Here is a 56,333-nt window from a genome sequence, read left to right on the forward strand (position 1 = left end):
CGCTCCTTCACCCCCGCAAGATCATCGCGTCCAACAGCCACGGTCCTCGCAACTCCCACAGATCGCGGGTGTTGCGAGGACCGTTAGAACCCAAGACCACGGTCGGGGGCCCGTCGTCACGCAATCGCCACGCTCCGTACACCCCACCTACAACATGTCCATGTCACGCTCAGTTCACCGTTCCACTACTCGCGTAGATCGGACACCCCACATGCTCGCGATACGCATACGGCGCCGGAAAATCGCGGTCCTCGCCACAGCCGCCGCACTCGCCGGCCTCGCCGCCCCCTCCCTGGCCGCCACCACGGCCACCGCCAGCGCCACCGCAACGGCAACGGCAACGGCAACGGCAACGGCAACGGCCTACGACTCGACGTACTACGAGGACGCGATCGGCAAGACCGGTGCAAGCCTCAAGTCGTCCCTGCACGCGATCATCAGCGACCAGACCAAGCTCTCCTACTCGGCGGTCTGGGACGCCCTGGAGGTCACCGACCAGGACCCGGCCGACGGCGGCAACGTCATCCTGCTCTACTCAGGCATCTCCCGCAGCAAGTCGCTGAACGGCGGCGACAGCGGCGACTGGAACCGCGAGCACGTGTGGGCCAAGTCCCACGGCGACTTCGGCACCTCGACCGGACCCGGCACGGACATCCACCACCTGCGCCCCGAGGACGTCCGGGTCAACGGCGTCCGGGGCAACAAGGACTTCGACAACGGCGGCAGCGGCTTCACCGACAACGGTGGCAGCCTCACCGACTCCGACTCCTTCGAGCCCCGCGACGCCGTCAAGGGCGACGTGGCCCGCATGATCTTCTACATGGCGGTCCGCTACGAGGGCGGCGACGGCTGGGCCGACCTGGAGGTCAACGGCAGCGTCGACAACGGCAGCAGCCCGTACATCGGCAAGCTCGCCGTACTGAAGGAATGGAACGACGAGGACCCGCCGGACGCCTTCGAAGAGCGCCGCAACCAGGTCGTCTACGACGACTACCAGCACAACCGCAACCCGTTCGTCGACCACCCGGAGTGGGTCGAGGCGATCTGGTAGGTCCAGCCGCCCTCAGTCCAGGTGCGTCGGCGCGAACATGCGCAGTACGGCGGGGAGGACGACCACCGAGGGCCCCGGTGCGGCCAGGGCCTTCGCGAGGTCGGCCTCCAGCGCCTCCGGCGACGTACGCACGCCCGGCACCCCGAACGACTCGGCGAGGGCCACGTAGTCGGGGCGGGTCAGTTCCGTCGCCGTCGGCTGCCCGAAGGCGTCGGTCATGTACTCGCGCAGGATGCCGTAGCCGCCGTCGTCGACGATCAGCCAGGTGACGTTCAGGTCGTACTGGCGGGCGGTGGCGAGTTCGGCGATGGAGTACAGCGCCCCGCCGTCGCCGGAGACCGCCAGCACCGGGTGGGTCGGGTCGGCCGCCGCTGCTCCGAGGGCCGCCGGGAAGCCGTAGCCGAGGCCGCCCGCGCCCTGGGCCGAGTGCATGGTGTTGGAGGCCTTGGCGTCGAAGGCCGACCACGCCCAGTAGGCGAGGATGGTCATGTCCCAGAAGGACGGCGCGCCGGCCGGGAGGGCCCTGCGGACGGCCGCCAGTACGTCCTGCTCCAGGGTGAGTTCCTGGGACGCGATGCGCTCGTGGACCTTGTCCAGCACGGCCCGTACGCGTTCCGGGGCAGCGGGGTCGGTGCGTTCGTCCACCGTCTCCAGCAGGGCCTGGAGGGCGAGGCGGGCGTCGGCGTGGATACCGAGCGCCGGGTGGTTGGATTCGAGTTTGCCGAGGTCGGCCTCGACCTGGACGACCCGGCCGCGCGGCTTGAACGTGTGGTAGTTCGAGGAGAGTTCGCCGAGGCCGGAGCCGACGACCAGGAGTACGTCGGCGTCCTCCAGGAAGTCCGTCGTGTGACGGTCCTCCAGCCAGGACTGGAGGGACAGGGGGTGCGTCCACGGGAACGCGCCCTTGCCGCCGAAGGTCGTGACGACCGGGGCCTGGAGGCGCTCGGCCAGCTGTCGCAGCTTCTTCGACGCGTCGGCGCGGACGACTCCCCCGCCCGCGATGATCGCGGGACGTTCCGCGCGCGCGAGCAGGTCGGCCGCGACCGCCGTCAGTTCGGGGCGCGGGGGAAGCTCCTCGGGGAAGGTGTCACCGCCGGTCACCACCGGGATCGGCGTCTCGGACAACAGGACGTCCTGCGGGATCTCCACCCACACCGGTCCGTGCGGGACGGTCAGCGCCGACGTCCACGCCTCCGCGATCGCGGACGGGATCTGGGACTGGGTGCGGACCGTGTGGACGGACTTCACCACGCCCCGGAACGACGCCGCCTGGTCGGGGAGTTCGTGCAGGTAGCCGTGGCGGCCGCCGCCCAGGCCGGCCGTCGGGACCTGGCTGCTGATCGCGAGGACGGGGGCGGAGGCGGCCCGTGCCTCCTGGAGCGCGGCCAGGGAGGTGAGGGCTCCCGGGCCGGTGGACAGGAGCAGCGGGGCCGCCTCGCCCGTGATCCGGCCGTACGCGTCCGCCGCGAAACCGGCGTTGTTCTCCACCCGCAGGCCGATGTAGCGCAGGTCCGAGCGGCGCAGCGCGTCGAACATGCCGAGGGCGTGCTGGCCGGGCAGGCCGAAGACGGTGGTCGCGCCGAGCCCGGCCAGGGTCTCCACGACCAGGTCTCCGCCGTTGCGGCCGGGGGGAGGGTTGAGCGCGGCCTCCGTCTGGGCGGCGGTCGGACGGAGTACCAGGTCGTGGTCGTGGGTCACTTGGTCTCGGTCTCCTGGTCCGTCGCGCGCGCCTGGGCGATCTGGCGGCTCATGATGGTGGTCAGTTCGTACGCGGTGTGGGACGCCGCGACCGAGGTGATCTCCGCGTGGTCGTACGCGGGGGCCACCTCGACGACGTCGGCCGACACCAGGTTGCAGGATGCCAGGCCGCGCAGGATCTCCAGCAGCTCGCGGGAGGTCATGCCGCCGGCCTCGGGGGTGCCGGTGCCGGGGGCGTGGGCGGGGTCCAGGCAGTCGATGTCGATGGAGATGTAGAGGGGGCGGTCGCCGATGCGCTGGCGGAGCTGGTCGGCGACCTCGTCGGCGCCGCGGCGGTAGACGTCGGCGGAGGTGACGATGCCGAAGCCCATCTTCTCGTCGTCGGTGAGGTCCTGCTTGCCGTACAGCGGGCCGCGGGTGCCGACGTGGGAGAGCGCGGAGGTGTCGAGGATGCCCTCCTCGACGGCGCGCCGGAACGGGGTGCCGTGCGTGTACTCGGCGCCGAAGTAGGTGTCCCAGGTGTCCAGGTGGGCGTCGAAGTGGAGCAGGGCGACCGGGCCGTGCTTCTTGGCGACCGAGCGGAGCAGCGGGAGGGCGATGGTGTGGTCGCCGCCCAGGGTCATCAGCCGGGCGCCGGTGCCGAGGAGGTCGTCGGCGGCGGCCTCGACGGTCTCGACGGCCTCGTTGATGTTGAACGGGTTGACCGCTATGTCACCGCCGTCCGCGACCTGGGCGAGGGCGAAGGGGGAGGCGTCCTGGGCGGGGTTGTAGGGGCGCAGCAGGCGGGAGGCCTCGCGGATGGCGTTGCCGCCGAAGCGGGCTCCCGGCCGGTAGGAGACGCCCGAGTCGAACGGCACGCCGACCACGGCGACGTCGGCGGTGCCGACCTCGTCGAGGCGGGGCAGCCGGGCGAAGGTCGCGGGACCCGCGTACCGCGGGACGCGGGAGGAGTCGACGGGGCCGCGGGGCGTCTCGTTGCTGCTCATGTACTGCCTTCCTTCTTACGCTTCGTCGCGTATGTACTACTGCGGTCCGACTCTACTGGTGAGCCGGGACCGCCGGTTCGGACTGGGGTTCGGGGGCCCGTCCGGCGAGGCGTTCGCGCCAGGCGGTGAGGATGGCCTCGTCGGTGGGGCGGGTCGCCAGGGAGACGGCGACGTAGACGGCGAGGGAGGCCAGCAGGCCGTAGTAGACGGGCTCGTTGGCGAGGATGCCGTAGGCCGCCATCAGGCCGACGACCGCGAGGCCGCCGACGGCTACGGCGGCGAGGGCACCCTGTGCGGTGCCGCGCTTCCACAGCAGCCCGCCGAGGATGGGGACGAGGAGACCGCCGACGAGGAGGTTGTAGGCGACGGTGAGGGCCTCGACGACGTCGTTGAGCGCGATGGCGATGAGGATCACCGCCACGCCCATGGCGAGGATGAAGGCGCGGTTGCCCTTCACCTCGTCGTGCACCTCGTCCGGCTCGCCCTCCTTGCGGATCAGGCCGCGCAGCCGGGACCAGATGTCGTTGTTGGCGACGGTGGCGCAGGCGATGAGGGCGCCGGAGGACGTGGACATCACGGCGGCCAGGGCGGCGGCCAGCACGAGTCCGCGGACGCCCATCGGCAGCTCGTCCTTGACGATGGTGGCGAAGGCGTCGTCGGGGCTGCCGAGCTTGGGGTACAGCACCTTGGCGGCCGTGCCGATGATGGCACCGGCGACGGCGTACACGAGGCAGTAGGTGCCGGCGATGGTGCCGCCCCACTTGGCGGTCCGGTCACTGCCCGCGGTGAAGACGCGCTGCCAGATGTCCTGCCCGATGAGCATGCCGAAGGTGTAGATCAGCACGTAGGTGAAGATGGTCTCGCCGCCGACGCCCAGCGGGTCGAAGTACGAGGTCGGCAGCTGCGCCTTCATCTCGCTGAAGCCGCCGGCCTTGACGACCGCGATGGGCAGCAGCAGGAGCAGTACGCCGATGGTCTTCACCACGAACTGCACCATGTCGGTGAGCGTGATGGACCACATGCCGCCGAGCGTGGAGTAGGCGACGACGATGGAGCCGCCGAGGATGATGGCGAGGGTGCGATTCACGTCGAAGAGGACGTCGAAGATCGTGGCGTAGGCGATGGTGGAGGTGACGGCGAGCATCAGGGTGTACGCCCACATGACGACACCGGAGATGACGCCGGCCCTGCCGCCGTAGCGGAGGTCGAGCATCTCGGAGACGGTGTAGACCTTCAGGCGTGCGATGCGCGCGGAGAAGAAGACGGACAGCGCGAGCAGGCCGAGGCCGATGGTGACGACCATCCAGGCGCCGGACAGTCCGTACTGGTAGCCGAGGCCGACGCCGCCGATGGTGGACGCGCCGCCGAGCACGATCGCCGCCATGGTGCCGGAGTACATCGCGGGGCCGAGACGGCGCCCGGCGACGAGGAACTCGCTCTTGGACTTGGCGCGGCGCATGCCCCACCAGCCCATGGCGAGCATGCCGGCGAGATAGACGACGATCACGATGTAGTCGACGGCCATAAGGGGCCCTCCTTCGCGCACTCTCAGTGGCGTGTCGTGCAGTGGGATGTGTCCGGTGGCTGGTCGCGGGGACATCCGCCCGTACCCGCGGCCGCCGGTCGAGGTTGACACTAGGTGGCCCAAAAGCGACTGCGAAGTGTACGTTTCATCCACTCGGTGCCGCTGTACTGGAGGAAAGGTCCACCATGCCGGAACCGGCCGTTCCCTCCGGCCCCGCCACGCCCCCCACCCCTCCCGTGCCCCTCGCCGCTGTGCTGTCCCGCGACGAACTGGGGCTGCGCCAGATCGCCGGGCCGCCCGCCGCGGACGTGACGGTCCACTGGGCGCACACCTCGGAGATGTCCGACCCCTTCCCGTACCTGCTGGGCGGCGAGCTGCTGCTGACGGCGGGCGTGCACATCCCGGTGGGGGCGGCCTCGGGGACGTACTTCGACGACTACGTCTCGCGGATCGTGGCGGCCGGCGGCGCCGCGCTCGGCTTCGGGGTGGCGCCGGTGCACGACACCGTGCCGGGGGCGCTGGTCGCGGCCTGCGAGGCGTACGGGCTGCCGCTGGTGGAGGTGCCGCCGAGGACGACGTTCTCGGGTGTGGCCCGCGCGGTGTGGCAGCTGATGGCGCAGGCCCGGCTCGCCGAGCTGCGCCGGGTCTCCGAGGCCCAGCAGGGTCTGGCGGCCGCGGCCTCCCGTCCGGACCCGGTGCCGTCGGTACTGCGCCGACTGGCGACCCGGCTCGACGGGCGGGCGGTGCTGTACGGGCCGGACGGCGCGGAGATCGCGGCGGCGGGGCGGGAGCCCGGGGGTGAGGTGCGGCGGGCGCTGGCGGAGCTGGCTCGGTACGTCACCGGCCACGCCTCCAGCACCGCCACGGACACGGTGGCCGGCACCCGTCTCGCCGCGTACGCCCTCGGCACCGGGCAGGGCTTCGTCCTCGCGGTGGCGGCCCCGCACCGGGATTCCGGGGACCACACCATCGCGTCGGTCGCGGCCGTGCTGCTCTCCCTCCTCACCGGCGAACACCAGAGCGGCACGGGCGCGGCCCGCTCCTCGGCACTCGTACGGCTGCTGCTGGGCGCCCGCCCCGAGGAGGTCGCGCCGCTGCTGGGCGGAGGGGGCGGCGAGGGCGTCACCCACTGGCACGTCGTGCACGCTCGCCCCGCCACCGGGGCCCCCGGCCCGGTCTCCGCCTCCGCGCTGGGCACGGCCCTCGGCTCCCCACTGGTCGACACGGACGGGGACGTCGTACGGGTACTCGTACCGGCCGCCCCGCACGCCGACGCGGAGGGAGGCCCCAGGGCCGGCGCGGGCCCCGCACCCGCGACCGACCCGGGGGCCGGAACCGGCGCGGGCCCCGCACCCACAACCGACCCAGGAGCCGGAACCAGCACGCACCCCGCACCCACAACCGACCCGGGGGCCGGGACCGGGGGCCGGGCGGCCGTCGCCGGCCCAGCCGCTCAGCCCGGCTGGACCCTCGGCGTCAGCGCCCCCGTCGCCCCCGCCGAGTGGCCGGCCGCCGATGCCCAGGCGGGCCGCGCCCTGGCCCGGGCCAGGGCCACCCGTGTGCCGCTGGTCCGGCACGGCGCGCGGCCCGCGCTGGCCGACCTCGTGCCGGACGGCGAGGCCGAGGCGCACGCGCGTGCGCTGCTCGCGCCCATCGCCGCCGTCCCGGCGCTCACCGAGACGCTGCGCTCCTGGCTCTCCCTGCACGGCAGCTGGGACCGCACCGCCGTCGCCCTGTCCGTGCACCGCAACACCGTCCGGCAGCGCATCGCCCGTTGCGCGGCCCTGCTGGACGCCGACCTCGACGACCCGGACGTTCGGATGGAGTTGTGGTTCGCGCTGCGGAGGTGACCCACGTCCCAGCGTGCGATATGCCCAAGACGCCGACTGTCGGCTGCTTCACAATGGAGCCATGCCGATACCCGGGACACCCAGCCGCGCCGAACTCGCCGAACACCTCGTCAGAACCCGTATCGCGGGCGACGTCGCCACGCCCCGCGAGAACAACCTCTCCCATTACCGGAAGCTGGCGAACGGCGACCGCAACTTCTGGCTCGGTCTGGAGCTGGGCGACCGCTGGAGTGACGAGCAGGACGTGCTGGCGGTGATGGCGGAGCGGGTCGGCGTCAACGACGACCCCGAGTACCGGTACGGCCAGGACACCATCGACCCCGAGCTGACCGTGGCCGCGCTGGAGCGCATGGCGGGCCGGCTGCGCAAGGCGGCGGACGGCGGGCAGCGCGTGCTGTTCGCGACCGGTCACCCCGGCGGCCTGCTCGACGTGCACCGTGCCACGGCCGACGCGCTGCGCACGGCGGGATGCGAGATCGTCGTGATCCCGGAGGGGCTGACGACGGAGGAGGGGTACGTCCAGCAGTTCGCGGACGTGGCCGTGCTGGAGCACGGTGCCTCGCTGTGGCACACCCATTCCGGTGAACCGATGAAGGCCATCCTGACCGGTCTGGAGCGCGCGGGCCGTCCGCTGCCCGACCTGGTCGTCGCCGACCACGGCTGGGCCGGTTACGCCGCTCAGCACGGCGTCGACTCCGTCGGCTACGCCGACTGCAACGACCCGGCCCTCTTCCTCGCCGAGTCCGAGGGCACCCTCCAGGTCGCGGTGCCGCTGGACGACCACGTGGTCAGCCCGCGCTACTACGACCCGATGACGGCGTATCTGCTGACGGAGGCCGGGCTGAAGTAGCCCCTCCGCCTCGTCAACCGTGCCAACCCCCCAGGCCCCGTCACGGCCAGGGGTTGAGTCCTTCCGAGCGGCGCTGCGCGAACCCGGGCGTCGGGTCCAGGTAGACCCGGCGGATCATCGGGAACTCCTCGCGCAGCCGCTGCTCGGCCCGCTCGCACGCCCACTCGATCTGCGCCGCCGTCGCCACGTCCCGGAAGTCGACCTTGGCGGCGACCAGCGCCTCCCGCGGGCCCTGCACGAGGGTGGTCAGCTCCAGTACGGCCTCGATGTGCTCGACGGCCACCAGTTCCGCCCGGATCCGGTCCCGGGCGGTGCGGGGCAGCGGGCGGCCGATGAGGAACTCGGCGTTGGAGCGGCCCAGCACCAGGCGACGTACAGCAGGAGGGCACCGACGCGCACGCGAGCAGGGCCCAGATTTGACGCCCTCCCCCCGCCCGAGGGCAGGAGATTCCGGTCCGCACCGCCACGCGATGCCACCTTGGGTTCCTGCTTCATTGGCCCTTGCCGCCCTCCAGGGAGATCGGTCTTACGGGGCCTCCACAAGCGTCACTTTCCGCCCGTCCGGCGGTAGATCCGACAACTCCGTCATCGGATGAGGCGATCCTAGCCCTGCCGCTGCGGCCCTCCGGGCCATTGGAGGCAGGATGCCTTGAACCTCCACCCTGAAGAGCGGATCTCTGCACAAGCGTTCGGCAGCACTCGGGGCCGTGGCCGAGCGGGTGGTCCTCGTCGGCGGGGCGGGCGCTGCGTTTGAGCGAGGTCAGCAGCAGGACCTCGGTGACGGTGTCGGCGACCGAGTGCGCGGCCTCCGACAGCATCGCGCTGGACCCGCTGAGCACGCCGGCCACCGCCTTGGCGATGGCGATGCCCAGATTGGCGAGGGCGGCGACGATCACCGTGAAGGTGCTGTCGCCGCCGCCCGTCGTGTCCCGTGCTTCCCGTGCTTCCCGTGCTTCCCGTGCTTCCCGTGCAGGTTCCGCCATGCCCCTCAGTGTTACCGAGGGACGCGCACCACGCCTTCCTGGATGACCGAGATGGCGAGCCGCCCGTCCTCGGTGTAGATGCGGGCCTGGCCGAGGCCGCGGCCGCCGGACGCGGACGGCGACTGCTGGTCGTACAGCAGCCACTCGTCGGCGCGGAACGGCCGGTGGAACCACATCGCGTGGTCCAGCGAGGCCCCGACGACGTCACCGACGGCCCAGCCGCCGCGGCCGTGCGCGAGCAGGACCGAGTCGAGGAGGGTCATGTCGGAGACGTAGGTGGCGAGGACGACGTGCAGCAGCGGGTCGTCCGCGAGCTTGCCGTTGGTGCGGAACCAGACCTGGGAGTGGGGGTCGCGCGGCGTGCCGAAGTCGCCGAAGGGCGGGTCGTCGACGTAGCGGAGGTCGACCGCCGCGCGGGCCTCCACGAAGCGTTCGACGGTGTCGGCGGGCAGGTGCGGGTAACTCCGCAGCCGCTCCTCGCCGGTGGGGAGGGTCGCCGGGTCCGGTGCGGGCGGCATCGGGGCCTGGTGGTCGAGGCCCTCCTCGTACGTCTGGAAGGACGCCGACAGGCCGAAGATCGGCTTGCCGTGCTGGACGGCGACCACGCGGCGGGTGGTGAAGGAGCGGCCGTCGCGCAGGCGGTCGACGTTGTAGACGATGGGGGCGCCCGGGTCGCCGGGGCGCAGGAAGTACGCGTGCAGGGAGTGCGCGTGCCGGTCCTCGGGGACCGTACGCCCGGCGGCGACCAGTGCCTGGGCGGCCACCTGCCCGCCGAAGACCCGGGGGACGACGGCGGAGCGCGAGTGGCCGCGGTAGATGTCCTCCTCGATCCGCTCGAGGTCGAGCAGTTCGAGGAGGGACTGGAGTGCTTCGCTCATGCCCCGTGGGTCACAGGCCCATGTTCTTCGCGATGATCATCTTCATGACCTCGCTGGTGCCGCCGTAGATGCGGTTGACGCGGTTGTCCGCGTACAGGCGGGCGATCGGGTACTCGTTCATGTAGCCGTAGCCGCCGTGCAGCTGGAGGCAGCGGTCGATGACGCGGTGGGCGACCTCGGTGCAGAACAGCTTGGCGCTGGCGGCCTCGGCGGGGGTGAGTTCACCGGCGTCCAGGGCCTCGGTCGCGCGGTCGGCGACGGCCTCGGCGGCGTCCACCTCGGCCTGGCAGGCGGCCAGCTCGAACTTGGTGTTCTGGAAGGCGGCGACCGGCTTGCCGAAGACGGTGCGCTCCTGCACGTAACTCTTGGCGAACCGGACGGCGGCGGCGGCCTGGGCGTAGGCGCCGAAGGCGATGCCCCAGCGCTCGGAGGCCAGGTTGTGACCGAGGTAGGAGAAGCCCTTGTTCTCCTCGCCGAGCAGGTCCTCGACGGGCACCTTGACGTCGACGAACGCCAGCTCGGCGGTGTCGGAGGTGCGCAGGCCCAGCTTGTCCAGCTTGCGGCCCACCGAGTAGCCCTCGGACTTGGTGTCCACGGCGAACAGGGAGATGCCGTGGCGGCGGTCCTCGGCCGTGGGCGCGGCGGTGCGGGCGCAGACGATCACCTTGTCGGCGTGCACGCCGCCGGTGATGAAGGTCTTGGCGCCGTTGAGGACGTAGTGGGTGCCGTCCTCGGAGAGCTTGGCGGTGGACTTCATGCCCGCGAGGTCGGAACCGGTGCCCGGCTCCGTCATCGCGATGGCCCACATCTCCTCGCCGGTGACGAACTTCGGCAGGAAGCGCTTCTTCTGCTCGTCGGTGGCCAGCATGTTGATGTAGGGCAGGGCGAGCAGCACGTGCACGCCGGAGCCGCCGAACTGGACGCCCGCGCGGGCGGTCTCCTCGTAGAGGACGGCCTCGAACTTGTGGCTGTCCATGCCGGCGCCGCCGAACTCCTCGGGCACGTTGATGCCGAAGATGCCCAGTTCGCCGAGCTTGTAGTAGAAGTCGCGCGGCGCCTGGCCCGCGGCGAACCACTCGTCGTAGACGGGGACGACCTCGGCCTCGATGAAGGCGCGGATGGTCTCCCGGAACGCCTCGTGGTCCTCGTTGAACACCGTACGGCGCACCGCGCCACCTCCAGGGTACGAATATCTAAGCGCTTGCTCAGAGTCAACCGTACCGGCGGGTAGGGAAGGCGTCCAGGGTGGGGCGTGGGTAACCCTCGTCACTCCCCGGCCCCTCCTCCCCGGCCCCCTCCTCCCCTGCCCCCCTCACCGCCCCCTTACTCCGCGCCCACCGCCGCGAACGCCCCCCGTGCCATCCGGTGCAGCAGCGTCGCCGTCACCGCGCGGCCCGGCAGGGAGCCGGGGCGGCCCAGGTGCGGGGTGGAGTTCAGGAGGCCGAAGACCGAGTGGACCGCCGAGCGGGCGCTCGGTTCCGACACCGCCGGATAGACCTCGCGCACCACCCCGACCCACAGCTCGACGTACTGCCGCTGGAGCTGCCGCACCATCTTGCGGTCGGCGTCCCGGAGGCGGTCCAGCTCGCGGTCGTGCAGGGTGATGAGCGGGCGGTCGTCGAGCGCGAAATCGATGTGCCCCTCGATGAACGAGTCGAGGACCGCCTCGGGACCCACGCCGGAGCCGGTCACCCCGTCCGCCTCCGCCAGCCGCCGCTTCGCGCCGGTCAGCAGCGAGTCACTGATGCCGACCAGCAGCTCGGCGAGCATCGCGTCCTTGCCGGCGAAGTGCCGGTAGAGGCCGGGGCCGCTGATCCCGACCGCGGCGCCTATCTCGTCGACGCCGACACCGTGGAAGCCGCGCTCGGCGAAGAGCCGGGCGGCTTCCTTGAGGATCTGCTCGCGACGGGTGGGGGCGTCGGTTCTCGTGGCCATGGAGCCAATTCTAGACAGGGAGGTTAGCGGTCGTTAACCTGAAGGAAATGCGTTAACGCTCATTAACCGATCGACCGATCGACCATCGGGTGAGGGGACCGCAGGATGCAAGAGGCACCGGAGCTGACGACGGCGGCAGATCCCGCCTCCGAGGCCTTTCGGGCCAACGAGGAGGCGCACCGCGTCCTCGTGGAGGAGCTGCGCGCCAAGCTCGCGGCGGCCCGGCTCGGCGGCGGCGAGCGGGCACGGGCCCGGCACACCGCGCGCGGCAAGCTGCTGCCGCGCGACCGCGTGGACACGCTGCTCGATCCGGGCTCGCCGTTCCTGGAGCTGGCGCCGCTCGCGGCCGACGGGCTCTACGACGGACAGGCCCCGGCCGCCGGCGTGATCGCCGGGATCGGCCGGGTCAGCGGCCGGGAGTGCGTGATCGTCGCCAACGACGCCACCGTCAAGGGCGGCACGTACTACCCGATGACCGTGAAGAAGCACCTGCGGGCGCAGGAGGTGGCGCTGGAGAACCGGCTGCCGTGCCTGTATCTCGTGGACTCCGGGGGCGCCTTCCTGCCGATGCAGGACGAGGTCTTCCCGGACCGCGAGCACTTCGGGCGGATCTTCTACAACCAGGCCCGGATGTCCGGCGCCGGCATCCCGCAGATCGCGGCCGTCCTCGGCTCCTGCACGGCGGGCGGGGCGTACGTCCCGGCGATGAGCGACGAAGCCGTGATCGTCCGCAATCAGGGCACGATCTTCCTCGGCGGCCCGCCGCTGGTGAAGGCGGCCACCGGTGAGGTGGTCACGGCGGAGGAGCTGGGCGGCGGCGAGGTCCACTCGCGCGTGTCCGGCGTGACCGACCACCTGGCGGAGGACGACGCGCACGCGCTGCGGATCGTGCGGCAGATCGTCGACACCCTGCCCGAGCGCGGAACCCTCCCCTGGGGTGTGGAGCCGGCGGCCGAGCCGAAGGTGGACCCGCACGGCATGTCCGGCGCGGTCCCGGTCGACTCCCGCACCCCCTACGACGTGCGCGAGATCATCGCCCGCGTGGTGGACGGCTCCCGGTTCGCCGAGTTCAAGTCCGAGTACGGGCAGACCCTGGTCACCGGCTTCGCCCGCGTCCACGGCCACCCGGTCGGGATCGTCGCCAACAACGGCATCCTGTTCGCCGAGTCGGCCCAGAAGGGCGCCCACTTCATCGAGCTGTGCGACCAGCGCGGCATCCCGCTGGTGTTCCTGCAGAACATCTCCGGCTTCATGGTCGGCAAGGACTACGAGGCAGGCGGCATCGCCAAGCACGGCGCCAAGATGGTGACGGCGGTGGCGTGCACGCGCGTACCGAAGCTGACGGTCGTGGTCGGCGGGTCGTACGGCGCGGGGAACTACTCGATGTGCGGGCGGGCGTACTCGCCGCGCTTCCTGTGGATGTGGCCCAACGCCAAGATCTCCGTCATGGGCGGCGAGCAGGCCGCGTCCGTGCTGGCGACGGTCAAGCGGGACCAGTTGGAGGCCCGGGGCGAGGAGTGGGCGGCCGAGGAGGAGGAGTCCTTCAAGGCGCCGATCCGTGCGCAGTACGAGCACCAGGGGAACGCCTACTACGCGACCGCCCGCCTATGGGACGACGGGGTGATCGAGCCCGCCGACACCCGGCAGGTGCTGGGTCTGGCCCTGACCGCGTGTGCCAACGCGCCACTGGGCGAGCCCCAGTTCGGCGTCTTCCGGATGTGAGGAGGGGACTTCGGTGGGAAGCGCGATGGGGAGCTTGATGTTCGACACGGTGTTGGTGGCCAACCGCGGTGAGATCGCGGTGCGTGTCATCCGGACCCTGCGCTCGATGGGCGTGCGCTCGGTGGCGGTCTTCTCCGACGCCGACGCGGACGCCCGGCACGTGCGGGAGGCCGACGAGGCGGTACGGATCGGCCCGGCACCGGCGGCGGAGAGTTATCTGTCCGTCGAGCGGCTGCTGGAGGCCGCCGCCCGCACCGGCGCGCAGGCCGTCCACCCGGGGTACGGCTTCCTCGCCGAGAACGCCGGTTTCGCGCGGGCCTGCGAGGAGGCGGGGCTGGTCTTCATCGGACCGTCCGCCGACGCCATCGCCCTGATGGGCGACAAGATCCGCGCCAAGGAGACGGTGAAGGCGGCCGGGGTGCCGGTCGTCCCCGGCAGCAGTGGCAGCGGGCTCACCGACGCGCAGCTCGCCGACGCCGCCCGCGAGATCGGCACGCCGGTGCTGCTGAAGCCGTCGGCCGGTGGTGGCGGCAAGGGCATGCGGCTGGTGCGGGACGCGGCCGTGCTCGCCGACGAGATCGCCGCCGCCCGCCGCGAGGCCCGCGCCTCCTTCGGCGACGACACGCTGCTGGTCGAGCGGTGGATCGACCGGCCCCGGCACATCGAGATCCAGGTCCTGGCCGACGGCCACGGGAACGTGGTGCACCTGGGCGAGCGCGAGTGCTCGCTCCAGCGCCGCCACCAGAAGATCATCGAGGAGGCGCCGAGTGTGCTCCTCGACGAGGCGACCCGCGCCGCGATGGGCGAGGCGGCCGTGCAGGCGGCGCGCTCGTGCGGTTACCGGGGCGCGGGCACGGTGGAGTTCATCGTGCCGGGCAGCGACCCCTCCCAGTACTACTTCATGGAGATGAACACCCGCCTCCAGGTCGAGCACCCGGTGACCGAGCTGGTCACGGGAGTGGACCTGGTGGAGTGGCAGCTGCGGGTGGCGGCGGGCGAGGAGCTGGGCTTCGCGCAGGCGGACGTCCGGCTGACCGGGCACGCGGTCGAGGCCCGCCTGTGCGCCGAGACTGTGTCCATCAAAGAGGGCGCGCGCGGCTTCCTCCCGTCCGGCGGCACGGTGCTGCGCCTTCACGAGCCCGAGGGCGACGGCGTCCGCACCGACTCCGGGCTCAGCGAGGGCACCGAGGTCGGCAGCCTCTACGACCCGATGCTGTCCAAGGTGATCGCCTACGGCCCCGACCGCGCCACCGCCCTGCGCAGACTCCGGGCGGCCCTGGCGCGGACGGTGACGCTGGGCGTGCAGACCAACGCCGGGTTCCTGCGCCGGCTGCTCGCGCACCCGGCGGTGGTGGCGGGCGAGCTGGACACGGGGCTGGTGGAGCGGGAGGTCGACGGCCTGGTCCCCACCGACGTACCGGAGGAGGTGTACGAGGCGGCGGCGGCCGTACGGCTGGACGCGCTGCGTCCGCGCGGGGACGGCTGGACGGACCCGTTCTCGGTGCCGAGCGGCTGGCGCATGGGCGGCGAGCCCGAGCCGGTCGCCTTCCCCCTGCGTACGACGGGACTTGAACCCGTCACTCACACCCCGCGCGGCACCCACACCGTCACCGAGGACCGGGTGTCCGTGACTCTGGACGGCGTCCGACACACCTTCCACCGTGCCGCCGACTGGCTCGGCCGCGACGGCGACGCCTGGCACGTGCGCGACCACGACCCGGTCGCCGCCTCCCTCACGGGCGCCGCCCACGCGGGCGCCGACTCGCTGACCGCGCCCATGCCGGGCACGGTGACGGTGGTGAAGGTCGCCGTCGGCGACGAGGTGGCCGCCGGAGAGAGCCTGCTGGTGGTGGAGGCGATGAAGATGGAGCACGTCATCTCCGCACCGCACGCCGGCACCGTCGCCGAGCTGGACGTGGCGCCGGGCACGACGGTCGCCATGGACCAGGTGCTGGCGGTCATCGCCCCGGTAGAGGAGGAGACGTCGTGAACACCCCCGAACTGGGCCTGCCCATGACCGTCCCGGCGGACGGCCTGCCCGCCCGCGTCCGCATCCACGAGGTCGGCGCCCGCGACGGCCTGCAGAACGAGAAGGCGACCGTCCCGGCGGAGGTGAAGGCGGAGTTCATCCGCCGCCTGGCCGCCACCGGCCTGACCACCATCGAGGCGACGAGCTTCGTGCACCCCAAGTGGGTGCCCCAACTGGCGGACGCGGAGCAGCTCTTCCCGGCCGTCGCGGACCTGCCGGTCGACCTGCCCGTCCTGGTGCCGAACGAACGCGGCCTCGACCGCGCGCTCGCGCTCGGCGCCCGCCGCGTCGCGGTCTTCGCCAGCGCCACGGAGTCCTTCGCCAAGGCCAACCTCAACCGCACCCTTGACGAGGCCCTGGCCATGTTCGAGCCGGTGGTGGCGCGGGCGAAGGACGCGGACGGCGTTCACGTACGGGGCTACCTCTCGATGTGCTTCGGCGACCCGTGGGAAGGGGCGGTCCCCGTCCCGCAGGTGGTGAAGGTCTGCCGGGCCCTGCTGGACATGGGCTGCGACGAGCTGAGCCTGGGTGACACGATCGGGGTGGCGACCCCGGGACACGTGAGCGCCCTGCTCACCGCGCTGACGGAGGCCGGTGTGCCCGTGAGCACGCTGGGCGTCCACTTCCACGACACCTACGGCCAGGCCCTGTCGAACACGTACGCCGCCCTCCGGCACGGCGTGACGACCGTCGACGCCTCCGCCGGCGGACTGGGCGGCTGTCCCTACGCGAAGTCCGCCACCGGAAACCTCGCCACCGAAGACCTCGTGTGGATGCTGCGCGGTCTCGGCATCGACACCGGGGTCGACCTCGGCTCTCTCGTCGCCACCAGCGTCTGGATGGCCGCCCACCTGGGCCGACCCAGCCCGTCCCGCACCGTTCGAGCCCTCGCGGGCTCGGGCGACGACTCCGACCAGGAGAAGTGACAACCATGGACCACAAACTCTCCCCCGAACTCGAGGACCTGCGCCGCACGGTGGAGGCGTTCGCCCACGACGTCGTGGCGCCCAAGATCGGCGACTTCTACGAGCGGCACGAGTTCCCGTACGAGATCGTCCGGGAGATGGGCCGCATGGGCCTGTTCGGCCTGCCCTTCCCGGAGGAGTACGGCGGCATGGGCGGCGACTACCTCGCCCTCGGCATCGCCCTGGAGGAACTGGCCCGGGTCGACTCGTCGGTGGCCATCACCCTGGAGGCGGGGGTCTCGCTGGGCGCGATGCCGATCCACCTGTTCGGCACCGAGGAGCAGAAGCGGACGTGGCTGCCCCGGCTGTGCTCGGGCGAGATCCTCGGCGCCTTCGGCCTGACCGAGCCGGACGGCGGCTCGGACGCGGGCGCGACGCGGACGACGGCCCGCCTCGACGAGGCGACGAACGAGTGGGTGATCAACGGCACCAAGTGCTTCATCACCAACTCGGGTACCGACATCACGGGCCTGGTGACCGTCACGGCGGTCACCGGCCGCAAGCCCGACGGCCGGCCCCTGATCTCGGCGATCATCGTGCCGTCCGACACCCCGGGCTTCACGGTGGCCGCCCCCTACTCGAAGGTCGGCTGGAACGCGTCGGACACCCGTGAGCTGTCCTTCTCCGACGTCCGGGTCCCGGCGGCGAACCTGCTGGGCGAGGAGGGCCGCGGGTACGCCCAGTTCCTGCGCATCCTCGACGAGGGGCGCGTCGCCATCGCCGCGCTGGGCACGGGGCTCGCGCAGGGCTGTGTCGACGAGTCGGTCAAGTACGCGAAGGAACGTCACGCCTTCGGCAAGCCCATCGGCGCCAACCAGGCCATCCAGTTCAAGATCGCCGACATGGAGATGAAGGCCCACACGGCCCGCCTCGCGTGGCGCGACGCGGCCTCCCGGCTGGTGACGGGCGACCCCTTCAAGAAGGAGGCGGCCCTGGCGAAGCTGTACTCGTCGACGGTCGCGGTGGACAACGCCCGGGACGCCACGCAGATCCACGGCGGCTACGGCTTCATGAACGAGTACCCCGTGGCCCGTATGTGGCGGGACTCGAAGATCCTGGAGATCGGCGAGGGGACCAGCGAGGTCCAGCGGATGCTGATCGCGAGGGAGTTGGGCCTGGTGGGCTGAGGTACGGGCCGTCCGGGCGGGGTTGGTCCGGGGCTGGTCACAGCCCCGCCCTATGGACAAGATCTGAGGTTAGGCTAACCTACCTTGAACTTGTCCCGCGGACGCTCCGCACCGTTCGAAAGCAGCCACGCCATGTTCAACGCCAGAGCTACCCACCTGACCCGTCGCGGAATCCTCGCCGCGGGCGGCGCACTCGGCCTCGGCGCCGTGCTCACGGCCTGCGGTGACGACGACGCGAAAAGCGGTGGCTCGGACGACGGGACGGCCGCCGCCAAGTCCGGCCCCTGGTCCTTCAAGGACGACCGCGGCACGACCGTGAAGCTGGACAAGGTCCCGACGAACATCGTCGCCTTCACCGGTGTCGCCGCCGCCCTCCACGACTACGGCGTCCAGGTCAAGGGCGTGTTCGGGCCCACCACGACCAAGGACGGCAAGCCCGACGTCCAGGCCGGCGACCTCGACGTCGACAAGGTCACCGTGCTCGGCAACGAGTGGGGCAAGCTCAACGTCGAGAAGTACGCCACCCTCGCCCCCGAGGTGCTCATCACCACGACGTTCGACACCGCGGGCACCCTCTGGTCCGTCCCGGAGGACTCGAAGGACAAGATCGCCAAGCTCGCCCCGAGCGTCGCGATCTCCGTCTTCGACCGCCAGCTCACCCAGCCGCTCCAGCGCATGTGGGAACTGGCCGAGTCGCTCGGCGCCGACATGAAGGCCAAGAAGGTCACCGACGCCAAGGCCGCCTTCGAGAAGGCCGCGGCCCGGCTGCGCGCCGCCGCCAAGGCCAAGCCCGAGATCAGGGTGCTGGCCGGCTCCGCGAGCGCCGAGCTGTTCTACGTCTCCGGCACCAACCTCTCCGTCGACCTGGAGTACTTCAAGGCCCTCGGCGTGAACTTCGTCGAGCCCTCCGAGGCGGCCAAGAAGGCGACCGGCGGCTGGTTCGAGTCCCTGAGCTGGGAGAACGTCGACAAGTACCCGGCGGACGTCATCATCATGGACGACCGCGCCTCGACCATCCAGCCCGCCGACATCACCGAGGGCACCTGGAAGCAGCTGCCCGCGGTCAAGGCCGGCCAGGTCATCTCCCGCTCCCCCGAGCCGATCCTGTCCTACGACAAGTGCACGCCGCTCCTCGACAATCTGGCCGAGGCGATCGAGAACGCCAAGAAGGTCGGCTGACCTTCCCCCCTTCTCCCCCGGAGCCCTTTCTCCCCCGGAGCCCTTCATGACGACGGCCGTGGCCGCCCCGTTCCGCTTCTTCTCCCTCCAGGTCGTACGGACGAGGCGGCTCGGCCCGTCTCTGGCCCGGGTCACCTTCGCCGGGTCCGACCTGCGCGCCTTCCACTCCGACGGGCAGGACCAGTCCCTGTCGCTGTTCCTGCCGCACCCGGGGCAGCCGGAGCCCGCGGTGCCCATCGAGCTGGGCGACGGCTGGTGGCAGGGGTGGCGTGATCTCCCGGACGACGTACGGGCGGTGATGCGCTCGTACACGCTGCGTGCCCTGCGCCGGGACGCCCACGGGGACACCGCCGAGATCGACATCGACTTCGTGCTGCACGGGGTCGAGCCCAGGGCCTCGATCCAGGCGGGCCCCGCCGCCCGCTGGGCCGCCGACGCCGCCCCCGGTGACCGGGTCGTACTGCTCGGCCCGGCGGTCGCCGACAACCGGGCGATCCGCTTCCGGCCGCCCGAGGACACCGACCTGGTGGTCGTCTGGGGCGACGAGACCGCCGTACCGGCCGCCTGCGCCATCGTCGAGTCACTGCCGGCCGGCACCCGCGCCCGGGTCTGGCTGGAGGTGCCGCACGCCGAGGACGTGCAGGAGCTGACGACGACGGCGGACGCCGAGGTCAACTGGCTGGTCAGGGACGTCACCAGCGGACCCGAGGCCACTCTCGGCACCCTCCGCGCGGCCCAACTGCCGCCCGCCGAACGCCCGTACGTCTGGATCGCCGGCGAGTCCGGCCGCGTCAAGCAGCTGCGGCGGCACTTCGTGGGCGAGCGCGACATCGACCGCCGCCGCGTCACCTTCGTCGGCTACTGGCGCCAGGGCCTGACGGAGGAACAACTCCGCGAGCAGGGCTGACGACCGGCACCGCAAAGCCTCGAACGCCCCGCAAAGCCTCGAACACCCCAACTCACCGCCCGTGACGCACGGGTGAGGCGCGAGTGACGGCAGTCACGTAGAGGCATGCGTTTGATCAGAGCGACTTAGGTTAGGCTAACCTAAGTCGAAGCAAGGGCTCCGCCCTTCCCCGTCCCCCTCTCGGCCCGTCCCCAACCGGAGGACCCCCACATGCGCTCGCACCTGCTCAACGACACCACCGCGGAGCAGTACCGCCGCTCCGTGACCGAAGGAGTCGAGCGGGTGGCCGCCAAAATCGCCACCACCGACCGCCCGTTCACCGGCGTCACGGTCGACGCCCTCTCCCCCCGCATCGACGAGATCGACCTCGACAAGCCGCTGCACGACACGGCCGCGGTCCTCGACGAGCTGGAGGACGTCTACCTCCGCGACGCCGTCTACTTCCACCACCCCCGCTACCTCGCCCACCTCAACTGCCCGGTCGTCATCCCGGCCGTGCTCGGCGAGGCGGTACTCTCCGCCGTCAACTCCTCCCTGGACACCTGGGACCAGTCGGCCGGCGGCACGCTCATCGAGCGGAAACTGATCGACTGGACCGCCGCCCGGATCGGCCTCGGCCCGGCGGCCGACGGCGTGTTCACCTCCGGCGGCACGCAGTCCAACCTTCAGGCGCTGCTGCTGGCCCGCGAGGAGGCGAAGACCGAGGACGTCGCCGACCTGCGCGTCTTCGCCTCCGAGGTCAGCCACTTCAGCGTGAAGAAGTCCGCGAAACTGCTCGGCCTCGGCCCCGACGCCGTCGTGTCGATCCCCGTCGACCACGACAAGCGCATGCAGACCGTCGCCCTCGCCCGCGAACTGGAGCGCTGCAAGGAGAACGGCCTGGTCCCCATGGCCGTGGTCGCCACCGGCGGCACCACCGACTTCGGCTCCATCGACCCGCTGCCGGAGATCGCCGAACTGTGCGAGCAGTACGGCGTGTGGATGCACGTTGACGCGGCCTACGGCTGCGGGCTGCTCGCCTCCCTGAAGTACCGGGACCGCATCGACGGCATCGAGCGCGCCGACTCGGTCACCGTGGACTACCACAAGTCCTTCTTCCAGCCGGTGAGTTCGTCCGCCGTGCTGGTCCGGGACGCGGCCACCCTGCGCCACGCCACCTACCACGCGGAGTACCTCAACCCGCGCCGCATGGTGCAGGAACGTATCCCCAACCAGGTGGACAAGTCCCTCCAGACCACCCGCCGCTTCGACGCGCTCAAGCTGTGGATGACGCTGCGCGTGATGGGCGCCGACGGCATCGGGCAGCTCTTCGACGAGGTGTGCGACCTGGCCGCCGAGGGCTGGAAACTGCTCGCCGCCGACCCGCGCTTCGACGTCGTGGTCCAGCCGTCGCTCTCCACCCTGGTCTTCCGCTACATACCGGCGGCCGTCACCGACCCCGCCGAGATCGACCGCGCCAACCTGTACGCCCGCAAGGCCATCTTCGCCTCCGGCGACGCCGTGGTCGCGGGCACCAAGGTGGCCGGACGCCACTACCTGAAGTTCACCCTGCTCAACCCCGAGACGAACACGGCCGACATCGCCGCCGTCCTCGACCTGATCGCCGGCCACGCCGAGCAGTACCTGGGAGAGTCCCTTGACCGCGCTTCCTGAGTCCACCACGACGTACGACTTCGTGGGGATCGGCCTCGGCCCCTTCAACCTCGGCCTGGCCTGCCTCACCGAGCCCATCGCCGAGCTGAACGGCGTCTTCCTGGAGTCCAAGCCGGACTTCGAGTGGCACGCCGGCATGTTCCTGGACGGCGCCCACCTCCAGACCCCGTTCATGTCGGACCTGGTCACCCTCGCCGACCCGACGTCCCCGTACTCCTTCCTCAACTACCTGAAGGAGAAGGGCCGACTGTACTCGTTCTACATCCGGGAGAACTTCTACCCGCTGCGCGTCGAGTACGACGACTACTGCCGCTGGGCCGCGAACAAACTCTCCAATGTCCGCTTCAGCACGACGGTCACCGAGGTGACGTACGACGAGCGGGACGAGCTGTACGTCGTGGCGACGACGGGCGGCGACACCTACCGCGCCCGCCGCCTCGTCCTCGGCACCGGCACCCCGCCGCACATCCCGGACGCCTGCCGGGGCCTGGCCGGCGACTTCCTCCACAACTCCCGCTACATGCAGCACAAGGCCGAGCTGCAGAGGAAGAAGTCGATCACCCTGGTCGGCAGCGGCCAGTCCGCCGCCGAGATCTACCAGGACCTGCTCAGCGAGATCGACGTCCACGGCTACCAGCTCAACTGGGTGACGCGCTCCCCGCGCTTCTTCCCCCTCGAATACACCAAGCTCACGCTGGAGATGACCTCCCCGGAGTACGTGGACTACTACCACGCGCTGCCGGAGCCGACCCGCTACCGCCTCACCAGCGAGCAGAAGGGCCTGTTCAAGGGCATCGACGGCGACCTGATCAACGAGATCTTCGACCTGCTCTACCAGAAGAAGCTCGGCGGTCCCGTCCCCACCCGCCTGCTCACCAACTCGGCGCTGACCGAAGCCCGGTACGCGGACGGCACGTACACCCTCGGCTTCCGGCAGGAGGAGCAGGGCAAGGACTTCGAGATCGACACCCAGGGCCTGATCCTGGCCACCGGCTACCGGTACGCCGAACCGGAGTTCCTCAAGCCCGTCCGGGACCGGCTCCGCTACGACTCCCAGGGCAACTTCGACGTCGCCCGCAACTACGCCGTCGACGTCACGGGCGGCGGCGTGTTCCTGCAGAACGCGGGTGTCCACACGCACAGCATCACCAGCCCCGATCTGGGCATGGGTGCCTACCGCAACAGCTACATCGTCCGAGAGCTGCTCGGCACCGAGTACTACCCGGTCGAGAAGTCGATCGCGTTCCAGGAGTTCAGCGCATGAGCACCACCACCCCCACGGCCGCCGGCATCGGCGCGCTCACCCTCCGCCCCCTCGACCCGCTGAGGGACGCCGACCTGCTGCACAGCTGGGTCACGCATCCCAAGTCCGCGTTCTGGATGATGCAGGACGCGAAGCTGGTCGACGTCGAGCGCGCCTACATGGAGATAGCCGCCGACGAGCACCACCACGCCTACATCGGCCTGCACGACGGCGTCCCCGCCTTCCTGATGGAGAAGTACGACCCGGTCCACCGCGAGCTGACCGGCCTGTACGAGCCCGAGCCGGGCGATGTCGGCATGCACTTCCTGGTCGCCCCCACCGACCGGCCCGTGCACGGCTTCACCCGCGCCGTCATCACCGCCGTCATGGCCGAACTGTTCGCCGACCCGGCGACCGCCCGCGTCGTCGTCGAGCCGGACCTCGACAACAAGGCCGTCCACGCCCTGAACGCAGCCGTCGGATTCGTGCCCGAGCGCGAGATCCAGAAGCCGGAGAAGAAGGCGTTGCTGAGCTTCTGCACCCGCGAGCAGTTCGAGAAGGCGGTGTCCGCATGAGCCTCGCCGACGCCGTCGCCCACCTCTCCCCCGAGCGCTGGGACCGGGCCAACCGCCTCCTGATCCGCAAGGCCCTCGCCGAGTTCACGCACGAGCGGCTGATCACGCCCGAGAAGTCCACGGGCGACGCGTACGTCGTCCGCTCCGACGACGGCAAGACCGAGTACCGCTTCACCGCCGCCGTCCGTGCCCTGGACCACTGGCAGGTGGACGCCGACTCGATCACCCGCCACCGCGACGGCACGGACCTCCCGCTCGCCGCGCTGGACTTCTTCATCGAGCTGAAGGAGTCGCTGGGCCTGAGCGACGCGATCCTGCCCGTCTACCTGGAGGAGATCTCCTCCACCCTCTCCGGCACCTGCTACAAGCTCACCAAGCCGAAGCTCACCTCCGCCGAGCTGGCGAACAGCGGCTTCCAGGCCGTCGAGACCGGTATGACCGAGGGCCACCCCTGCTTCGTCGCCAACAACGGGCGGCTCGGCTTCGGCATCCACGAGTACCTGTCGTACGCCCCCGAGACCGCGAGCCCGGTCCGGCTGGTGTGGCTGGCCGCGGACCGCTCGCGGGCGGCGTTCACGGCCGGCGTCGGGATCGAGTACGAGTCCTTCGTACGGGACGAGCTGGGCGAGGCGACCGTCGACCGCTTCCACGGCGTCCTGCGCGAGCGCGGCCTGGACCCGGCCGACTACCTGTTCATCCCGGTCCACCCCTGGCAGTGGTGGAACAAGCTCACCGTCACCTTCGCCGCCGAGGTCGCCCGCGGGCACCTGGTCTGCCTCGGCGAGGGCGACGACGAGTACCTGGCGCAGCAGTCCATCCGCACCTTCTTCAACACCTCGCACCCCGAGAAGCACTACGTGAAGACGGCCCTGTCCGTCATCAACATGGGCTTCATGCGCGGCCTGTCGGCGGCGTACATGGAGGCGACGCCGGCCATCAACGACTGGCTGGCCCAGCTCATCGAGGGCGACCCGGTGCTGAAGTCGACGGGCCTGTCGATCATCCGGGAGCGGGCGGCCGTCGGCTACCGGCACCTGGAGTACGAGCAGGCCACCGACCGCTACTCGCCGTACCGCAAGATGCTGGCGGCGCTGTGGCGGGAGAGCCCGGTGCCGTCCCTCCAGGACGGGGAGTCCCTGGCCACGATGGCGTCGCTCGTGCACGTCGACCACGAGGGCGCGTCCTTCGCGGGCGCGCTGATCGAGCGGTCGGGGCTCGCGCCCACCGAGTGGCTGCGGCACTACCTGCGGGCCTACTTCGTCCCGCTGCTGCACAGCTTCTACGCCTACGACCTGGTCTACATGCCGCACGGCGAGAACGTGATCCTGGTCCTGAAGGACGGGGTCGTGCAGCGCGCCATCTACAAGGACATCGCCGAGGAGATCGCGGTGATGGACCCGGACGCGGTGCTGCCGCCGGAGGTCGCCCGGATCGCGGTCGAGGTCCCGGAGGACAAGAAGCTCCTGTCGATCTTCACGGACGTCTTCGACTGCTTCTTCCGCTTCCTCGCCGCGAACCTCGCGGGCGAGGGGATCGTGGAGGAGGACGACTTCTGGCGGACGGTCGCGGACGTCACCCGCGAGTACCAGGAGTCGGTGCCGGAACTGGCCGAGAAGTTCGACCGGTACGACATGTTCGCGCCGGAGTTCGCGCTGTCCTGCCTCAACCGGCTCCAACTGCGCAACAACGAGCAGATGGTGGACCTCGCCGACCCGTCCGGCGCGCTCCAGCTGATCGGAAACCTGAAGAACCCCATCGCGGGCCGGTAGCGAAGGGCCCCGGCGAAAGGGCCAGCACAGACGGGCGGGCACCCCGGAGACGGTCCTCCGGGGTGCCCGTCGGGCGTTGCGGGTCAGCCCGTCTGCCAGGGCACCTGCGGCGACCGGTAGTAGTCGATCCCCAGCGCCTCCCAGCGCGGTGCCTGCTCGGCGAGCCGCACCTTGTAGGTGTCCCAGTCGTGCGTCTTCGCCGGGGACCAGCCCAGCTCGGCGACGCCCGGCAGCCTCGGGAAGGCCATGAAGTCGATCTGGTCCGGGGTCTCCAGGGTCTCCGTCCACATCGGCGCCTCGACGCCGCGGATCGCGGAGGCCGGGGCGCCCGGCAGATAGGCGGCCGGATCCCAGTCGTAGGACCGCTGCACCTCCACGTAGCCCGCCCAGGACAGGCCCAACGGGGTGTCCTTGTTGTACTTCATATCCAGGTACGTCCGGTCGGCCGGGGAGAGGATCAGTCCGGTCCCGTTCCGCGCGGCCTCGGCGACCTGGCCCTTCTCCGCGTCGCTGGTGCGGTCCAGGCCCCAGTACTGGACGAGCGCGCCCTCGGCCGGGTTGGCTCCGGCCAGCTGGTGCCAGCCGATGACCGTCTTGCCGTACTTCGCGACGACCGGCTGCACCCGGTCCATGAACTTCACGAAGTCCTCGTGCGGGGTGGAGTGCGCCTCGTCGCCGCCGATGTGGAGGTAGCGGCCCGGGGTGAGCGCGGCGATCTCGCGCACGACGTCGTCCACGAAGTCGTACGTGACCTCCTTGTTCACGCACAGCGAGCTGAAGCCGACCTTGATGCCGGTGTACAGCGAGGGTGCCACGCCGTCGCAGTTCAGCTCGGCGTAGGAGGCGAGGGCCGCGTTGGTGTGGCCCGGCATGTCGATCTCGGGGATCACCTCCAGGTGGCGGGAGGCGGCGTAACGGAGGATCTCCTGGTAGTCGGCCTTGGTGTAGTAGCCGCCGGGGCCGCCGCCGACCTCCGTGGAGCCGCCGTAGGTCGCCAGGCGCGGCCAGGAGTCGATGGCGATGCGCCAGCCCTGGTCGTCGCTGAGGTGCAGGTGGAGCTTGTTGTACTTGTAGAGGGCGACCCGGTCGATGTAGCGCTTGACCTCGTCGACGGTGAAGAAGTGCCGGGAGACGTCCAGCATGGCGCCGCGCCAGCCGTAGCGCGGGGTGTCCTCGATGGTGCCGCCCGCGACCAGCCAGGGGCCGGGCTGCGCGGAGTCCTTCTCGACGGCGGCGGGCAGGAGCTGACGCAGGGTCTGGACGCCGTGGAAGAGACCGGCGGCCTTGCGGGCCGTGATGGTGACGCCGTCGCGGCCGCTGTCCAGGCGGTAGCCCTCGTCGCCGTAGGGGCCCTTGTCCAGGCGGAGTTGTATGCCGCCGTGGCCGTGGGAGGTGACGGGGAGTCGGTAGCCGGTGGAGGGCCGCAGCAGGTCCGCCAGGTAGTCGCCGACGCGGCGGGCCTCGCGCGAGTCGTCGACGCGGATGTGGGTGCCGCGGGTGATGCGGTACGGGGAGCCGCCCGGGTCGACCGACGCGGGGGCCGGAATCACCCGGTCCAGGGGAGTCGTCGCCGGCGTCCTACGGTCCGGCGCCGCGCCGGTGGTCATGGCGCCGACCGCGGCGACCAGCAGCAGCGAGCCCAGGATCCGGGTCAGTCGGGGAGTCGTTCTGTGGTGCCGTCGAAGAGGTCTCACGTGCGCTCCCTTCACGATGGTGCACAGATGGGGGTGTAGACCACTCTCTCTCACAACCGCCGTACGCAGAAGCGGTGAAACAATCCGCGCATGGCGGAAATCATCCAGAAGGACGGAACGTGGGTCTTCGACGGCGACACCCTGCGGCTGACTCCCGGGCGGGACAAGAACGTCAGCCTGCTCCGCAGGGAACTGGGTGAACTACTCGTCCCGCTGGCGGCGTTGGCGGGCATATCGTTCGAGCAGGGCAAGAAGTCGGGGCGGCTGCGGCTGCGTCTGCGGGACGGCGCCGACCCGTTGCTGCACGCGACCGGCGGCCGGCTGACCGAGCCGCACGACCCGTACCAGCTGACCGTGGAGTCCGACCGGTACGGCGTCGCCGAGTACTTCGCGGACGAGGTGCGCAACGCCCTGCTGCTCGACCAGGTTCCGTCCGGCCCGGTGGACGCCTACCTGCTGCCCGGCCCCTCCGTGCCGCTGTCGGTGTCCGCCGGGGACGGCGTCGCGAGCTTCGACGGCGAACGCGTGCGCCTGGAGTGGAAGTGGCAGGCGGAGGACGCCAAGTCGGCCGCCGGCACCCGCACCCTCCCCCTCACCGACATCACCGCGGTGGAGTGGCAGCCGACGGTCGGGCTGGAGAACGGCCACCTCCGCTTCACCGTGCGGGCGGCGCCGACCAAGGCGCCGCCCAAGTACGACCCCAACGCGGTGGAGCTGTGGGGCTTCAAGAGGGACCCGCTGATGGCGCTGGTGGCGGCGGCCGTGCAGGCCCGCCTCCCGCACCCGGCCGCACCGGCGGCCCGCGCCGCCCTGGAGGACGCCCGGCCCGCCGAGGACGCGCCCGCCCCGGCCCCCGCCACCGCCGAGGACGACCACGACGCGCTGCTGCGCCGGCTGCGGGAACTGGGCGAACTGCACCGCTCCGGGATCCTGACGGACGAGGAGTTCACCCTGGCGAAGCAGGCGGTACTGAAGCGGATGTAGCCCCGCACACCCGGCACGCTTGCCCGAAATCGGGCAGGATTCTTGCGAAACCCTCACCCGTACCCCAGGATCTACCGGGTGCACGACGAACTCGTTGATCATCTGACGCGGTCCACCCCCCTGAGCCGGGGCGAGGCACTGCGCGTGATCCAGGACGTGCTCGCCTACTTCGACGAGACGACCGAGGAGTACGTCCGTCGCCGCCACCGCGAGCTCCAGGCCCAGGGCCTGGTGAACGCGACGATCTTCGAACGGATCGAGGCGGACCTGAAATACCGGGCGGTCGCACCGCCGGAGCTGTCGCTCCGCCAGCTGCGCCGCATCGTCTACGGCTGAGAAGCCGAAGAGGAACACGAGGTTTACGTATACATGTGCGGAATCGTCGGATACATCGGCAAGCGTGACGTCGCCCCCCTGCTCCTTGAGGGCCTCCAGCGCCTGGAGTACCGCGGCTACGACTCGGCGGGCATCGTCGTCACCTCGCCGAAGGCGGCCGGCCTGAAGATGGTCAAGGCCAAGGGCCGGGTCCGCGACCTGGAGGCCAAGGTCCCGGCGCGCTTCAAGGGCACCACCGGCATCGCCCACACCCGCTGGGCCACCCACGGCGCCCCGTCCGACCTGAACGCCCACCCACACATGTCGGCCGACAACAAGGTCGCCGTCGTCCACAACGGCATCATCGACAACGCCGGCGACCTGCGCCGCAAACTGGAGGCGGACGGCGTCGTGTTCCTCTCCGAGACCGACACCGAGGTCCTCGTCCACCTCATCGCCCGCTCCGAAGCGGACAAGCTGGAGGACAAGGTCCGCGAGACCCTCCGGCTGATCGAGGGCACCTACGGCATCGCCGTGATGCACGCCGACTTCCCCGAGCGCATCGTCGTCGCCCGCAACGGCTCGCCGGTCGTCCTCGGCATCGGCGAGAAGGAGATGTTCGTCGCCTCGGACATCGCCGCGCTGGTCGCCCACACCCGCCAGATAGTCACCCTCGACGACGGCGAGATGGCCACCCTCAAGGCCGACGACTTCCGCACGTACACCACCGAGGGCACCCGCACCACCGCCGAGCCGACCACCGTGGAGTGGGAGGCGGCCTCCTACGACATGGGCGGCCACGACACGTACATGCACAAGGAGATCCACGAGCAGGCCGAGGCCGTGGACCGCGTGCTGCGCGGCCGGATCGACGACCGCTTCTCCACCGTGCACCTCGGCGGCCTCAACCTGGACGCCCGCGACGCGCGTGCCGTGCGCCGGGTGAAGATCCTGGGCTGCGGCACCTCGTACCACGCGGGCCAGATCGGCGCCCAGATGATCGAGGAGCTGGCCCGCATCCCCGCGGACGCCGAGCCCGCCTCCGAGTTCCGCTACCGCAACGCGGTCGTCGACCCCGACACCCTGTACATCGCCGTCTCCCAGTCCGGTGAGACGTACGACGTGCTGGCCGCCGTGCAGGAGCTGAAGCGCAAGGGCGCCCGCGTCCTCGGCATCGTCAACGTGGTCGGCTCGGCGATCGCCCGCGAGGCCGACGGCGGCATGTACGTGCACGCCGGCCCCGAGGTCTGCGTCGTCTCCACCAAGTGCTTCACCAACACCTGCGTCGCCTTCGCGCTGCTCGCCCTGCACCTGGGCCGCACCCGCGACCTCTCGGTCCGCGACGGCAAGCGGATCATCGAGGGGCTGCGCAAGCTGCCCGCGCAGATCGCCGAGATGCTGGAGCAGGAGGAGGACATCAAGAAGCTGGCCGCGCAGTACGCCGACGCCCGCTCGATGCTCTTCATCGGCCGCGTGCGGGGCTACCCGGTCGCCCGCGAGGCCTCCCTGAAGCTCAAGGAGGTCTCCTACATCCACGCCGAGGCCTACCCGGCCTCCGAGCTGAAGCACGGCCCGCTCGCGCTGATCGAGCCGGCCCTGCCGACGGTCGCGATCGTGCCGGACGACGACCTGCTGGAGAAGAACCGCGCGGCCATGGAGGAGATCAAGGCCCGCAGCGGCCAGATCCTCGCCGTCGCCCACCAGGACCAGGAGAAGGCCGACCACACCATCGTCGTCCCGAAGAACGAGGACGAGCTGGACCCGATCCTCATGGGCATCCCCCTCCAACTCCTCGCGTACCACACGGCCCTGGCCCTGGGCCGGGACATCGACAAGCCGCGCAACCTCGCTAAGTCGGTGACGGTGGAGTAGCGCCCCGTTTGTGGCTTTCAGGGGCGCGGAAAACTGCGCGACAAGCCACGACGCACCGCACGGGCAAGACAACCGAACGGCCCCCCTCGTGTGCCACCACACACGCGGGGGGCCGTCCCGTCGCCGGGGGGCCGCCCAACCCCCAGCCGGCGGCAGCTAACCGGTGGCCGTCACGCCCCGGCCCGCACCGCGCCCGCGCAAGGCCGTGGGCCAGTGCGCCAGAACCGCCGTCGCCGCGTACCAGGCGACCACCCCCGCCGCGACGGCGAACCATCCGCCCGCCTTCCCCAGCGCCTCACCGTCCGCGAAGGCAGCGATCGAAAGCAGCAGCAGGGACACGCAGAGCAGCCCGTACACCCCCTGCCCGAGCAGGTCGCCGCCGGCGAACGTCAGGGAGAGGACGACGAGGGCGAACAGGAGCAGGAAGAGTCCCGCCGCGTTGGCGGAGACCTGGCCGCCGACCGAGACGGCCCAGGTGAACCACAGCGCGCCGAGCACGGTGAAGGCCGTACCGGAGGCGGTGTCCCGGTCGCGCAGGGCCAGCAGACCGGCGACGAAGAGGGCGACGCCGCCGACGTACTGGGCGACGGTGACGGCGTCGGCCGCCGTCACGCCGTCGACCACGCCGGTGTGGCCGACGCCGAAGGCCAGCAGGGTGACGCCGAGAGCGAGTCGGCCGACGATCGTGGTGGTGCTTCCCGCGGAGACGTCATTGTCCACGGCGGGCTCCCTTCATGCATGTGCGGTTGTACGGTGACCCGTATATGCCCTTCACAAGGGCACAAACAACCTCTACGCGTCGGTAGGTTCACGCTGCATGACGGGAAGGGGCGCCACCTCGAGCCGCCGAGTCGGCTACGGGATGACCACCACGGGCCGCTTCGCCCGCTTGGCGAGCCGGCCGGCGACGGAGCCGAAGAGGCGGCCCACCAGGCCGTGGCTGGAGCCGACGACGATGGCGTCCGCCTCGTACTCCCGGCCCACCTCCTCGAGTTCGTGGCAGATGTCGCCGCCACGCTCGACCAGGATCCAGGGCACCTCGGCGAGGTAGTCCGCGCACGCCAGCTCCAGACCCAGCACCTCGGTGCGGTGGTCCGGTACGTCGACGAAGACGGGGGGCTCGCAGCCGGCCCACACGGTGGTGGGCAGCCGGTTGGCGACGTGCACGATGACCAGGCCGGAGCCGAGCCGGCGTGCCATGCCGATGGCGTACGCGAGGGCACGCTCACTGGATGTGGAGCCGTCGAAGCCGACGACGACACCGTGCTTGAAGGCTGGGTCGCACGACTGGCGTGGCTCTTCGGCCGCCAGGGGCTCGGCCGCCGTAGGTTCGGCGACGGGCCGCTTGCGGTCCGCGGGTTCGAAGAATTCGTGACCGGCCATGGCTGTCTCGGCGTTTTTATCCTCTATGGGGGACAACAGTGTGCGGCGGAGCTGTGTGTCCGGGAATGGTCTTCCCAAGCCCATACCCCCAAGGGTACGGCGCCACGCCTCCTTCGCCCAGATCCCGCGTACGGTCCGCCGCGGGTTCCCCGGAGCATGCCCGAGGGGGCGCCCGTAACGCAATGGTTGCTGCGCTGTACAGGCGGTTTGCACAGGATTCAACTGTCGGTGATCGGTCGTGACCGGCGCTTCGCACAAGCGTTGATCTCCATGCCGCCAGCCCCAGGGAGGACGCATGTCCGGACCGCACCAGCCCCCCGAGCCGCCGTCCGGTGCACCCGCCCTCCCCGATCCGGCCGCGCCGCCCCGGGACGGCGTCACCGACCTCGTCCGCTGGGCGGCCTTCAGCTGCTTCCTCGTCCCGGTCGTACTCCTCTGGTACGGCACCTCCTTCGCCGGCACCGCCGGCACGGCCCTCGGCCTGGCCGCCGTCACCGGCGCCTGCCGCCTGCTGCTGCGCCGCTCCGAGCGCGCCGCGGCCCGGCCGACCGGCGGGAATCGCCCGGCGGGGGCCGGACGCCGGCACCGGGCCGGGCCGCCCACACGCAGGAGCGGACGGCACGCCGGGGAAAAGACACCGGTCGACTGACCGGTTTCCGCGCACGCGTCCGCTTCTTTTCAGCCAACTTCTGATGGTGGCTCATCCCTGTCCCCCACCACCCCCCAACCCCCGTTCCACCTGCACGGAAAGGGTCTCAGGGACCCTGCGCACCCTACGGGGATTGGCCACTGCGACAAGGCGCACTTCCCTGTGGCGCCCCGGAGTGCCACGCTTCGTGATCGACTGCTTCACGCCAAGTTGCCATGTCGACAATGTCCCAGGTGCCGAACCGGCCACCTCGGCGCGATGGGACACAGTAGATTCGATCTTGACTGTCTACGGCGGGGGACTCGTGCAGGACCGAGGGGAAACGTGTTGGAGCGACAGACCCGAAAGGATCAGGGCGCCGCGACCACCGAGGGGGGCTTAGCAGTTATGAGCCACGACTCCACTGCCGCGCCGGAATCGGCGGCCCGGAAGCTCTCCGGTCGACGCCGCAAGGAGATCGTCGCGGTGCTGCTGTTCAGCGGCGGCCCCATCTTCGAGAGTTCCATACCGCTGTCGGTGTTCGGGATCGACCGCCAGGACGCCGGCGTGCCGCGCTACCGGCTGCTGGTGTGCGCCGGCGAGGAGGGCCCGCTGCGGACCACGGGCGGCCTGGAACTCACCGCGCCCCAGGGCCTGGAGGCGATCTCCCGGGCCGGCACCGTCGTGGTGCCCGCCTGGCGGTCGATCACCTCTCCGCCACCGGAGGACGCGCTCGACGCACTGCGCCGGGCGCACGAGGAGGGCGCCCGCATAGTCGGGCTGTGCACCGGCGCTTTCGTGCTCGCGGCGGCGGGCCTGCTCGACGGCCGCCCCGCGACCACCCACTGGATGTACGCGCCGACGCTGGCCAAGCGCTATCCGTCGGTGCACGTCGATCCGCGCGAACTGTTCGTGGACGACGGCGACGTGCTGACGTCGGCGGGCACCGCGGCCGGCATCGACCTGTGCCTGCACATAGTGCGCACGGACCACGGCAACGAGGCGGCCGGCGCGCTGGCCCGCCGCCTGGTGGTCCCGCCGCGCCGCTCGGGCGGCCAGGAGCGCTACCTCGACAGGTCTTTACCGGAGGAGATCGGCGCCGACCCGCTCGCCGAGGTCGTCGCCTGGGCGCTGGAGCACCTCCACGAGCAGTTCGACGTGGAGACGCTGGCGGCCCGCGCGTACATGAGCCGCCGTACCTTCGACCGCCGCTTCCGGTCACTCACCGGCAGCGCCCCGCTGCAGTGGCTGATCACCCAGCGGGTGCTTCAGGCGCAGCGCCTGCTGGAGACGTCCGACTACTCGGTGGACGAGGTCGCGGGCCGCTGCGGCTTCCGCTCCCCGGTGGCACTGCGCGGCCACTTCCGCCGCCAGCTCGGTTCGTCCCCGGCCGCCTACCGGGCGGCCTACCGGGCCCGCCGCCCGCAGGGCGACCGCGCCGTGGACCCGGAGTCGTCCGGTGGCCCACGGCCCAGCGCACCGCCGGAGCCGGCCCCGCTGTCGGCGGAGAACGCGGTCCCGTTCCAGTCCCGCCGCACGGCAGCACCGCTGCCCGCCGCGGCGGCGAGCCTGCCGGGGCAGCGCAGCGCGCCGTGAACCCGTGAACGCCGGGCGGGCGTGGTCAGCCCGTCCGGCGTTTGAGGACGAGGCCGTCCAGGCCGAAGCGGGGGCCTGGGGGCGGCAGCCCCCAGCGAGCCCGGCACCGACGCCGAGGACCGGAAGACAGGCGCCCCCCGTAAAGTGTCCGCATGAACGATCGCATGGTGTGGATCGACTGCGAGATGACCGGCCTCTCGCTGTCCGACGACGCTCTCATCGAGGTGGCCGCCCTCGTCACCGACTCCGAGCTGAACATCCTCGGGGAAGGCGTCGACATCGTCATCCGTCCGCCGGAGCGGGCCCTGGAGACGATGCCGGAGGTGGTGCGTCAGATGCACACCGCGTCCGGCCTGCTCGCCGAGCTCGACGGCGGCACGACGCTGGCGGACGCCGAGGCGCAGGTCCTGGCCTACGTCCAGGAGCACGTGAAGGAGCCCGGCAAGGCCCCGCTGTGCGGCAACTCGGTCGGCACCGACCGCGGCTTCCTGCTGAGGGACATGGCGACGCTGGAGGACTACCTCCACTACCGGATCGTCGACGTCTCCTCGATCAAGGAGCTGGCCCGCCGCTGGTACCCGAGGGCGTACTTCAACAGCCCCAAGAAGAACGGCAACCACCGCGCGCTCGCCGACATCCGCGAATCCATCGCCGAACTGCGCTACTACCGGGAAGCGGTCTTCGTCCCGCAGCCCGGTCCCGACTCCGAAACCGCCAAGGCGATCGCCGCGAAGCACGTCCTGCCCGCCAGCTAAAAGGCGTGCGCGAGCACCCCTTCGGACCCTGTACACTTTTTCTCAGCCGGTCGGGGAAGCCCACCACGGGTTCCGAAGACCGGCCATGGTGGGTGTAGCTCAGTTGGTAGAGCACCTGGTTGTGGTCCAGGTGGCCGCGGGTTCAAGTCCCGTCACTCACCCTGATCCGTCAGCCGGTGACCTTCGCGAGAAGGTCACCGGCTGACTGCGTTCCCTGGCACACCGTCCCTCGCACACCGGACCGACGACGAGGCCGCGCAGCGGCCGATGCCCCCGGGGAGAGGTCACCGGCCGACGCCCCGCCTCCCCCCGCCGGCGTCACGACGACGCCCGTTCCACCAGCTCCGTCGCCAGCACCACCTGGTGTCGCTCCAGCCCCCGCGAGGCCGCCGGGCGGCGGTCCGCGATCTCGGTCAGCAGCAGGTCTATCATCGCGCGGCCCATCTCCTCGATGGGCTGCCGCACGCTGGTCAGCGGCGGCTCCATGTGGCGGGCTATGGCCGAGTCGTCGTAGCCGACCAGCGCCACGTCGTCCGGGATGCGGCGGCCCGCCTCGCGCAGGGCCTGGCGGGCGCCGGCCGCGGTGACGTCCGAGCCGGCGAAGACGGCGTCCAGGTCGGGGCGGCGGCGCAGCAGTTCCACCATGGCGCCGCGCCCGCCCTCCTCCGTGAAGTCCCCCGCCTCGATCAGCTGTTCGTCCGCGGGGTGGCCCGCGTCGCGCAGGGCCTCGCGGTAGCCGTCGACGCGCCGCTGGGCACCGTAGACGTCGAGGCGGCCGGTGATGTGCGCGATGTGGCGGCGGCCGCGGGACAGCAGGTGTTCGACGGCCGAGCGGGCGCCGCCGTAGTTGTCCGAGTCCACCGACGCCAGCGACTCCCGGGCCGAGCGCGGGCCGCTGATCACCGCGGGGATCTCCAGCTGGGACAGCAGGTCGGGCAGCGGATCGTCGGCGTGCACCGAGACCAGCAGGACGCCGTCCACGCGGTGCGCGGCCAGGTACTGGGCGAGCCGCTGCCGCTCCCGGTCGCTGCCCGCGAAGATCAGCAGCAGTTGCATCTCGGTGTCGGACAGTTCGGAGCCGACGCCCTTCAGCATGTCCGAGAAGTACGGTTCCGCGAAGAAGCGGGTCTCCGGCTCGGGCACCACCAGCGCGATGGCGTCCGTGCGGTTCGCGGCCAGGGCGCGCGCCGCCGTGTTCGGAACGTAGCCGAGTTCCGCGACCGCCGCCTCCACCGCCGCCCGGGTCGCGTCGCTGACCCGGGGCGAGCCGTTGATCACCCGGGAGACCGTGCCTCTGCCGACGCCCGCCCGTGCCGCCACCTCTTCGAGGGTGGGCCGGCCACCGCTCCGCCCACGCGCTCCGTGGCTTGCCATCGGCTCCGCCTCCCGTCGACACCCCCGCACTCTGCGGCTGGCCTGGAATTTAACAGGCCGGTCGGGTGTAATGACCGGCTCCGGGCCGCCGCCCGCCGTACGGAGGTGCCTCGACGCCGCTCGCGGCGTCCAGTTAACAGGCCGATAACTGAACGCACTTCGTCGCGTCCGCTCCCTTGACACCCCCGCCCGGACCGACGACTCTTCAACACATCACTTGTGGGAGCGCTCCCACACTACCTGGCACATACACATCCCGCACGTTCCCCGCCCGAGCCGCAGCGTCGGACGAACCACATGAAGCAGCGGTCCCAACCATGTAGTTGGCCGGGGGGTCGGCACGTCAGGGCAACAGGAGGACGCAATGCGAGCAGCACGCAATCGATCCGCCCGCAGGGCGGTGGTCGTCGCGGCCATCGCGTCGCTGGGCGCCGGGCTGCTGGCCGGCTGCGCCGACGACGGCAACGACGAGGACAGCACGTCGTCGGGCGACAGCAGCGGCAAGACCACCATCACCCTCGGCCTGTTCGGCGCCATGGGCTTCAAGGAGGCCGGCCTCTACGAGGAGTACGAGAAGCTCAACCCCGACATCAACGTCGAGGAGACCGTCACCGAGCGGAACGAGAACTACTACCCCGCTCTGGTCAACCACCTCACCACCGAGAGCGGCCTGCAGGACATCCAGGCCATCGAGGTCGGCAACATAGCCGAGGTCGTCGAGACCCAGGCGGACAAGTTCGCCGACATGTCCAAGGTCGAGGGCGTCCAGCCGGGCAGTTGGCTGGACTGGAAGTGGAAGCAGGGCGTCACCAAGGACGGCCAGGCGGTCGGCCTCGGCACCGACATCGGCCCGATGGCCATCTGCTACCGCAAGGACCTCTTCGAGAAGGCGGGCCTGCCCACCGACCGCGACGAGGTCGGCGCCCTGTGGGCCGGCGACTGGAAGAAGTTCGTCGAGGCCGGCGAGAAGTACAAGAAGAGTGCCGGCAAGGACACCTACTTCATGGACTCCCCCGGCGGTCTGATCAACGCCATCCTCAGCAGTGAGGAGGAGAGGTTCTACGACTCCTCCGGCGAGGTCGTCTACAAGACCAACCCCGCCGTCAAGGAGGCCTTCGACCTGACCGCGAAGGCCGCCGAGGAGGGCCTGGTCCAGGCGCAGACCCAGTTCCAGCCGGCCTGGGATCAGACCATCGCGAACAGCCAGTTCGCCACCGTCGCCTGCCCGCCGTGGATGCTCGGTTACATCAAGGGCAAGTCGCAGCCCGAGGCGGCCGGCAAGTGGGACGTGGCCGTGGCTCCGAAGTCCGGCAACTGGGGCGGCTCCTTCCTGGGCGTGCCCAAGAGCGGCAAGAACGTGAAGGAGGCGCAGAAGCTGGTCGCCTGGCTGACCGCGCCGGAGCAGCAGGCGAAGCTCTTCGCCGTGCAGGGCAGCTTCCCGAGCGCCCCGGCCGCCTACAAGCTGCCCCAGGTGACGGACGCGAAGAACGAGATGACCGGTGCCGCGCCGATCGGTGACATCTTCGCCAAGGCCGCCGAGGCCATCCCGGCCCAGGTGATCGGCCCGAAGGACCAGATCATCCAGCAGGGTCTGACCGACAACGGCGTCATCCTCGTCACCCAGGGCAAGTCGCCCGAGGAGGCCTGGGAGAACGCCACCAAGACCATCGACAACAATCTGGAGAAGTGACCGGAATGACCACCCGGCACGACACCGCCGCGCCCCCCGCGAAGGGGGGCGCGGCCCCGGGCCGACCGCCCGGTGACGCGGTCTCCCCCGAGGCGGCGAGGAAGCGGGCCCGGCTCTCCCGCCGCTGGCAGCGGGACATGCGCTGGAGCCCGTACGCGTTCGTCGCCCCGTTCTTCGTGTTCTTCGCCGCGTTCGGCCTGTTCCCGCTGATCTACACCGGTTGGGCCTCGCTGCACACGGTGGAGCTGACGGCGCCCACCGACATGGCGTGGACGGGGCTGGACAACTACACCAGGATCTTCGACGACGACTTCTTCTGGAACGCCGCGAAGAACACGCTGACCATCGGCATCATCTCCACGGTGCCGCAGCTGATGATGGCGATGGGTCTGGCGCACATCCTCAACTACAAGCTGCGCGGCTCCACCTTCTACCGCGTCATCATGCTCGCGCCGTACGCCACGTCGATCGCCGCCGCCGCGCTGGTCTTCGTGCTGCTCTTCGGCCGCGACTACGGCATGATCAACTGGGTTCTCGACTCGGTGGGCCTGGGCAAGGTCGACTGGCAGAACGACAAGTGGGCGTCCCAGTTCGCCGTCTCGTCGATCGTCATCTGGCGCTGGACCGGCTACAACGCGCTGATCTACCTGGCGGCGATGCAGGCGATCCCGCAGGACCTGTACGAGTCGGCGGCGCTGGACGGTGCCAGCCGGTGGCGGCAGTTCATCCACGTCACGCTGCCCGCGCTGCGTCCGACGATCCTGTTCACGGTCGTCGTCTCGACCATCGGCGCCTCGCAGCTGTTCGGTGAGCCACTGCTGTTCGACGCCAACAAGGGCGCCTCGGGCGGCGGCCAGCACCAGTTCCAGACGCTCGGCCTGTACCTGTACGAGCAGGGCTGGGTCAACCAGCACCTGGGCCGCGCCTCCGCGATCGCCTGGACGATGTTCCTGATCCTCATCGTGATCGGGCTCGTCAACTACGTCATCTCGCGCCGGCTGCGCGCCAGTGGTTAAGGAGAACCGGCCGTGACGACGACCCTGACGAAACCCCCGGCCGAGCCGGTGTCCGAGCCTGACCGGCGACGCCGCCGGTCCAAGGCGTCCCGGGCCGGCGGGCAACTGCACGCCGGACCGATCGCGTACATCATCCTCGCCCTGTTCACGCTCGGCTCGCTGTTCCCGCTGGTGTGGACGGCGATCGCCGCCTCCCGCGACAACCAGCGGCTGGCCCAGACCCCGCCGCCGCTCTGGTTCGGCTCCAACCTCTTCGACAAACTGGAGATCGCCTGGAACGACGCCAACCTGGGCGAGGCGATCCTCAACACCACGATCGTCGCGGGGATCTCCTCGGCCACCGTCGTCTTCATGGCGACGATCGCCGGCTTCGCCTTCGCCAAGCTGAAGTTCCGGGGGCGCAACGCGCTGATGCTGGTCGTGGTCGGCACGATGATGGTGCCGCCGCAGCTCAGCGTCATCCCGCTGTACATGATGGTCGCCAAGCTGGACTGGTCCGACCAGCTCCAGGCGGTGATCTTCCCGTCCCTGGTCAGCGCGTTCGGCGTGTTCTTCATGCGGCAGTACCTGCTCCAGGCGCTGCCGGACGAGATCATCGAGGCCGCCCGCGTGGACGGCGCCAGCAGCTGGCGGGTGATCTGGCACGTGGTGTTCCCGACGGCGCGGCCCGCGATGGCCGTGCTGGGCATGCTGACGTTCGTGCAGGTGTGGAACGACTTCCTGTGGCCGTTCCTGGTGCTGACGCAGAACGGCAATCCGACCGTGCAGGTCGCGGTGGCGGGCCTCGGCCGCGGCTTCACCCCCGACCAGGCCCTGATCATGGCCGGCGCGCTGCTCGGCACGCTGCCCCTGCTGCTGGTCTTCGCGATCTTCGGCAAGCAGATCGTGGGCGGCATCATGCAGGGCGCCGTCAAGGGCTGACACCTCACCTCGGGGGCCGGGTCACCGCCGCCCCGGCCCCGCCCTCCCCCCTCGCCATCACTACACGTCGGTCTTTCCGACCCGTCACGACCTGCTATGGGAGCGCTTCCATGCTTGAGTCCGCAACGCCGGTGACCCCGGTGACCTTCCCCCCTGCCTTCCTGTGGGGCGCCGCGACCTCGGCGTACCAGATCGAGGGCGCGGTGCGGGAGGACGGCCGTACCCCCTCGATCTGGGACACCTTCAGCCATACGCCGGGGAAGACGGCCGGTGGCGAGACCGGTGACATCGCTGTCGACCACTACCACCGCTACCGCGACGACGTGGCGCTGATGTCCGAGCTGGGTCTGGGCGCCTACCGCTTCTCCATCTCCTGGCCCCGGGTGCAGCCGACCGGCCGCGGCCCCGCGGTCCAGCGCGGCCTGGACTTCTATAGGCGCCTGGTGGACGAGCTGCTGGCCGCCGGGATCAAGCCGGCCGTCACCCTCTACCACTGGGACCTGCCGCAGGAGCTGGAGGACGCGGGCGGCTGGCCCGAGCGGGACACGGCCTACCGGTTCGCCGAGTACGCGCAGATCGTCGGCGAGGCGCTCGGCGACCGGGTCGAGCAGTGGATCACGCTCAACGAGCCGTGGTGCACCGCCTTCCTGGGCTACGCCTCCGGGGTGCACGCCCCCGGCCGTACCGACCCGGCGGCCTCGCTGCGCGCCGCGCACCACCTGAACCTGGCGCACGGCCTGGGCACGGTGGCCCTGCGTTCGGTGATGCCGGCCCGCAACTCGGTGGCGATCAGCCTGAACACCTCCGTGGTCCGGCCGCTGTCGCGGCAGCCCGCGGACCTGGCGGCGGCACGGAAGATCGACGACCTGTCCGGCGGGATCTTCCACGGCCCGATCCTGCACGGCGCCTATCCGGCCACCCTGCTGGAGGCGACGGCGTCGGTGACCGACTGGTCGCACGTCGAGGACGGCGACCTGGGGTTGATCCGCCAGCCGCTGGACGCGATCTGCCTCAACTACTACACGCCCACCGTGGTGTCGGCGGCCGACGTCGACTCCCGTGCCCCGCGCGCCGACGGACACGGCGCGAGCGACCACTCGCCGTGGCCGGCCGCGGACGACGTGGCGTTCCACCAGCCGCCGGGCGACCGTACGGAGATGGGCTGGAGCGTCGACCCGACCGGCCTGCACGAGCTGATCATGCGCTACGACCGCGAGGCTCCCGGCCTGCCGCTGTACGTCAGCGAGAACGGCGCCGCCTACGACGACAAGCCCGGCGCGGACGGCACGGTCCACGACCCCGATCGGGTCGCCTACCTGGACGGCCACCTCAGGGCGGTCCGCCGGGCCATCGCCGACGGCGCCGACGTCCGCGGCTACTACCTGTGGTCCCTGCTGGACAACTTCGAGTGGGCCTACGGCTACGAGAAGCGGTTCGGCGCGGTGTACGTCGACTACGCCTCCCAGCAGCGCACCCCGAAGTCGAGCGCCCTCTGGTACGGGCGCGCGGCGCGTACGGGGACGCTGCCGCCGGTGGAGTCGGCCGAGTAGACCGCTGTCCCCGGGACCGGGGCCCGGGGGGGGAGGGGCGGGGCGGGGGCGCGGCATTCCACGGGGGGTGCCGCGCCCCGGCTTGTGGGGTGTGCGCCGGGTCAGTTGTAGGCGGCGAAGGCCTTCGCGAAGGCGTCCTTCTCCTGGTCGATGGAGCTGCACGTCGCGTCGGCCGCGGACTTCGGGCCACCCGGGCAGGCCTTGTCGCGGGTCGCGGACCACATCGACAGCCAGCCGATCCCCTTGGACTCGGCGAACTTCACCAGCTGGGTGGCGTCGTCGACCTTGAAGACCTCGGTGACGACGTCGTTGACGCCGATCATCGGGGTGACGGCGACCGTCTTCCAGGCCTCGCTGTCGGAGAGGCCGAGGACGCCCTTGACCTGGGCCTGGGTGGCGGTGGCGGCCTGCTCGGCGTAGGTGCCCATGTCGCCGCTGTAGGCGGGGCCGTAGTCCATCGCCATGATGTTGACGTTGTCGATCTCCACGCCGTTCTTCTTCGCGTCGGCGAGGAGGTCGACGCCCGCCTGGGTCAGGCCCTCGGGCATCACCGGCAGGGTGAAGGAGACGTCCAGGTCCGGGTGCTGCTGCTGCAGTTCGGCGATGGCCTGCGAACGACGGGTGTTGGCGGCCGTGTCGGGCAGGGCGCCGCCCTCGACGTCGAAGTCGACCTTGGTCAGCTCGTAGGTGTCCACGACCTTGCCGTACGCCGCCGCCAGCGCGTCCGCCGTCGTGCACGTCGTGGCCAGTTCGGAGCCGGCCGCGCCGCCGAAGGAGACGCGGACGTCGCCGCCCTCGGCGCGCAGGGCGCCTATCTGGTTCGCCACGGCGTCGCTCGCGAGGTCGGTGACGCCGCCCCACTTGGGGGTGCAGCCGCCGCCGTCGGTGACGAAGGCGAGGTTGTAGTTCTTCACGCCGGTCGCCTCGGCGCTCGCGACCAGGTCGAAGGCCGGGTAGAGGGAGGTGTCGACGTAGGGCGCGAAGCCGGCGCCGGTCTCGGTGCCGTTGCCGTTGCCGTTGCCGTTGCCGTTGCCGTTGCCGTTGCCGTTGCCGGGGGTCTCGGTGGGCGCCGGGGTGGTGGCCGTGTCGGTCGGTGTCGGCTCGGCGGTGGCCGTGCCGGTCGGGGTGGGGGTCGGCGTGGGCGTCGGGGCGGGGGGCTCGGTGGGGCGGCCGCTGGGCTCGGGGGTGGCGCCCTGGTCCGCCGAGCACTCGGCGTCGTCGATGAGGCAACCGGTCGGTTCGTCGGTGCCGTTGACGACCAGGCCGACCGTGACGGACTCGCCGGCCCGCAGACCGTCGCCGTCCCACTTCGGCGGGGTCACGGTGACATGCTGCCCGCTGACGCTCGACTCGGCGTTCCACAGCGAGCCGAGCTTCGCGCCGGAGGGCAGGTCGAACTCCAGGGTCCAGTCCGTCTTGGCCTGCCCGCTGTTGTTGGTGACGACGTACTGGGCTGTGTAGCCCGTCGACCACTCGCTGGTCTTCGTGTACGCGGCCCCCACTCCGGCGGCCTGGGCGGTGCCGGTGAACATCAGCGCCCCACCGCCGGCCACGGCCGCCGCGACGAGTGTGCCGATCGCCTTGTTCCTGCCACTGATCCTGCGTCGGTGTGTGCTCATCGCGTGCCTGCCTTCGCTGTTCACGGGCCCCGCCAGGGGGTGCGTGGGGGGGGTGGGGTGCGGCAGCACGCTAGCGAGCTCGAAACGGGCAAAGATCCTGATCCGGGCGCTGGTCGGCGATCTTAGGGTGCGCTTAAGGAAGGGATCGGGACCGATTAATGGTCGCGGCCGGCCGGGACTGCCGACGGCGTCGTACGGCCCCCCGGTGTCCGCGCTGCCGGGCCGGCGTCGCCCGTCCGTCCAGCTGGATCCAGATCCGCACCTCGGTGCCGCCGAGCACGGAGGAGCCGATCCGTACGTCCCCGCCCGTCGACTCCGCCAGCCGGCGCACGATGTCGAGTCCGAGCCCGGTCGACCCGTCGTTGCCCGAGCCCCGGCCCCGGGCCATCGCCGCGGCGGGGTCGGGTATGCCGGGACCCGCGTCCGAGACGAGCACGATCACCGCGTCCTCGCCGTTGTGCAGGTCGACGGCGAAGGCCGTGCCCTCGGCGGTGTGCCGGAAGACGTTGCCGAGCAGGGCGTCGAGGGAGGCGGCCAGGTCCGCGCGGGCCACGGGTATGCGCACCGGCCGGTCGGCGCCGGCCACCCGCCACTTGCGGCCCTCGTCCTCGGCGAGCGCGGACCAGAACCCCATCCGCTCACGCACCACCTCGGCCGCGTCGCAGCCGGCCCCGGGGCCGGCCGCGGCCGTCTGCGGTTTGGCGTCCCGGGCGGTGCGGATGATCGTGTCGACCTCGCGTTCCAACTGCTCGACGGCGGCCCGGGTCTGGTCGGCGGCCGGACCGTCGCCGAGCGAGGCCGCGTTGAGCCGCAGCACGGTCAGCGGGGTACGCAGCCGGTGGGACAGGTCGGCGGCCAGCTCCCGTTCGTTGGCCAGCAGTTGGACGACCTGGTCGGCCATGGAGTTGAACGCGACCGCCGCGAGGCGCAGTTCGTTCGGTCCCTCCTCCGGCACCCGCGCGCCGAGCTTGCCCTCCCCCAGTTCGTGGGCGCCCTCGACCAGGCTTTGCGCGGGCTGCACCATGCGTACGCCCAGCCGGTCGGCGACCGCGACCGAGCCGACGATCAGGGCGGCACCGACCGCGGCGAGCACCGCCCAGGCCGTGCCGACGCCGTTGGTGACCTCGGACTCGGGGACGTAGACCTCGACGACGGCGATCTCGCCGGAGCTGAGCGCGACCGGTTGGAGCAGCGTGGAGCCGCCGGTCACCTCCGTGGTGGAGGCACGGCCCATCTCGCGTACGGCGGCGATGTCCTCGTCGGTGGCGCGCTGCCGACCGATGTCGGTGCCGCCGTTCTCCTGGCCGGTCGCCGGTATGTGCACGGCCATGCCGGCGTCCGAGCCCGCGGAGGCGACGACGCGCTCAAGCTGCTCGCGTTCGGTGGTGATGGACAGTGCCGGGGCGACGGCGGCCGCTTCCCTCTCCGCGTTGGAGAAGGCGCGGTCCCGGGCCATTTCCCGGATGACCAGTCCGAGCGGGATCGCGAAGGCGACCACCACCATCGCGGTGACCGCGAGCGACACCTTGACCAGGGCCCATCTCATCGTGGTGGCTCCACTCCGGGAAGACCGGCGGCCGGCCCGGCGGACGGCTCCGTGGGCGGCTCCAGTTTCACGCCGACACCGCGCAGGGTGTGCAGATAGCGCGGCCGGGCCGCGGTCTCGCCGAGTTTGCGCCGCAGCCAGGACAGATGGACGTCGATGGTCTGGTCGTCGCCGTAGGACTGCTGCCAGACCTCGGCGAGCAGTTCCTTGCGGGGGACGACGACTCCCGGCCGGCCGGCCAGGAAGGCGAGCAGGTCGAACTCGCGGCGGGTCAGGTCGAGCCGGGCGCCGTCCAGTTCGGCCTGGCGGCGCAGCGGGTCGACGGTGAGGCCGCCGACCCGGATGACGGTCGAGGGGGCCGCCTCCGCGGGGCCGGTCCGGGCGCGGCGCAGTACGGCCGCCATCCGGGCCGACAGGTGCTCGACGGAGAACGGCTTGGTGAGGTAGTCGTCCGCGCCCGCGTTCAACAGCCGTACGACCTCCGTCTCGTCGTCCCGGGCGGTGGCGACGATCACCGGTACGTCGGTGATGCCGCGCAGCATCTTCAGCGCCTCGGAGCCGTCCAGGTCGGGCAGCCCGAGGTCGAGGATCACCACGTCGAAACGGAAATGGGCGACCTCGCGCAGCGCCTCCAGTGCCGTACCGACGCTGCGCACGGTGTGCGAGGCGTCGGTCAGATGCCGGATGAGCGCTGAGCGTACGAACTGGTCGTCCTCGACCACGAGCACACTTGCCATGGGCGGCACCGTACGCCATGCGGACCAACCCGGCTGGGGCCTGTGGACAACTCCGGCCCCGCCCCTGTTCCGCTCCGGCTCCGCGCTCGTTACGCCTCCGTTCCGTCTCCGTTCGGGCGACACGTGTGTGGCGGGTGAGGCAGTATGGCCGCGATGCGCAGAGGACTCGTACACGTACTCGCCTGGCTGCTCGCCACCGGCGCGGCGGTCACGCTGTCCTGGTGGGGCGTCCACACGGTGATGGCGGGCACGGCCTACGACCGCCCCCGCGCCCTGCCCATCACGGCGGCCGACGCGTCCGTGCGGGAGGCGCGGGAGTCGGAGGACGCCGGGGGTGGTTCGGGATCGCTGGCCTCGTCCACCAGGCGGCCGTCGCCGTCGGGCAGTCCCTCGCGGGAGGCGAGCGGGACCCCCGACGTGCGGTCCCCCGCCCCGTCGCGGACCGCGCCGTCCGCCTCCGCCTCCGCCTCCGCCGAGGCTCCGGCGAGTCCCTCGCCCACCACGTCCGGCCGGGTCAGGAGCTACGACACCGACGGCGGCCGCGCGGTCTTCGACCTCGGTACGTCGTCCGCGTCCCTGGTGTCGGCGACGCCGGGCGCGGGCTGGTCGATGCAGGTGTGGAAGACGGAGTCGTGGATCCGGGTGGAGTTCACCTCGGGCGCGGACCGGGTGTCGGTGTTCTGCACCTGGCACGACGGGCCGCCGCGGGTGGAGATCGGCAGCTACTGAGTCACTGGAAGACGGACGGGGGCGGCGCCGGGGAGGCCACCGCCGCCGCGTCCGTCACGGGTACCGCGCCGCCGGTGAAGTCGGTCAGCGCGCGGCCGTGTTCCACGCGCGCGGGGTGCGGGTCGGAGGCGGCGCGGCGGGTGAGTTCGGCGACCGGCAGCGGGTGGTCGGAGGCGACGAGGATCGCGTTGCCGAAGCGTTTGCCGCGCAGCACGGCCGGGTCGGCGACGAGGGCGAGTTCCGGGAAGCGGTCGGCGGCGGTGGCGATCTGGCCGCGCAGATGGGCGAGCGGCGGACCGTCGGCGAGGTTGGCGGCGTAGACCCCACCGGGCACGAGCGCGCGCCGCACCTCGTCCAGGAACTCGGTGGACGTCAGATGGGCCGGGGTACGGGCCCCGCTGAAGACGTCCGCGACGACCAGCTGGGCCCAGCCGTCGGGCACCTTGGCCAGCCCGGCGCGGGCGTCGGCGGAGCGCACCCGGATCCGCGCGCCGGGGTCCGGGGGAAGCTCCCGGCGGACCAGCTGGACCAGGCCGGCGTCCTTCTCGACGACCTGCTGGGTGGAGCGGGGGCGGGTGGCGGCGATGTAGCGGGCGAGAGTGAAGGCGCCGCCGCCGAGGTGCACGGCCTGGACGGGCTTGCCCGGCGGGGCGGCCAGGTCGATGACGTGCCCGAGGCGGCGCTGGTACTCGAAGGACAGGTACGCCGGGTCGTCGAGGTCGACGTGCGACTGCGGGGCACCGTCGATCAGCAGCGTCCAGGCCCGGCTCCGCTCCCGGTCCGGGATCAGCTCGGCGAGCCCGCCGTCGACGTTCTCGGCGACGGCTTCGGCGGCAGCGCGCCCGCGGCGGGCGTTCCTGGACTTTCCCATCGGCCCATTATCGGCGCACCGGGACAGCGCCGTACGGCTGGACCGGGGCGCCTCGGCTGCGGCTGTTGGCGGCCTCGATCAGCCGGGCGGCTCGGCTGCGGCTGTCCGCGGCCTCGATCAGCCGGGGCGGCTCAGCTGCAGCTGTCCGCGGCCTCGATCAGCCGAGGCGGCTCAGCTGCAGCTGTCCGCGGCCTCGATCAGGCGGGCCGCCTCGCCCAGCGCGGCCCGCAGTACCGCGGGGTCGGTCGCCAGGTCCGCCTCGCCGGGCGGCAGCAGCCAGTCGGAGCCCTCCACGGGCGGCTCGGGGCCCGGGTCGAGGCTCAGTCCGCGGCCGTCCGTCTCCGTGCAGGTGCTTCCGGGCACGTCCCAGGCGGCGGCCGTGCCCGGGGGCACCAGGAACCCCAGGGTGTCGCAGCCGTCGTCGTGGATCACGGGGCCCACCGCCTCACCGGCACCCCGCCTGAGGATGTCGACCGCCTCCAGACCCTGCCGGGTCGGCACGGTGACGACGTCGCAGGCGTCGCAGGGGGGATCGCTGATCCGTCTGGTATCCATCCCGGCCTCCACCACGAACTCCTCCTTGGACGAGCGGGTCGGGAGTCGGGGGCCTCCCGGTCCACAGGGTTCAACGCGTCGGACCGTCAACGGCTACGGCACAAGTCAGCCGCAAAGGATGGCACTTCATGGCAGATCGTGGATGAGATATCCGGTTTGTAGCCAAACACCGCGTGGTCGCTCCGTCACAGCCGGTACGTTCTTGCTCGCCGGAAACAGGGACGACAAACGGAGGAATCCGCGTAACTCGCTCCTGTCCCGGCATGGTTCGACGGTTCGCACGAGAGGACCCGGCCATGGCGTCGTCAACGGCGACCTCCGCCCAGCCCGACCGGCCACCGCGGCCGAACCTCGCCTTCCGGCGGTTGCGCGGCAGGCGCTCGCCGGCCGAGTTCGCGGCGGCGGTGCGCCGGTCCGCGCGTGAGATCGGCGAGCGGGTCAGCTGTGACGCGCGCTACATCGGCCGGGTGGAGGCGGGCGAGATCCGCTGCCCCAACTACGCGTACGAGCGGGTGTTCCTGCACATGTTCCCCGGTCGCACGCTCACCGACCTGGGGTTCGCGCCCCGCTCGTCGGTACGCGGGCGCCGGGCGCGCACCGCGGAGGACGCGCCCCCGGCGTACCCCGAAGGGTCTCCGCGCGCCACAAGTGAGAAACGAGGCGCGGGCGAGCCGTATGAGACGCAGGACACGCACGACCCGCACAACGCGCAGGACCCGCACAACACGCAGTACCCGTACGACACGCACGACAACAACGAGGAGAGCGACGTGCTGCGTCGCGCATTCATGACGAGCGGTGCCACGGTGGCCGCCGCCTCGCTGGGCCCCCTGGGGCTCGCTCTCGACGCCGCGGCGGCCCAGCGCCCCGTACGCAGGGCAGGGGCGGGCGACGCGGGCGCCCTCGAAGAAGCCGTCCGCCGGATCCGGCTGCTCGACGACCGGCACGGCGCCGACGGTCTCTACCGGCGCGCGGCGGCCCCGCTGCGTACCGCGTACGCGCTGCTGGACGCCGGCGCGACCCGGCAGGCGACAGCCGACCGGCTCTACTCGGGCGCCGGTGAACTGGCGATCTCCGTGGGCTGGCTGGCGCACGACTCCGGGCGCTTCGACGACGCGCGCTCCCACTACGCCGAGGCCCTCGCCACTTCCCGGATGACCGGCGACGCGGGCCTGGAGGCGCACGCCTTCTGCAACATGGCGTTCCTGGCCCGCGACGCCGGGCGCCCGCGCGAGGCGGTACGGGCGGCCCAGGCCGCGCAGCGCGCCGCTCGACCGCTGGGCTCGGCCCGGCTGATGTCCCTGCTCTCGCTGCGTGAGGCGGGCGGCTGGGCGGGGCTGGCCGACCGCGTCGGCTGCGAGCAGGCGCTGGCCCGCGCGCAGGCCTTCTTCGGGCGGGGCGCCTCGGACGCCGACCCCGAGTGGATGAGCTTCTACGGCGAGGCCGAGCTGGAAGGGCTGGAGGCCCAGTGCTGGTCCACCCTGGGCGACTGGCCCCGGGCGGCCCGGCACGCGCGCCGGGCGGCCGAACTGCAGGACCCGCACTTCACCCGGAACCTCGCGCTGTACTCGGCGGAACTGGCGGACGACCTGGCGCGCGGCGGCCGGCCCGACGAGGCGGCGGGGGCGGGCATGCGGGTTCTGGACCTGCTGGGCGAGGTCCAGTCGTCCCGTGTCCACACGATGCTGTCCGCGACGGCACGGGTGCTCCTCCCGCACCGGCGGGCATCGGACGTCTCGGCCTTCCTGAACCGCCACGCGGCGCTGCCGCGAACGGCGTGAACCCGGTTCACCGCTCCCCCAGCTGCGGGCAGTCGTGCCGCTGGGGCGGCACGGGTGGGCGCAGCGGCACCCCGCACCGCCGGGCAGCGCACCCACCTGCACCCGCACCAGCACCGGCACCGGCACCGGCACCGGCACCCACGTCAGCCCGCCAGATGCCCCAGGTCGTTCCAGCTCTCCAGCGCCGGTTCTCCGTACGCCCACCCCAGCACCGACAGCGACGTCGGATTCAGCCGTATCCGTGCCGCGAAGTCCAGCGGCAGCCCCAGCCACCGCGCCCCGATCGACCGGAGAATGTGCCCGTGGGCGAAGACGAGCACGTCGCCGTCCGCCTCACGCGCCCACGCGACGACCTCGTCCGCGCGCGCGGTGACGTCCGCCAGGCTCTCCCCCTCGGGCACCCCGTCCCGCCAGATCAGCCAGCCGGGCCGGACCGCCTGGATCTCGTCCGGCGTCATGCCCTCGTACGCGCCGTAGTCCCACTCCATCAGCGTGTCCCAGGCCCGGGCCCGCTCACCGAATCCGGCGAGCTCGCAGGTCTCACGCGCGCGGGACAGCGGGCTGGTGCGCACCTCGACGCCGGGCAGCCCGTCCAGCGGCGACCGGTGCAGCCGCTCGCCGAGCAGCTTGGCGCCGCGCCTGCCCTCCTCCAGGAGCGGTACGTCGGTCCTGCCGGTGTGTCTGCCGGACAGCGACCACTCCGTCTGTCCGTGCCGGGCCAGCAGGATGCGCGGTGCCATGGAGAGGGCCTTTCCGGGAGAAATGTCTGAGGGGACCACTCCATCATCGCGCACGCCGCGCGCGGGCAACCCGGCGGGCGATCCCGGCGTCTATCAGGGCCGAGGGCGCCCAGTGAAGCGGCGCGCACGAAGGCCGTAGAGTGTCACGTCCGTGTCGGACCAGGCGCGCGCGAGAACGAAGGGGGAGGGCGATCGGATTGCCGCACACCGAGACACCGGGCACCGAGGCGGCCCCCAAGACTCGACTGCGCTGGTGGACCGAACTGCCGCTCATCCTCCTCGTCTACGCCTTCTACTCCGCGGGCCGGCTCATGGTCCGGGGTGACGTCGCCGACGCCGTCGACCACGGCCTGGCCATCCTGCGCATAGAGAAGGTGCTGTTCCTCAACGCGGAGCACCCGCTCAACCGCCTCTTCACCCGCGAACCGTGGATCGGCATACCCGCCGACTTCTGGTACGCGTCGCTGCACTACCTGGTCACCCCCGCCCTCCTGATCTGGATCTTCCGCTCGCGCACCGTGCGCTACCGGGCCGCCCGTACCTGGCTGATGACGTCGACGTTCATCGGTCTCATCGGCTTCACCCTGCTGCCGACCTGCCCGCCCCGGCTGCTGGACGCGAGCCACGGCTTCGTCGACACGATGGCCCAGTACAGCTCGTACGGCTGGTGGGGCGGCGAGGCGAGCGCGCCGCGCGGCCTGGGCGGGATGACCAACCAGTACGCGGCCATGCCGAGCCTGCACGTGGGCTGGGCGCTGTGGTGCGGGGTGATGCTGTGGCGCTACGGCGGCACGCGCACGACGAAGGTGGCCGGCGTCGTCTATCCGCTGGTGACCACGATCGTGGTGATGGGCACCGCCAACCACTACTTCCTCGACGCGGTCGCGGGCGCGGCCGTGATGGGCGCGGGACTGCTGCTGACGCCGTACGTGCTGCGGACGGCGGACCGGGGGCGGACCCGGATCGCGGCCCGTTTCACACCGGCCGCGAAGGCCCCGGGTGTCGCTGGTTCCACGATTGTCAGTGGTGGATGCCAGACTTCCGCGGGTGAGCGATTTCCACGGCAGCGCGAGCAGCGGTTCGGAGCAGGAGCCGAGCCGGACCCCTCCCCAGCGGACGCGGGGGACGAGACTCCGGCACCGGCTCGCTGAGCTGCGCGGTCCCGACGTACCGGCCAAGGCGCTGGACGCGCGGGCCCTGGCCGCCCTCGCCGCCAACCCCGGGTGCCGCCGGCGCGCGATCCTCGACGGTGCCGGGGTGGACAAGGCCTCGCTCGCGAGCGCGCTGGGCTCGCCGTCGGTCTTCGGACAGTCGCAGTTCGCGTTCATGCGGGGCAACGCCTTCGAGGCGCGGGTCAAGGCGGACGGCGGCGCCGAGCTGCTGCGGCTCGTGCACGAGAAGCTGGACCGGGGCGCCGAACCTCCCGCCGGCGCGCAGGTGCCCGACCTGTCCGCGACCGGCCCCGAGGGCCGCGCGGCGCGGACGTCGCTGGCCCTGCGGGAGGCCACCGGCACGCCTGGGACCTGGACGCTGCTCGACCACCCGATGGTCGCCCTCGACGTCGCCGGGTCCCCCGCCTTCCTGGAGCCGGACGCCGTGGTGGTGCACCCGGACGGCAGCTGGACGGTCGTCGAGATCAAGTCCTTCCCCATGCTGGACGGCTCCGCCGACCCGGCGAAGGTCGGCGCCGCCGCGCGGCAGGCCGCGGTGTACGTGCTGGCCCTGGAGCGGGTCGCCGCCCGGCTGGACCCCGTCCCGCGCGTGCGCCACCGCGTGCTTCTGGTCTGCCCCAAGGACTTCTCCAACCTGCCCACCGCCTCCGCCGTCGACGTGCGCAAGCAGCGCGCGGTCACCGACCGCCAGCTGACCCGGCTGACCCGCATCGAGGACATCGCAGACACGCTCCCCGAGGGCGTCTGCTTCTCCCCCGAGCTGCCGGCCGAGGAGCTGACGGCGGCGGTCGAGGCGGTTCCGGCGACGTACGCGCCCGAGTGCCTGTCCGCCTGCGAGCTGGCCTTCCACTGCCGCGCCCGGTCCCGCGAGACCGGCGCGGTGACCTCGCTGGGCCGCCCGGTCCGGGCGGAGCTGGGCGGTCTGTCGACGGTGGAGGACGTGCTGGCGGCGGCCCGCGGAGAGTCCGGCGACCCGGACGACCCGACGGTGGCCGCCCTGCGCCGGGCGGCCCGCCTGCGCGCGGAGGCACTCGCGACGGCCGGCGTCGGAATCGGCGGGAGCGGCGTCGGGGGAAGCGGCCTCAGCGGAAGCGGCGTCGGGGGAAGCGGCCTCAGCGGAAGCAGCGTCGGCGGAAGCGGCCTCAGCAGGAGCAGCGTCGGCGGAAGCGGCCTCAGCGGGAGCAGCGTCGGGGGAAGCGGCCTCAGCGGAAGCGGCGTCGGGGGAAGCGGGGCCGGCGGAAGCGGCCTCGGCGGGAGCGGCCTCGGGGGAAGCGAAGCCGCCGGAAGCGGCCTCGGCGGAAGCGGCGCCAGCGGAAGCGGGGTGGGCGGGTGTCGCTGATCACGACGCTTGCCCGTCTGGAGGCCGTGCGTACCGGACACGCCCAGCCCGCCGCCACCGTCCGGCACCGGCACCTGTCCGACCGTCCGCTGGTCTTCGTACCGTTGATCACCGCGGGTGAGGCCGGTGCCCCGCTCGGCGCCCTGGTCGGCACCGACCGGGACGCGCCGCACCTGCTGGTCGTCCCGCAGCCCCGCGACCGCGACCTGCGCTTCGCGTTCCTGGCCGAGCTGGCCGGCATCGTGCTGCCGCACGTCGAGGCGTACGCCGACAGCGTCGAGGCCGCCGAGCGCACCGAGACCGACCCGGAGACGGGCAAGCGGGTCAAGGTCGAGGTCGACCTGTGCGCGGACGCGGCGCAGCTGATCGTGCCGAGCCGGGCCGGTATCGACTTCGCACGGCTCCTCGGCCGGTCGATGCGTTTCCGGCGTACGGCGGAGGAGGATCCGGAGACGCCGCACCCCGCGCCGCCGAGGGTGCCGCTGCTCGGCCGGTGGCTGACCCACTACGGCGAGCGGGCCCGGGTCCCCGGCTCCTCCCTCCTCCTCGCCATGACCGACCTGCTGGGCCGGCACTGGGCGACGGGGCAGTCCACGCTGGAGGACCAGCACCTGGGGGCGCTGCTGGCCTGGATCGCCCCGGAGGCCGACGGCGAGGGGCTGACCGGCGCACAGGCCGCGCGGCGGGCCGAACTGGCACGCGACGCCGGCGGCCAGTTGCTGTGCCCGCCCGCGGGCCCGGCCACCGACCCGGCCTTCGACAACAAGCTGCTCGCCCCCGCCATCGAACGCTACGACCGTGCCCGCACCGCGTTCGCCGCCGCCGAGGACGGCCTGGCGGCCGACGAACGGCTCGGCGCGCTCACCGCCGCCGAGCGGGAGATCCGCACTCTGGTCGAGAGCCGTACGCGGCCCACCTGGGACATGGTGTGGCGGGGCCTGGACCTGCTGCGGGAACTGCCCGCCGGGGCGCATGTCGAGGACCGCTGGACCCGCGACCGCTGGTCGTTCACGTCCCACCGCGACCGCATCCTGTCCGGCGAGCCCCCGCAGCCGCGCCGGGACGACGCGGTGACCGCGGCGAACAAGCTCGCCACGCGCGAGCGTGAACAGGCCCGGCTGGAGGCCCAGGAGGCGCTGGACGATCCGCTGGTGATGGCCGGGCGGCGGCTGTCCGGCGAGGCGTTCGCCGGGGAGGTCACCGACGTGGTCATGGCGTACAGCGAGAGCAAGCGGCCCAGTCCACGCCCGCTGATCACGGTCCGCACGGACGACCGGCCGCACCTGGGCGAGCGCGTGAAGGTCTACCGGTCGCTGGGCGGCAAGCCGCAGGCGGCGGAGTACGTCGGACCGGCCGCCGAGGACGGGCACGGGGACGGGTACGAGGGCGGGTACGAGGGCGGGCTGGTCCTGCGGATCGTCGACAAGATGGGCCGCGGCAAGGAGCCCGAGGCCGGGTCGGTGCCCGAGAAGGGCGACCTGGTCTGCTTCACCCTCTTCGAACACGAGCAGCGGGGCGGGGCGAAGCTGCCCGACCCGGACCAGACCCCGTGGACGCACGGCGGACCGCCCGGTGAAGCTGCCGCCACACCGGAGGCCACCGACGCTCCTACGGAGGAGGACGTCCTTTGAACCCTCTCTTCCGCGCACGAAAGAGATTCCAGGCTCACGTTGCTCGGTCGCTCAGCGAGCGATCAAGACTCACACGATCAACGCCAGCCGGGTTGGAACCAGCCCGGTTGCCCCAAGGAATGGAGGTCGCTGTGCTGGCTTGGTTCTCGCTCAGCACGTCGCGATACTACCATCAGTTGCATTGGCGGTACGCTTGGTAACCAATCACGCGGAGAAGGTCGTCCGCGACCCTGGTGTAGCCGCCGCCCGCGCCACCGCCGCGATCCTCCACGACACCCTGCACGGCACCGAGCGCGGTGTCGTCGTCGACTCCCCGCCCGGCGCCGGCAAGTCCACGCTGGTCGTACGGGCGGCGCTGGAGCTGGCCGAGGCCGGCCGGACCCTGATGGTCGTGGCGCAGACCAACGCCCAGGTCGACGACCTGGTCCTGCGCCTCGCCGAGAAGAACCCCGACCTGCCGGTGGGCCGCCTGCACAGCAGTGACGCAGACCCGTACGACAAGGCGCTCGACGACCTGGCGAACGTACGCAAGTCGGCGAAGGCCGCCGATCTCGCCGGCCAGGCCGTCGTCCTGTCGACCGCCGCGAAGTGGGCGCACGTCAAGGTGGACGAGCCGTGGCGGCACGCGATCGTCGACGAGGCGTACCAGATGCGTTCGGATTCGCTGCTGGCGGTCGCCGGGCTGTTCGAGCGGGCGCTGTTCGTGGGCGACCCGGGTCAGCTGGATCCGTTCGCGACGGTGGGCAGCGAGCAGTGGGCGGGTCTGTCGTACGACCCGTCGGCCTCCGCGGTGACGACACTCCTCGCGCACAACCCCGCCCTTCCCCAGCACCGGCTGCCGGTGTCGTGGCGGCTCCCGGCGTCGGCGGCACGGCTCGTCTCCGACGCGTTCTACCCGTACACGCCGTTCCGCAGCGGCACGGACCACGGCGACCGGGCTCTGTCCTTCACGGTGGCGTCGGACGGTTCGGGCCCCGACCAGGTGATCGACGAGGCCGCCCGCTCGGGCTGGGGTCTGCTGGAGCTGCCCGCCGGGCACACGCCGCGCACCGATCCGGAGGCGGTACGGGCGGTGGCGGCGGTGGTCCGGCGGCTCCTGGACCGGGAGGGCAGGGCGACGTCCGAACGCTCCCCCGACCCCGTCCCCCTGACCGCCGGCCGCATCGCCGTCGGCACGGCGCACCGGGACCAGGCGGCGGCGGTCCGGGCCGCGCTGGCCGACCTCGGGGTGACCGAGGTGACCGTGGACACGGCGAACCGGCTCCAGGGCCGCGAGTACGACGTCACCGTCGTCCTGCACCCGCTCTCCGGCCGCCCCGACGCCACCGCCTTCCACCTGGAGACGGGCCGCCTGTGCGTCCTGGCCTCCCGGCACCGGCACGCGTGCATCGTGGTCTGCCGGGAGGGCGTGAGCGAGTTGCTGGACGACTATCCGTCCACGGAGCCGGTCCAGTTGGGCACGCTGGTGAAATTCCCGGACGGCTGGGAGGCGAACCACGCGGTGCTCGCGCACCTCGCGGAGCACCGGGTGGATTGGCAGCCCTGAGCCTCCCTCCGGCACCATCGAACGGACGACCATGTCCACCCCCGAACCCGCCTGACGGCATCCGGCACGCCGCCGGAGGCGGCCGATGGTCACAGTCCTGACCGGGCTGCCGGTGCCCATGCGCCATTTCCCTTAGGGCTAAGATTTCCATACCGAACAGATGCCGCGAGGGGAAGACATGGCTCAGGGCAGGGCGGCGAAGCGGCCGGACGCTGTGGCGGGGATCGTCGAGGACTGGGCGCGGGAGCGGCCCGAGCTGGACACCTCGCCGCTGGAGGTGCTCGCCCGGCTACACCGGTCGTATCTGCAGTACCAGTCGCGGATGACCTCGCGGCTCGACGAGCACGGCGTGTCCGTCGCCGGGTTCGACGTGCTCACCGCGCTGCGCCGGGCGGGTGCCCCGTACCGGCTGACTGCCGGGCAGCTCGCGGACTCCGGGCTGATCTCGTCGGCGGGGGTGACCCTGCGGCTCGACCGGCTGGAGAAGGACGGTCTGCTGGTGCGCGAACGCGACGCCGGTGACCGGCGCGTGGTGTACTCGCGGCTCACCGAGGCCGGGCTGGCGAAGGTGGACGAGGTGTTCGCCGAGCACTTGGAGAACGAACGCCGGATGCTCGACGGGATCTCGCCCGCCGAGCGTCGTCAGCTGGGCCGTCTGCTGTCCAAGCTGGAGCGGTCCATCGTGGATTCCGACGACCTCCCCACTCAGCGCGCCGAGACCGGCTGAGCCTTCGACTGCCGCTCGGCCTGGGTCCGGTAGAGGCGGCGCAGGCGGACCACGCCCAGGTCGTGCTGGTAGAGGTTCTCCCGCTGGTCGGCGTCCGCGGGCATGCTCTCGAGGATGACGCGGTCCTGCTCCAGGACCTCCCAGTGGCGGGCCTCAATCAGGGTCTTGTACAGGAACCGCCAGGTGTCGCGCTGCCAGTCGCTCACCTTGCGGTAGCGCCAGAAGAAGACGCCGGTGCGCCCGGCGTCCACCGGGCAGGCCATGCCGACGATGCCGAACGGCCCTCCGGGACCGGCCGACGGCGGGTAGGGGATGGACAGGTCCACCCAGTCGACGCCGGTGTGGCACAGCTCGACCCAGTCGAAGTTGACGCCGCGTTGGTCGGTCTTCTCGAAGAAGTAGCCGCGCTCGGTCTCCCGGATGCGGAACTTGGCGGTCGTGTCGCCCGCGAACATGGTGTGCGACTCGGAGTGCAGGAACGCGCCGTGCATCGGGTCGAGCAGGTTCTCCATGGCGAACCGCCACGGCACGTCCCACTCGGCGTAGCAGAGGAAGGCGGAGATCTCCTCGTCGGCCAGCGGTTCGGGGAGGGTGAGCTCCACCGGGTCGGGGTGCTCCTCGTCGCCGAAGTAGGCGA

Annotated in this window: 46 protein-coding genes, 1 tRNA gene and 3 pseudogenes (1 of these 50 running past the window's edge); 31 read left to right on the forward strand and 19 right to left on the reverse strand. The window is 71.6% G+C overall.

All coding sequences use genetic code 11. The features are described 5' to 3' along the window. Positions 1–211: 211 nt before the first annotated feature. Positions 212–1,051, forward strand: coding sequence for an endonuclease I family protein (locus ACFCZF_RS22230; protein WP_376673121.1), 840 nt, complete (start codon positions 212–214; stop codon positions 1,049–1,051). A gap of 12 nt (positions 1,052–1,063) precedes the next feature. Here ACFCZF_RS22230 and ACFCZF_RS22235 read toward each other — a convergent pair whose 3' ends face one another. The 3 genes from ACFCZF_RS22235 to ACFCZF_RS22245 are packed head-to-tail and all read right to left on the reverse strand — an operon-like array spanning position 1,064 to position 5,260. Continuing rightward, entirely contained in the window at positions 1,064–2,749 is a 1,686-nt protein-coding gene (locus ACFCZF_RS22235; RefSeq protein WP_376673122.1) for a thiamine pyrophosphate-binding protein, read from the reverse strand. Beyond that, positions 2,746–3,735 (reverse strand): agmatinase, encoded by a 990-nt coding sequence (speB, locus tag ACFCZF_RS22240; RefSeq protein ID WP_310873275.1) that lies wholly within the window; start codon positions 3,733–3,735, stop codon positions 2,746–2,748. Before speB ends, ACFCZF_RS22235 begins: the two co-directional genes overlap by 4 nt. A 52-nt stretch (positions 3,736–3,787) precedes the next feature. Continuing rightward, positions 3,788–5,260: a sodium:solute symporter gene (locus ACFCZF_RS22245; protein WP_376673123.1), complete on the reverse strand. Its 1,473-nt coding sequence runs from the start codon at positions 5,258–5,260 to the stop codon at positions 3,788–3,790. 185 nt (positions 5,261–5,445) lie between these two features. Between ACFCZF_RS22245 and ACFCZF_RS22250 the strand changes: the two genes are divergently transcribed. Continuing rightward, entirely contained in the window at positions 5,446–7,110 is a 1,665-nt protein-coding gene (locus tag ACFCZF_RS22250) for a PucR family transcriptional regulator ligand-binding domain-containing protein (RefSeq protein WP_376673124.1), read from the forward strand. A 61-nt stretch (positions 7,111–7,171) separates the two neighbouring features. Then, positions 7,172–7,960 (forward strand): phosphatase, encoded by a 789-nt coding sequence (locus ACFCZF_RS22255; RefSeq protein ID WP_121747107.1) that lies wholly within the window; start codon positions 7,172–7,174, stop codon positions 7,958–7,960. 40 nt (positions 7,961–8,000) lie between these two features. Here the strand turns inward: ACFCZF_RS22255 and ACFCZF_RS22260 are convergent. The 5 genes and pseudogenes from ACFCZF_RS22260 to ACFCZF_RS22280 form a co-directional block, all read right to left on the reverse strand. Then, a pseudogene (locus ACFCZF_RS22260) lies at positions 8,001–8,353 on the reverse strand (cation transporter); the annotation flags it as partial. A gap of 305 nt (positions 8,354–8,658) precedes the next feature. Beyond that, positions 8,659–8,943 (reverse strand): annotated as a pseudogene (locus tag ACFCZF_RS22265) (cation diffusion facilitator family transporter); the annotation flags it as partial. An 11-nt stretch (positions 8,944–8,954) separates the two neighbouring features. After that, positions 8,955–9,821: an acyl-CoA thioesterase gene (locus ACFCZF_RS22270; protein WP_376673125.1), complete on the reverse strand. Its 867-nt coding sequence runs from the start codon at positions 9,819–9,821 to the stop codon at positions 8,955–8,957. A 10-nt stretch (positions 9,822–9,831) separates the two neighbouring features. Continuing rightward, on the reverse strand, positions 9,832–10,989 hold the full coding sequence (locus tag ACFCZF_RS22275; protein ID WP_376673126.1) for an acyl-CoA dehydrogenase family protein: 1,158 nt from the start codon (positions 10,987–10,989) through the stop codon (positions 9,832–9,834). A 155-nt stretch (positions 10,990–11,144) separates the two neighbouring features. Next, complete coding sequence (locus tag ACFCZF_RS22280; protein ID WP_376673127.1) at positions 11,145–11,756, reverse strand: TetR/AcrR family transcriptional regulator; 612 nt, start codon at positions 11,754–11,756, stop codon at positions 11,145–11,147. Between the two features lie 105 nt (positions 11,757–11,861). Here ACFCZF_RS22280 and ACFCZF_RS22285 point away from each other — a divergent pair, with 105 nt between their 5' ends. The 10 genes from ACFCZF_RS22285 to ACFCZF_RS22330 all read left to right on the forward strand — a co-directional run bounded on the left by ACFCZF_RS22285 (position 11,862) and on the right by ACFCZF_RS22330 (position 24,925). Further along, positions 11,862–13,478, forward strand: coding sequence for a carboxyl transferase domain-containing protein (locus tag ACFCZF_RS22285; RefSeq protein WP_376673128.1), 1,617 nt, complete (start codon positions 11,862–11,864; stop codon positions 13,476–13,478). A 37-nt stretch (positions 13,479–13,515) separates the two neighbouring features. Then, the gene (locus tag ACFCZF_RS22290) at positions 13,516–15,468 is read left to right on the forward strand and encodes an acetyl/propionyl/methylcrotonyl-CoA carboxylase subunit alpha (protein ID WP_376673129.1); all 1,953 of its coding nucleotides are present in this window, start codon (positions 13,516–13,518) and stop codon (positions 15,466–15,468) included. Then, the gene (locus ACFCZF_RS22295; RefSeq protein WP_376673130.1) at positions 15,465–16,433 is read left to right on the forward strand and encodes a hydroxymethylglutaryl-CoA lyase; all 969 of its coding nucleotides are present in this window, start codon (positions 15,465–15,467) and stop codon (positions 16,431–16,433) included. Before ACFCZF_RS22290 ends, ACFCZF_RS22295 begins: the two co-directional genes overlap by 4 nt. Positions 16,434–16,438: 5 nt before the next feature. Then, positions 16,439–17,599 carry an acyl-CoA dehydrogenase family protein gene (locus ACFCZF_RS22300; protein ID WP_376673131.1) on the forward strand — a complete coding sequence of 387 codons (1,161 nt, stop codon included), beginning with the start codon at positions 16,439–16,441 and terminating at the stop codon, positions 17,597–17,599. A gap of 132 nt (positions 17,600–17,731) precedes the next feature. Beyond that, positions 17,732–18,778: an ABC transporter substrate-binding protein gene (locus tag ACFCZF_RS22305; RefSeq protein ID WP_376673132.1), complete on the forward strand. Its 1,047-nt coding sequence runs from the start codon at positions 17,732–17,734 to the stop codon at positions 18,776–18,778. A 46-nt stretch (positions 18,779–18,824) separates the two neighbouring features. Next, positions 18,825–19,685: a siderophore-interacting protein gene (locus ACFCZF_RS22310; RefSeq protein WP_376673133.1), complete on the forward strand. Its 861-nt coding sequence runs from the start codon at positions 18,825–18,827 to the stop codon at positions 19,683–19,685. 210 nt (positions 19,686–19,895) lie between these two features. Then, positions 19,896–21,338, forward strand: coding sequence for a lysine decarboxylase DesA (gene desA / locus ACFCZF_RS22315; RefSeq protein WP_376673134.1), 1,443 nt, complete (start codon positions 19,896–19,898; stop codon positions 21,336–21,338). Further along, positions 21,322–22,602, forward strand: a complete 1,281-nt coding sequence (locus tag ACFCZF_RS22320) for a lysine N(6)-hydroxylase/L-ornithine N(5)-oxygenase family protein (RefSeq protein ID WP_376673135.1) — start codon at positions 21,322–21,324, stop codon at positions 22,600–22,602. The genes desA and ACFCZF_RS22320 overlap by 17 nt, the downstream gene beginning before the upstream one ends. Next, entirely contained in the window at positions 22,599–23,156 is a 558-nt protein-coding gene (locus ACFCZF_RS22325) for a GNAT family N-acetyltransferase (RefSeq protein WP_375920055.1), read from the forward strand. The genes ACFCZF_RS22320 and ACFCZF_RS22325 overlap by 4 nt, the downstream gene beginning before the upstream one ends. Further along, on the forward strand, positions 23,153–24,925 hold the full coding sequence (locus ACFCZF_RS22330) for an IucA/IucC family protein (RefSeq protein ID WP_376673136.1): 1,773 nt from the start codon (positions 23,153–23,155) through the stop codon (positions 24,923–24,925). Before ACFCZF_RS22325 ends, ACFCZF_RS22330 begins: the two co-directional genes overlap by 4 nt. 83 nt (positions 24,926–25,008) lie before the next feature. Here ACFCZF_RS22330 and ACFCZF_RS22335 read toward each other — a convergent pair whose 3' ends face one another. After that, on the reverse strand, positions 25,009–26,619 hold the full coding sequence (locus tag ACFCZF_RS22335; protein WP_376673137.1) for a beta-N-acetylhexosaminidase: 1,611 nt from the start codon (positions 26,617–26,619) through the stop codon (positions 25,009–25,011). 90 nt (positions 26,620–26,709) lie between these two features. Here ACFCZF_RS22335 and ACFCZF_RS22340 point away from each other — a divergent pair, with 90 nt between their 5' ends. From ACFCZF_RS22340 to glmS, 3 genes are all read left to right on the forward strand, one after another. Beyond that, the gene (locus ACFCZF_RS22340) at positions 26,710–27,603 is read left to right on the forward strand and encodes a DUF4429 domain-containing protein (RefSeq protein ID WP_376673138.1); all 894 of its coding nucleotides are present in this window, start codon (positions 26,710–26,712) and stop codon (positions 27,601–27,603) included. Between the two features lie 78 nt (positions 27,604–27,681). After that, positions 27,682–27,939, forward strand: coding sequence for a hypothetical protein (locus ACFCZF_RS22345; RefSeq protein WP_055417062.1), 258 nt, complete (start codon positions 27,682–27,684; stop codon positions 27,937–27,939). A 33-nt stretch (positions 27,940–27,972) separates the two neighbouring features. Next, on the forward strand, positions 27,973–29,790 hold the full coding sequence (gene glmS, locus ACFCZF_RS22350; RefSeq protein WP_376673139.1) for a glutamine--fructose-6-phosphate transaminase (isomerizing): 1,818 nt from the start codon (positions 27,973–27,975) through the stop codon (positions 29,788–29,790). Between the two features lie 156 nt (positions 29,791–29,946). On the opposite strand, the gene ACFCZF_RS22355 is transcribed toward glmS, so the two are convergent. Then, positions 29,947–30,510 (reverse strand): GPR1/FUN34/YaaH family transporter, encoded by a 564-nt coding sequence (locus ACFCZF_RS22355; protein ID WP_376673140.1) that lies wholly within the window; start codon positions 30,508–30,510, stop codon positions 29,947–29,949. 135 nt (positions 30,511–30,645) lie between these two features. After that, positions 30,646–31,173: a universal stress protein gene (locus ACFCZF_RS22360; RefSeq protein ID WP_055417064.1), complete on the reverse strand. Its 528-nt coding sequence runs from the start codon at positions 31,171–31,173 to the stop codon at positions 30,646–30,648. A 295-nt stretch (positions 31,174–31,468) separates the two neighbouring features. Between ACFCZF_RS22360 and ACFCZF_RS22365 the strand changes: the two genes are divergently transcribed. From ACFCZF_RS22365 to ACFCZF_RS22380, 4 genes are all read left to right on the forward strand, one after another. Next, the gene (locus ACFCZF_RS22365) at positions 31,469–31,822 is read left to right on the forward strand and encodes a hypothetical protein (protein WP_376673141.1); all 354 of its coding nucleotides are present in this window, start codon (positions 31,469–31,471) and stop codon (positions 31,820–31,822) included. 387 nt (positions 31,823–32,209) lie between these two features. Then, positions 32,210–33,397: a helix-turn-helix domain-containing protein gene (locus tag ACFCZF_RS22370; RefSeq protein WP_375920034.1), complete on the forward strand. Its 1,188-nt coding sequence runs from the start codon at positions 32,210–32,212 to the stop codon at positions 33,395–33,397. A 152-nt stretch (positions 33,398–33,549) separates the two neighbouring features. Next, positions 33,550–34,152, forward strand: coding sequence for an oligoribonuclease (gene orn, locus ACFCZF_RS22375; protein WP_376673142.1), 603 nt, complete (start codon positions 33,550–33,552; stop codon positions 34,150–34,152). Between the two features lie 88 nt (positions 34,153–34,240). After that, a tRNA-His gene (locus tag ACFCZF_RS22380) sits at positions 34,241–34,313 on the forward strand. A 157-nt stretch (positions 34,314–34,470) separates the two neighbouring features. Here the strand turns inward: ACFCZF_RS22380 and ACFCZF_RS22385 are convergent. After that, a complete protein-coding gene (locus tag ACFCZF_RS22385; protein WP_376673143.1) occupies positions 34,471–35,526 on the reverse strand; it encodes a LacI family DNA-binding transcriptional regulator in 1,056 nt (351 codons plus the stop codon). 364 nt (positions 35,527–35,890) lie between these two features. Here ACFCZF_RS22385 and ACFCZF_RS22390 point away from each other — a divergent pair, with 364 nt between their 5' ends. From ACFCZF_RS22390 to ACFCZF_RS22405, 4 genes are all read left to right on the forward strand, one after another. After that, positions 35,891–37,216, forward strand: coding sequence for an ABC transporter substrate-binding protein (locus tag ACFCZF_RS22390; protein WP_376673144.1), 1,326 nt, complete (start codon positions 35,891–35,893; stop codon positions 37,214–37,216). A 5-nt stretch (positions 37,217–37,221) separates the two neighbouring features. Further along, on the forward strand, positions 37,222–38,232 hold the full coding sequence (locus ACFCZF_RS22395; RefSeq protein ID WP_376673145.1) for a carbohydrate ABC transporter permease: 1,011 nt from the start codon (positions 37,222–37,224) through the stop codon (positions 38,230–38,232). A gap of 12 nt (positions 38,233–38,244) precedes the next feature. Next, on the forward strand, positions 38,245–39,153 hold the full coding sequence (locus ACFCZF_RS22400; RefSeq protein WP_376673146.1) for a carbohydrate ABC transporter permease: 909 nt from the start codon (positions 38,245–38,247) through the stop codon (positions 39,151–39,153). A gap of 110 nt (positions 39,154–39,263) precedes the next feature. Further along, positions 39,264–40,703 (forward strand): GH1 family beta-glucosidase, encoded by a 1,440-nt coding sequence (locus ACFCZF_RS22405; protein ID WP_376673147.1) that lies wholly within the window; start codon positions 39,264–39,266, stop codon positions 40,701–40,703. A 101-nt stretch (positions 40,704–40,804) separates the two neighbouring features. Here ACFCZF_RS22405 and ACFCZF_RS22410 read toward each other — a convergent pair whose 3' ends face one another. The 3 genes from ACFCZF_RS22410 to ACFCZF_RS22420 form a co-directional block, all read right to left on the reverse strand. After that, on the reverse strand, positions 40,805–42,322 hold the full coding sequence (locus ACFCZF_RS22410) for a cellulose binding domain-containing protein (protein WP_376673148.1): 1,518 nt from the start codon (positions 42,320–42,322) through the stop codon (positions 40,805–40,807). Between the two features lie 133 nt (positions 42,323–42,455). Then, positions 42,456–43,868, reverse strand: coding sequence for a sensor histidine kinase (locus ACFCZF_RS22415; protein WP_376673149.1), 1,413 nt, complete (start codon positions 43,866–43,868; stop codon positions 42,456–42,458). Further along, a complete protein-coding gene (locus ACFCZF_RS22420) occupies positions 43,865–44,605 on the reverse strand; it encodes a response regulator transcription factor (protein ID WP_375909973.1) in 741 nt (246 codons plus the stop codon). The genes ACFCZF_RS22415 and ACFCZF_RS22420 overlap by 4 nt, the downstream gene beginning before the upstream one ends. A gap of 153 nt (positions 44,606–44,758) precedes the next feature. Between ACFCZF_RS22420 and ACFCZF_RS22425 the strand changes: the two genes are divergently transcribed. Beyond that, complete coding sequence (locus tag ACFCZF_RS22425; protein ID WP_375909970.1) at positions 44,759–45,334, forward strand: hypothetical protein; 576 nt, start codon at positions 44,759–44,761, stop codon at positions 45,332–45,334. Between the two features lies 1 nt (position 45,335). Here the strand turns inward: ACFCZF_RS22425 and ACFCZF_RS22430 are convergent, their stop codons facing one another. Both ACFCZF_RS22430 and ACFCZF_RS22435 read right to left on the reverse strand, forming a co-directional pair. Continuing rightward, positions 45,336–46,205 carry a spermidine synthase gene (locus tag ACFCZF_RS22430; protein ID WP_375909967.1) on the reverse strand — a complete coding sequence of 290 codons (870 nt, stop codon included), beginning with the start codon at positions 46,203–46,205 and terminating at the stop codon, positions 45,336–45,338. A 171-nt stretch (positions 46,206–46,376) separates the two neighbouring features. Next, the gene (locus tag ACFCZF_RS22435) at positions 46,377–46,760 is read right to left on the reverse strand and encodes a hypothetical protein (protein WP_375909964.1); all 384 of its coding nucleotides are present in this window, start codon (positions 46,758–46,760) and stop codon (positions 46,377–46,379) included. 296 nt (positions 46,761–47,056) lie between these two features. Here ACFCZF_RS22435 and ACFCZF_RS22440 point away from each other — a divergent pair, with 296 nt between their 5' ends. Then, positions 47,057–48,541 carry a hypothetical protein gene (locus ACFCZF_RS22440; RefSeq protein WP_376673150.1) on the forward strand — a complete coding sequence of 495 codons (1,485 nt, stop codon included), beginning with the start codon at positions 47,057–47,059 and terminating at the stop codon, positions 48,539–48,541. 143 nt (positions 48,542–48,684) lie between these two features. Here the strand turns inward: ACFCZF_RS22440 and ACFCZF_RS22445 are convergent, their stop codons facing one another. After that, positions 48,685–49,281, reverse strand: coding sequence for a histidine phosphatase family protein (locus ACFCZF_RS22445; protein WP_376673151.1), 597 nt, complete (start codon positions 49,279–49,281; stop codon positions 48,685–48,687). A gap of 197 nt (positions 49,282–49,478) precedes the next feature. On the opposite strand from ACFCZF_RS22445, the gene ACFCZF_RS22450 reads away from it, so the two are divergent. The 5 genes and pseudogenes from ACFCZF_RS22450 (at position 49,479) to ACFCZF_RS22470 (ending at position 55,696) form a co-directional block, all read left to right on the forward strand. After that, on the forward strand, positions 49,479–50,432 hold the full coding sequence (locus tag ACFCZF_RS22450; RefSeq protein ID WP_376673152.1) for a phosphatase PAP2 family protein: 954 nt from the start codon (positions 49,479–49,481) through the stop codon (positions 50,430–50,432). Further along, positions 50,329–51,495 (forward strand): annotated as a pseudogene (locus ACFCZF_RS22455) (hypothetical protein); the annotation flags it as partial. The gene ACFCZF_RS22450 and the pseudogene ACFCZF_RS22455, both read left to right, overlap by 104 nt. A 287-nt stretch (positions 51,496–51,782) precedes the next feature. Further along, on the forward strand, positions 51,783–53,423 hold the full coding sequence (locus ACFCZF_RS22460) for a hypothetical protein (RefSeq protein ID WP_376673153.1): 1,641 nt from the start codon (positions 51,783–51,785) through the stop codon (positions 53,421–53,423). Positions 53,424–53,604: 181 nt separating this feature from the next. Next, the gene (locus ACFCZF_RS22465; RefSeq protein WP_376673154.1) at positions 53,605–54,969 is read left to right on the forward strand and encodes an AAA domain-containing protein; all 1,365 of its coding nucleotides are present in this window, start codon (positions 53,605–53,607) and stop codon (positions 54,967–54,969) included. Between the two features lie 178 nt (positions 54,970–55,147). After that, positions 55,148–55,696: a MarR family winged helix-turn-helix transcriptional regulator gene (locus tag ACFCZF_RS22470; protein ID WP_376673155.1), complete on the forward strand. Its 549-nt coding sequence runs from the start codon at positions 55,148–55,150 to the stop codon at positions 55,694–55,696. On the opposite strand, the gene ACFCZF_RS22475 is transcribed toward ACFCZF_RS22470, so the two are convergent. Beyond that, positions 55,675–56,333, reverse strand: the 3' portion of a protein-coding gene (locus ACFCZF_RS22475) for a Rieske 2Fe-2S domain-containing protein (protein ID WP_376673156.1). Its footprint extends 370 nt past the window's final position; 659 of the gene's 1,029 nt are visible here — the last part of the coding sequence; the start codon falls outside the window, past its right edge; it ends in the stop codon at positions 55,675–55,677. The two genes, ACFCZF_RS22470 and ACFCZF_RS22475, sit on opposite strands and share 22 nt — an antisense overlap.

The organism is Streptomyces sp. NPDC056296, from assembly GCF_042268605.1.
In the GTDB taxonomy this organism is placed as follows: Bacteria; Actinomycetota; Actinomycetes; order Streptomycetales; family Streptomycetaceae; genus Streptomyces.

What these genes read in the sequence shown, in the direction of transcription:
- ACFCZF_RS22395 (WP_376673145.1), top strand. Translation starts at nt 37,222, where the DNA reads ATGACCACCCGGCACGACACCGCCGCGCCCCCCGCGAAGGGGGGCGCG.
- ACFCZF_RS22310 (WP_376673133.1), top strand. Translation starts at nt 18,825, where the DNA reads ATGACGACGGCCGTGGCCGCCCCGTTCCGCTTCTTCTCCCTCCAGGTC.
- ACFCZF_RS22445 (WP_376673151.1), bottom strand. Translation starts at nt 49,281, where the DNA reads ATGGCACCGCGCATCCTGCTGGCCCGGCACGGACAGACGGAGTGGTCG.
- ACFCZF_RS22325 (WP_375920055.1), top strand. Translation starts at nt 22,599, where the DNA reads ATGAGCACCACCACCCCCACGGCCGCCGGCATCGGCGCGCTCACCCTC.
- ACFCZF_RS22230 (WP_376673121.1), top strand. Translation starts at nt 212, where the DNA reads ATGCTCGCGATACGCATACGGCGCCGGAAAATCGCGGTCCTCGCCACA.
- ACFCZF_RS22385 (WP_376673143.1), bottom strand. Translation starts at nt 35,526, where the DNA reads ATGGCAAGCCACGGAGCGCGTGGGCGGAGCGGTGGCCGGCCCACCCTC.
- ACFCZF_RS22470 (WP_376673155.1), top strand. Translation starts at nt 55,148, where the DNA reads ATGGCTCAGGGCAGGGCGGCGAAGCGGCCGGACGCTGTGGCGGGGATC.
- ACFCZF_RS22365 (WP_376673141.1), top strand. Translation starts at nt 31,469, where the DNA reads ATGTCCGGACCGCACCAGCCCCCCGAGCCGCCGTCCGGTGCACCCGCC.
- ACFCZF_RS22440 (WP_376673150.1), top strand. Translation starts at nt 47,057, where the DNA reads ATGGCGTCGTCAACGGCGACCTCCGCCCAGCCCGACCGGCCACCGCGG.
- ACFCZF_RS22340 (WP_376673138.1), top strand. Translation starts at nt 26,710, where the DNA reads ATGGCGGAAATCATCCAGAAGGACGGAACGTGGGTCTTCGACGGCGAC.
- ACFCZF_RS22250 (WP_376673124.1), top strand. Translation starts at nt 5,446, where the DNA reads ATGCCGGAACCGGCCGTTCCCTCCGGCCCCGCCACGCCCCCCACCCCT.
- ACFCZF_RS22420 (WP_375909973.1), bottom strand. Translation starts at nt 44,605, where the DNA reads ATGGCAAGTGTGCTCGTGGTCGAGGACGACCAGTTCGTACGCTCAGCG.
- ACFCZF_RS22255 (WP_121747107.1), top strand. Translation starts at nt 7,172, where the DNA reads ATGCCGATACCCGGGACACCCAGCCGCGCCGAACTCGCCGAACACCTC.
- speB (WP_310873275.1), bottom strand. Translation starts at nt 3,735, where the DNA reads ATGAGCAGCAACGAGACGCCCCGCGGCCCCGTCGACTCCTCCCGCGTC.
- ACFCZF_RS22245 (WP_376673123.1), bottom strand. Translation starts at nt 5,260, where the DNA reads ATGGCCGTCGACTACATCGTGATCGTCGTCTATCTCGCCGGCATGCTC.
- ACFCZF_RS22360 (WP_055417064.1), bottom strand. Translation starts at nt 31,173, where the DNA reads ATGGCCGGTCACGAATTCTTCGAACCCGCGGACCGCAAGCGGCCCGTC.
- ACFCZF_RS22305 (WP_376673132.1), top strand. Translation starts at nt 17,732, where the DNA reads ATGTTCAACGCCAGAGCTACCCACCTGACCCGTCGCGGAATCCTCGCC.
- ACFCZF_RS22435 (WP_375909964.1), bottom strand. Translation starts at nt 46,760, where the DNA reads ATGGATACCAGACGGATCAGCGATCCCCCCTGCGACGCCTGCGACGTC.
- ACFCZF_RS22370 (WP_375920034.1), top strand. Translation starts at nt 32,210, where the DNA reads ATGAGCCACGACTCCACTGCCGCGCCGGAATCGGCGGCCCGGAAGCTC.
- ACFCZF_RS22290 (WP_376673129.1), top strand. Translation starts at nt 13,516, where the DNA reads ATGTTCGACACGGTGTTGGTGGCCAACCGCGGTGAGATCGCGGTGCGT.
- ACFCZF_RS22285 (WP_376673128.1), top strand. Translation starts at nt 11,862, where the DNA reads ATGCAAGAGGCACCGGAGCTGACGACGGCGGCAGATCCCGCCTCCGAG.
- ACFCZF_RS22330 (WP_376673136.1), top strand. Translation starts at nt 23,153, where the DNA reads ATGAGCCTCGCCGACGCCGTCGCCCACCTCTCCCCCGAGCGCTGGGAC.
- ACFCZF_RS22390 (WP_376673144.1), top strand. Translation starts at nt 35,891, where the DNA reads ATGCGAGCAGCACGCAATCGATCCGCCCGCAGGGCGGTGGTCGTCGCG.
- desA (WP_376673134.1), top strand. Translation starts at nt 19,896, where the DNA reads ATGCGCTCGCACCTGCTCAACGACACCACCGCGGAGCAGTACCGCCGC.
- ACFCZF_RS22280 (WP_376673127.1), bottom strand. Translation starts at nt 11,756, where the DNA reads ATGGCCACGAGAACCGACGCCCCCACCCGTCGCGAGCAGATCCTCAAG.
- ACFCZF_RS22425 (WP_375909970.1), top strand. Translation starts at nt 44,759, where the DNA reads ATGCGCAGAGGACTCGTACACGTACTCGCCTGGCTGCTCGCCACCGGC.
- ACFCZF_RS22300 (WP_376673131.1), top strand. Translation starts at nt 16,439, where the DNA reads ATGGACCACAAACTCTCCCCCGAACTCGAGGACCTGCGCCGCACGGTG.
- ACFCZF_RS22405 (WP_376673147.1), top strand. Translation starts at nt 39,264, where the DNA reads ATGCTTGAGTCCGCAACGCCGGTGACCCCGGTGACCTTCCCCCCTGCC.
- ACFCZF_RS22270 (WP_376673125.1), bottom strand. Translation starts at nt 9,821, where the DNA reads ATGAGCGAAGCACTCCAGTCCCTCCTCGAACTGCTCGACCTCGAGCGG.
- glmS (WP_376673139.1), top strand. Translation starts at nt 27,973, where the DNA reads ATGTGCGGAATCGTCGGATACATCGGCAAGCGTGACGTCGCCCCCCTG.
- ACFCZF_RS22415 (WP_376673149.1), bottom strand. Translation starts at nt 43,868, where the DNA reads ATGAGATGGGCCCTGGTCAAGGTGTCGCTCGCGGTCACCGCGATGGTG.
- ACFCZF_RS22430 (WP_375909967.1), bottom strand. Translation starts at nt 46,205, where the DNA reads ATGGGAAAGTCCAGGAACGCCCGCCGCGGGCGCGCTGCCGCCGAAGCC.
- orn (WP_376673142.1), top strand. Translation starts at nt 33,550, where the DNA reads ATGAACGATCGCATGGTGTGGATCGACTGCGAGATGACCGGCCTCTCG.
- ACFCZF_RS22410 (WP_376673148.1), bottom strand. Translation starts at nt 42,322, where the DNA reads ATGAGCACACACCGACGCAGGATCAGTGGCAGGAACAAGGCGATCGGC.